This is a genomic window from Pseudarthrobacter naphthalenicus (assembly GCF_029076445.1).
Classification (GTDB): domain Bacteria; phylum Actinomycetota; class Actinomycetes; order Actinomycetales; family Micrococcaceae; genus Arthrobacter; species Arthrobacter naphthalenicus.
The window spans coordinates 55,078-110,620 of the sequence record NZ_JARESG010000012.1; the positions used below are offsets into that span (position 1 = coordinate 55,078).

General features: G+C 64.9%; 56 protein-coding genes (2 of these 56 running past the window's edge). 29 read left to right on the plus strand and 27 right to left on the minus strand.

Going from position 1 to position 55,543, the window contains the following annotated elements; all coding sequences use genetic code 11:
- Positions 1–80, plus strand: partial view of a VOC family protein gene (locus PY310_RS13030; protein ID WP_275214842.1) — the end only. The gene continues 700 nt to the left of window position 1, outside the view; only the last 80 of its 780 coding nucleotides appear in the window; its start codon lies beyond the left edge, outside the window; the stop codon is at positions 78–80.
- An 81-nt stretch (positions 81–161) separates the two neighbouring features.
- On the opposite strand, the gene purM is transcribed toward PY310_RS13030, so the two are convergent.
- The 3 genes from purM to PY310_RS13045 form a co-directional block, all read right to left on the minus strand.
- Positions 162–1,331, minus strand: a complete 1,170-nt coding sequence (gene purM / locus PY310_RS13035; protein WP_275214844.1) for a phosphoribosylformylglycinamidine cyclo-ligase — start codon at positions 1,329–1,331, stop codon at positions 162–164.
- Positions 1,328–3,016: an amidophosphoribosyltransferase gene (purF, locus tag PY310_RS13040; protein ID WP_275214845.1), complete on the minus strand. Its 1,689-nt coding sequence runs from the start codon at positions 3,014–3,016 to the stop codon at positions 1,328–1,330. Before purF ends, purM begins: the two co-directional genes overlap by 4 nt.
- Positions 3,017–3,095: 79 nt before the next feature.
- On the minus strand, positions 3,096–3,410 hold the full coding sequence (locus PY310_RS13045; RefSeq protein WP_275214846.1) for a hypothetical protein: 315 nt from the start codon (positions 3,408–3,410) through the stop codon (positions 3,096–3,098).
- A gap of 193 nt (positions 3,411–3,603) precedes the next feature.
- Between PY310_RS13045 and PY310_RS13050 the strand changes: the two genes are divergently transcribed.
- Entirely contained in the window at positions 3,604–4,842 is a 1,239-nt protein-coding gene (locus PY310_RS13050; protein WP_275214848.1) for a GAF domain-containing sensor histidine kinase, read from the plus strand.
- Positions 4,843–4,875: 33 nt separating this feature from the next.
- On the opposite strand, the gene PY310_RS13055 is transcribed toward PY310_RS13050, so the two are convergent.
- From PY310_RS13055 to PY310_RS13070, 4 genes are read right to left on the minus strand one after another with little or no spacing between them, the layout of a single operon-like run.
- Complete coding sequence (locus PY310_RS13055; protein ID WP_275214850.1) at positions 4,876–5,301, minus strand: ATP-binding protein; 426 nt, start codon at positions 5,299–5,301, stop codon at positions 4,876–4,878.
- The gene (locus PY310_RS13060; protein ID WP_275214851.1) at positions 5,294–5,626 is read right to left on the minus strand and encodes an STAS domain-containing protein; all 333 of its coding nucleotides are present in this window, start codon (positions 5,624–5,626) and stop codon (positions 5,294–5,296) included. Before PY310_RS13060 ends, PY310_RS13055 begins: the two co-directional genes overlap by 8 nt.
- Positions 5,616–7,586: a glycosyltransferase family 2 protein gene (locus PY310_RS13065; RefSeq protein WP_275214852.1), complete on the minus strand. Its 1,971-nt coding sequence runs from the start codon at positions 7,584–7,586 to the stop codon at positions 5,616–5,618. The genes PY310_RS13060 and PY310_RS13065 overlap by 11 nt, the downstream gene beginning before the upstream one ends.
- Positions 7,583–8,695 carry a PP2C family protein-serine/threonine phosphatase gene (locus tag PY310_RS13070; RefSeq protein WP_275214853.1) on the minus strand — a complete coding sequence of 371 codons (1,113 nt, stop codon included), beginning with the start codon at positions 8,693–8,695 and terminating at the stop codon, positions 7,583–7,585. The genes PY310_RS13065 and PY310_RS13070 overlap by 4 nt, the downstream gene beginning before the upstream one ends.
- 237 nt (positions 8,696–8,932) lie before the next feature.
- On the opposite strand from PY310_RS13070, the gene PY310_RS13075 reads away from it, so the two are divergent.
- A complete protein-coding gene (locus tag PY310_RS13075) occupies positions 8,933–9,238 on the plus strand; it encodes a hypothetical protein (protein WP_275214854.1) in 306 nt (101 codons plus the stop codon).
- Between the two features lie 202 nt (positions 9,239–9,440).
- On the opposite strand, the gene PY310_RS13080 is transcribed toward PY310_RS13075, so the two are convergent.
- The gene (locus PY310_RS13080) at positions 9,441–10,013 is read right to left on the minus strand and encodes a GNAT family N-acetyltransferase (RefSeq protein WP_275214855.1); all 573 of its coding nucleotides are present in this window, start codon (positions 10,011–10,013) and stop codon (positions 9,441–9,443) included.
- A gap of 95 nt (positions 10,014–10,108) precedes the next feature.
- Positions 10,109–10,588 (minus strand): thioredoxin-dependent thiol peroxidase, encoded by a 480-nt coding sequence (gene bcp, locus PY310_RS13085; RefSeq protein ID WP_275214856.1) that lies wholly within the window; start codon positions 10,586–10,588, stop codon positions 10,109–10,111.
- Positions 10,589–10,842: 254 nt separating this feature from the next.
- Here bcp and PY310_RS13090 point away from each other — a divergent pair, with 254 nt between their 5' ends.
- Positions 10,843–11,241 carry a cupin domain-containing protein gene (locus tag PY310_RS13090; RefSeq protein WP_275214857.1) on the plus strand — a complete coding sequence of 133 codons (399 nt, stop codon included), beginning with the start codon at positions 10,843–10,845 and terminating at the stop codon, positions 11,239–11,241.
- A gap of 65 nt (positions 11,242–11,306) precedes the next feature.
- On the opposite strand, the gene PY310_RS13095 is transcribed toward PY310_RS13090, so the two are convergent.
- Entirely contained in the window at positions 11,307–11,651 is a 345-nt protein-coding gene (locus PY310_RS13095) for a hypothetical protein (protein ID WP_275214858.1), read from the minus strand.
- Positions 11,652–11,891: 240 nt separating this feature from the next.
- Here PY310_RS13095 and PY310_RS13100 point away from each other — a divergent pair, with 240 nt between their 5' ends.
- Entirely contained in the window at positions 11,892–12,824 is a 933-nt protein-coding gene (locus PY310_RS13100; RefSeq protein WP_275214859.1) for an SMP-30/gluconolactonase/LRE family protein, read from the plus strand.
- Here PY310_RS13100 and PY310_RS13105 read toward each other — a convergent pair.
- Positions 12,821–13,525, minus strand: a complete 705-nt coding sequence (locus tag PY310_RS13105; RefSeq protein WP_275214860.1) for an SRPBCC family protein — start codon at positions 13,523–13,525, stop codon at positions 12,821–12,823. The genes PY310_RS13100 and PY310_RS13105 overlap by 4 nt on opposite strands.
- 4 nt (positions 13,526–13,529) lie before the next feature.
- The gene (locus PY310_RS13110) at positions 13,530–13,673 is read right to left on the minus strand and encodes a hypothetical protein (protein WP_275214861.1); all 144 of its coding nucleotides are present in this window, start codon (positions 13,671–13,673) and stop codon (positions 13,530–13,532) included.
- Between the two features lie 190 nt (positions 13,674–13,863).
- Here PY310_RS13110 and PY310_RS13115 point away from each other — a divergent pair, with 190 nt between their 5' ends.
- Positions 13,864–14,475, plus strand: a complete 612-nt coding sequence (locus PY310_RS13115; protein ID WP_275214862.1) for an NADPH-dependent FMN reductase — start codon at positions 13,864–13,866, stop codon at positions 14,473–14,475.
- Between the two features lie 24 nt (positions 14,476–14,499).
- On the opposite strand, the gene PY310_RS13120 is transcribed toward PY310_RS13115, so the two are convergent.
- Positions 14,500–14,973, minus strand: coding sequence for a sensor histidine kinase (locus tag PY310_RS13120; RefSeq protein WP_275214863.1), 474 nt, complete (start codon positions 14,971–14,973; stop codon positions 14,500–14,502).
- A 195-nt stretch (positions 14,974–15,168) separates the two neighbouring features.
- On the opposite strand from PY310_RS13120, the gene PY310_RS13125 reads away from it, so the two are divergent.
- Both PY310_RS13125 and PY310_RS13130 read left to right on the plus strand, forming a co-directional pair.
- Positions 15,169–15,348, plus strand: coding sequence for a hypothetical protein (locus PY310_RS13125; protein WP_275214864.1), 180 nt, complete (start codon positions 15,169–15,171; stop codon positions 15,346–15,348).
- 201 nt (positions 15,349–15,549) lie between these two features.
- Entirely contained in the window at positions 15,550–16,230 is a 681-nt protein-coding gene (locus PY310_RS13130) for a hypothetical protein (protein ID WP_275214865.1), read from the plus strand.
- Between the two features lie 37 nt (positions 16,231–16,267).
- On the opposite strand, the gene PY310_RS13135 is transcribed toward PY310_RS13130, so the two are convergent.
- The 7 genes from PY310_RS13135 to PY310_RS13165 form a co-directional block, all read right to left on the minus strand.
- Positions 16,268–17,131 (minus strand): 3-hydroxyacyl-CoA dehydrogenase family protein, encoded by an 864-nt coding sequence (locus tag PY310_RS13135; RefSeq protein WP_275214866.1) that lies wholly within the window; start codon positions 17,129–17,131, stop codon positions 16,268–16,270.
- Positions 17,128–17,925 (minus strand): enoyl-CoA hydratase/isomerase family protein, encoded by a 798-nt coding sequence (locus tag PY310_RS13140; protein ID WP_275214867.1) that lies wholly within the window; start codon positions 17,923–17,925, stop codon positions 17,128–17,130. The genes PY310_RS13135 and PY310_RS13140 overlap by 4 nt, the downstream gene beginning before the upstream one ends.
- Positions 17,925–19,136, minus strand: coding sequence for a thiolase family protein (locus PY310_RS13145; protein WP_275214868.1), 1,212 nt, complete (start codon positions 19,134–19,136; stop codon positions 17,925–17,927). Before PY310_RS13145 ends, PY310_RS13140 begins: the two co-directional genes overlap by 1 nt.
- Before the next feature lie 92 nt (positions 19,137–19,228).
- The gene (locus PY310_RS13150) at positions 19,229–19,873 is read right to left on the minus strand and encodes a TetR/AcrR family transcriptional regulator (RefSeq protein ID WP_275214869.1); all 645 of its coding nucleotides are present in this window, start codon (positions 19,871–19,873) and stop codon (positions 19,229–19,231) included.
- Between the two features lie 65 nt (positions 19,874–19,938).
- The gene (paaK, locus tag PY310_RS13155) at positions 19,939–21,303 is read right to left on the minus strand and encodes a phenylacetate--CoA ligase PaaK (RefSeq protein ID WP_275214870.1); all 1,365 of its coding nucleotides are present in this window, start codon (positions 21,301–21,303) and stop codon (positions 19,939–19,941) included.
- Positions 21,304–21,309: 6 nt separating this feature from the next.
- A complete protein-coding gene (locus PY310_RS13160; RefSeq protein WP_275214871.1) occupies positions 21,310–21,792 on the minus strand; it encodes a hotdog fold thioesterase in 483 nt (160 codons plus the stop codon).
- 64 nt (positions 21,793–21,856) lie between these two features.
- A complete protein-coding gene (locus PY310_RS13165) occupies positions 21,857–22,324 on the minus strand; it encodes a PaaI family thioesterase (protein WP_275214872.1) in 468 nt (155 codons plus the stop codon).
- 141 nt (positions 22,325–22,465) lie between these two features.
- Between PY310_RS13165 and paaZ the strand changes: the two genes are divergently transcribed.
- The 8 genes from paaZ (at position 22,466) to PY310_RS13205 (ending at position 31,146) form a co-directional block, all read left to right on the plus strand.
- Entirely contained in the window at positions 22,466–24,577 is a 2,112-nt protein-coding gene (gene paaZ, locus PY310_RS13170; protein ID WP_275214873.1) for a phenylacetic acid degradation bifunctional protein PaaZ, read from the plus strand.
- Between the two features lie 108 nt (positions 24,578–24,685).
- Positions 24,686–25,711: a 1,2-phenylacetyl-CoA epoxidase subunit PaaA gene (gene paaA, locus PY310_RS13175; protein ID WP_275214874.1), complete on the plus strand. Its 1,026-nt coding sequence runs from the start codon at positions 24,686–24,688 to the stop codon at positions 25,709–25,711.
- A complete protein-coding gene (gene paaB, locus PY310_RS13180) occupies positions 25,708–26,100 on the plus strand; it encodes a 1,2-phenylacetyl-CoA epoxidase subunit PaaB (RefSeq protein ID WP_275214875.1) in 393 nt (130 codons plus the stop codon). The genes paaA and paaB overlap by 4 nt, the downstream gene beginning before the upstream one ends.
- Before the next feature lie 74 nt (positions 26,101–26,174).
- Entirely contained in the window at positions 26,175–27,038 is an 864-nt protein-coding gene (gene paaC, locus PY310_RS13185) for a 1,2-phenylacetyl-CoA epoxidase subunit PaaC (RefSeq protein ID WP_419095489.1), read from the plus strand.
- 5 nt (positions 27,039–27,043) lie between these two features.
- A complete protein-coding gene (gene paaD, locus PY310_RS13190) occupies positions 27,044–27,547 on the plus strand; it encodes a 1,2-phenylacetyl-CoA epoxidase subunit PaaD (RefSeq protein WP_275214877.1) in 504 nt (167 codons plus the stop codon).
- 9 nt (positions 27,548–27,556) lie between these two features.
- Positions 27,557–28,798: a 1,2-phenylacetyl-CoA epoxidase subunit PaaE gene (gene paaE, locus PY310_RS13195; RefSeq protein WP_275214878.1), complete on the plus strand. Its 1,242-nt coding sequence runs from the start codon at positions 27,557–27,559 to the stop codon at positions 28,796–28,798.
- Between the two features lie 65 nt (positions 28,799–28,863).
- Positions 28,864–29,655: an enoyl-CoA hydratase/isomerase family protein gene (locus PY310_RS13200; protein ID WP_275214879.1), complete on the plus strand. Its 792-nt coding sequence runs from the start codon at positions 28,864–28,866 to the stop codon at positions 29,653–29,655.
- 159 nt (positions 29,656–29,814) lie between these two features.
- Positions 29,815–31,146, plus strand: coding sequence for an MFS transporter (locus tag PY310_RS13205; protein ID WP_275214880.1), 1,332 nt, complete (start codon positions 29,815–29,817; stop codon positions 31,144–31,146).
- Between the two features lie 283 nt (positions 31,147–31,429).
- Here the strand turns inward: PY310_RS13205 and PY310_RS13210 are convergent, their stop codons facing one another.
- Positions 31,430–32,332: an SRPBCC family protein gene (locus tag PY310_RS13210; protein ID WP_275214881.1), complete on the minus strand. Its 903-nt coding sequence runs from the start codon at positions 32,330–32,332 to the stop codon at positions 31,430–31,432.
- A 284-nt stretch (positions 32,333–32,616) separates the two neighbouring features.
- Here PY310_RS13210 and hxlB point away from each other — a divergent pair, with 284 nt between their 5' ends.
- The 5 genes from hxlB (at position 32,617) to PY310_RS13235 (ending at position 38,258) form a co-directional block, all read left to right on the plus strand.
- The gene (gene hxlB, locus PY310_RS13215; RefSeq protein ID WP_419095485.1) at positions 32,617–33,213 is read left to right on the plus strand and encodes a 6-phospho-3-hexuloisomerase; all 597 of its coding nucleotides are present in this window, start codon (positions 32,617–32,619) and stop codon (positions 33,211–33,213) included.
- A gap of 56 nt (positions 33,214–33,269) precedes the next feature.
- Entirely contained in the window at positions 33,270–33,893 is a 624-nt protein-coding gene (gene hxlA / locus PY310_RS13220) for a 3-hexulose-6-phosphate synthase (protein ID WP_275214882.1), read from the plus strand.
- 152 nt (positions 33,894–34,045) lie between these two features.
- Complete coding sequence (locus PY310_RS13225) at positions 34,046–35,149, plus strand: S-(hydroxymethyl)mycothiol dehydrogenase (protein WP_275214883.1); 1,104 nt, start codon at positions 34,046–34,048, stop codon at positions 35,147–35,149.
- Positions 35,149–35,769: an MBL fold metallo-hydrolase gene (locus PY310_RS13230; protein ID WP_275214884.1), complete on the plus strand. Its 621-nt coding sequence runs from the start codon at positions 35,149–35,151 to the stop codon at positions 35,767–35,769. Before PY310_RS13225 ends, PY310_RS13230 begins: the two co-directional genes overlap by 1 nt.
- Positions 35,770–35,879: 110 nt before the next feature.
- Positions 35,880–38,258, plus strand: a complete 2,379-nt coding sequence (locus PY310_RS13235) for an FdhF/YdeP family oxidoreductase (protein WP_275214885.1) — start codon at positions 35,880–35,882, stop codon at positions 38,256–38,258.
- Positions 38,259–38,340: 82 nt separating this feature from the next.
- Here PY310_RS13235 and PY310_RS13240 read toward each other — a convergent pair whose 3' ends face one another.
- From PY310_RS13240 to PY310_RS13250, 3 genes are all read right to left on the minus strand, one after another.
- Positions 38,341–39,609, minus strand: a complete 1,269-nt coding sequence (locus PY310_RS13240; protein ID WP_275214887.1) for a helix-turn-helix transcriptional regulator — start codon at positions 39,607–39,609, stop codon at positions 38,341–38,343.
- A gap of 164 nt (positions 39,610–39,773) precedes the next feature.
- Positions 39,774–41,222, minus strand: a complete 1,449-nt coding sequence (locus tag PY310_RS13245) for an SLC13 family permease (protein ID WP_275214888.1) — start codon at positions 41,220–41,222, stop codon at positions 39,774–39,776.
- A gap of 12 nt (positions 41,223–41,234) precedes the next feature.
- Entirely contained in the window at positions 41,235–42,353 is a 1,119-nt protein-coding gene (locus PY310_RS13250) for a PrpF domain-containing protein (protein WP_275214889.1), read from the minus strand.
- A 241-nt stretch (positions 42,354–42,594) separates the two neighbouring features.
- Here PY310_RS13250 and PY310_RS13255 point away from each other — a divergent pair, with 241 nt between their 5' ends.
- From PY310_RS13255 to PY310_RS13270, 4 genes are all read left to right on the plus strand, one after another.
- Positions 42,595–43,533 (plus strand): LysR family transcriptional regulator, encoded by a 939-nt coding sequence (locus tag PY310_RS13255; protein WP_275214890.1) that lies wholly within the window; start codon positions 42,595–42,597, stop codon positions 43,531–43,533.
- 100 nt (positions 43,534–43,633) lie between these two features.
- Positions 43,634–44,026, plus strand: coding sequence for a nuclear transport factor 2 family protein (locus tag PY310_RS13260; protein ID WP_275214891.1), 393 nt, complete (start codon positions 43,634–43,636; stop codon positions 44,024–44,026).
- A gap of 123 nt (positions 44,027–44,149) precedes the next feature.
- Positions 44,150–45,898: an ABC transporter ATP-binding protein gene (locus tag PY310_RS13265; RefSeq protein ID WP_275214892.1), complete on the plus strand. Its 1,749-nt coding sequence runs from the start codon at positions 44,150–44,152 to the stop codon at positions 45,896–45,898.
- Positions 45,895–47,919: an ABC transporter ATP-binding protein gene (locus tag PY310_RS13270; protein ID WP_419095487.1), complete on the plus strand. Its 2,025-nt coding sequence runs from the start codon at positions 45,895–45,897 to the stop codon at positions 47,917–47,919. The genes PY310_RS13265 and PY310_RS13270 overlap by 4 nt, the downstream gene beginning before the upstream one ends.
- Positions 47,920–49,157: 1,238 nt before the next feature.
- On the opposite strand, the gene PY310_RS13275 is transcribed toward PY310_RS13270, so the two are convergent.
- The 3 genes from PY310_RS13275 to PY310_RS13285 are packed head-to-tail and all read right to left on the minus strand — an operon-like array spanning position 49,158 to position 51,209.
- Entirely contained in the window at positions 49,158–49,700 is a 543-nt protein-coding gene (locus PY310_RS13275; protein ID WP_419095488.1) for an HPP family protein, read from the minus strand.
- A 46-nt stretch (positions 49,701–49,746) separates the two neighbouring features.
- Positions 49,747–50,448, minus strand: coding sequence for a cache domain-containing protein (locus tag PY310_RS13280; protein ID WP_275214895.1), 702 nt, complete (start codon positions 50,446–50,448; stop codon positions 49,747–49,749).
- Complete coding sequence (locus PY310_RS13285; protein WP_275214896.1) at positions 50,445–51,209, minus strand: FadR/GntR family transcriptional regulator; 765 nt, start codon at positions 51,207–51,209, stop codon at positions 50,445–50,447. The genes PY310_RS13280 and PY310_RS13285 overlap by 4 nt, the downstream gene beginning before the upstream one ends.
- Before the next feature lie 319 nt (positions 51,210–51,528).
- Here PY310_RS13285 and PY310_RS13290 point away from each other — a divergent pair, with 319 nt between their 5' ends.
- The 4 genes in view from PY310_RS13290 to PY310_RS13305 are tightly spaced (at most 11 nt apart) and all read left to right on the plus strand, a layout consistent with a single transcriptional unit that may run on beyond the window.
- On the plus strand, positions 51,529–53,073 hold the full coding sequence (locus PY310_RS13290; RefSeq protein WP_275214897.1) for an APC family permease: 1,545 nt from the start codon (positions 51,529–51,531) through the stop codon (positions 53,071–53,073).
- A gap of 7 nt (positions 53,074–53,080) precedes the next feature.
- Positions 53,081–53,686 carry a dimethylamine monooxygenase subunit DmmA family protein gene (locus PY310_RS13295; RefSeq protein ID WP_275214898.1) on the plus strand — a complete coding sequence of 202 codons (606 nt, stop codon included), beginning with the start codon at positions 53,081–53,083 and terminating at the stop codon, positions 53,684–53,686.
- Positions 53,683–54,654: a PDR/VanB family oxidoreductase gene (locus PY310_RS13300; protein ID WP_275214899.1), complete on the plus strand. Its 972-nt coding sequence runs from the start codon at positions 53,683–53,685 to the stop codon at positions 54,652–54,654. The genes PY310_RS13295 and PY310_RS13300 overlap by 4 nt, the downstream gene beginning before the upstream one ends.
- A gap of 11 nt (positions 54,655–54,665) precedes the next feature.
- Positions 54,666–55,543, plus strand: the 5' portion of a protein-coding gene (locus PY310_RS13305) for a heme-dependent oxidative N-demethylase family protein (protein WP_275214900.1). The gene runs 214 nt beyond the window's last position; the window shows 878 of its 1,092 coding nt (coding positions 1–878); its start codon is at positions 54,666–54,668; its stop codon lies off the right edge, out of view.

Below are 55,543 nucleotides of genomic sequence, written 5' to 3' on the forward strand. Positions count from 1 at the left end.
CCGATGACGACGAGACGCCGGGCGCCACGGCCACCCTCAAAGATCCGCAGGGCGGCGAGTTCAGCCTGCTGGAGGTCTAACCCCGATTAAACACATCGAGTGCTCCGTAACGGCCCTTTTGAAGCCTCAAAACGGCGGTTACGGAGCACTCGGTGAGGGGTTTAGGCGTAGGCGTTGACCAGGCGGACGGCGCCGCCGTCCACTCCCTTGGCGCCCTGCACGTAGTCCGGGCCGGACTTGAGGATTGAATCCGAGTCCTCCGTGATGGTGCCCATGACCCAGGACGGCAGCCCGCGGTCGTTGAGGCGGGCCACGGCGGCGTCGGCAGCCTCGGCGGACACGATGGCCACCATGCCCACGCCGAGGTTCAGGGTGCGCTCGAGGTCGGCCAGCGGGACGTTGCCCAGTTCGGAGACCAGCTTGAAGATGGCCGGGAGTTCCCACGTGGCGCGGTCAACAGTGGCCACGAGCCCCTGCGGCAGGACACGGGCCAGGTTGGCTGCGAGGCCGCCGCCGGTGACGTGGCTGAAGCCGTGCACGGCCGCCCCTCCGGCGGAGCCGCTGACCGGGAAGGTGCGGGCCAGGTCCAGGCAGTCGGCGGCGTACACGCGGGTAGGTTCGAGCAGTTCCTCGCCCAGGGTCCGTCCCAGTTCGGAGACCTGGCGGTCCAGGGCCCAGCCGGCGTGGTTGATGACGCGGCGGACCAGGGAGTAGCCGTTGGAGTGCAGGCCCGAGGAGGCCATGCCGATGACGACGTCGCCGGCGCGGACGCGGTCCGGGCCCAGCAGGTCGGAGGCTTCCACCACGCCGGTGGCTGCCCCGGCGACGTCATATTCGTGCTCGCCCAGCAGGCCCGGGTGCTCGGCGGTTTCGCCGCCCACCAGGGCGGTGCCGGCCACGGAGCAGGCGGCAGCGATGCCACGGACGATGTCCGCGATGCGCTCGGGGACAACCTTGCCGCAGGCGATGTAATCGGTCATGAACAGCGGCTCGGCGCCCACCACCACGATGTCGTCCACCACCATGCCCACCAGGTCAAAGCCAATGGTGTCGTGGATGTCCATGGCCTGGGCAATGGCAACCTTAGTGCCCACGCCGTCGGTGGAAGTGGCCAGCAGCGGACGCTTGTAGGTCAGCAGCTTCGAGACGTCGTACAGTCCGGCAAAACCCCCTACACCGCCCAGGACGGAGGGATTGTGGGTGGCTTTTACGGCACCCTTCATCAGTTCGACGGCGCGGTCGCCGGCTTCAACGTCAACACCGGCGGAGGCATAGGTGATGCCTGCGGCGTTCCCGGACGTGCTGCCGGCGGCGGGGGATGCGGAAGTCATATGGACTCTTTCTTGTCGGCGCCGGGGATGGTGGCTGCGGGGTGAATCTCGGGCACACGGTCTTCGTCGGTGAGCAGATCCTCGAACTCCGCATCGGGACCGGGATCGCAGCCGTCAGAGACTTCAACGTCTGCAGGGTCCTCGCGGTCGTCGATGGCGGGCTCGGAGAGTGCAACGGTGGCGCCGGGCAGGGCCGAGGCCGACGGCGTGAGGCCGCCGAGGTCGGTGCGCTCCAGCAGGTTCTTGCCCAGTTTGTCCGAGCTGGGAAGTTCAATGGGGTACTTGCCGGTGAAGCAGGCGGTGCACAGGCGTTCGCGGGGCTGACGGGTGGCGTTGATCATGCCGTCTTCGGAGATGTAGGCGAGCGAGTCGGCCCCGATGGCCTGGGAGATTTCCTCAATGGTGGCGCCGTTGGCGATCAGTTCGGCGCGGGAGGCGAAGTCGATCCCGTAGAAGCAGGGCCACTTCACCGGCGGCGAGGAAATCTTGATGTGTACGGACGCGGCGCCGGCTTCGCGGAGCATCCGGACAATGGCGCGCTGGGTATTGCCGCGGACGATCGAGTCGTCCACCACCACCACGCGCTTGCCTCGGATCACGGACTCGAGGGCGTTCAGCTTGAGCCGGATCCCCAGTTGGCGGAGCGTCTGGGAGGGCTGGATGAAGGTGCGGCCCACATAGGAGTTCTTGACGAATCCGTGCGCGAACGGGATGCCGGATTCCTCGGCGTAGCCCACGGCGGCGGGAGTGCCGGACTCGGGGACGGGGATGACGATGTCCGCTTCCTGGGTGTTTTCGCGGGCCAGCTGGCGGCCCATTTCCACACGGGACTCATAAACTGAGCGGCCCGAGATGGAAGCATCAGGGCGCGCGAGGTAGACGTACTCAAAAACGCAACCCGCCGGCGTCGGCTCCGCGAACCGTTTGGAACGCACGCCATCCTCGTCGATGGCAATGAATTCACCCGGTTCGATCTCACGGATGAAGCTGGCACCCACGGTGGCCAGGGCGGACTGCTCGGAGGCGACCACCCAGCCTCGCTCCAGCCGGCCCAGGACCAGCGGGCGGATGCCATAGGTGTCGCGTGCTGCGTAGAGGGTTCCTTCGTCCATAAAAACGAAGCAGAAGCCGCCCTTGATCTTGGGCAGCAGCTCGGTGGCGGTCTGCTCGAGCGTCTTGCCCTCCTCGCCTTCCAGGAGTGCGGTGACCAGGGCAGTGTCCGAGGTGTTGCCCTGCTTCATTTCACCGCTGAGCTGGCCGCCGTTGCGTTCCAGGATCATGGCGTTGAGCTCGGCCGTGTTGGTCAGGTTGCCGTTGTGCGCAAGAGCCACCGTGCCGGTGCTGGTGGCGCCGAGGGTGGGCTGGGCGTTTGCCCAGTGGCTGGCTCCGGTGGTGGAGTAGCGGCAGTGTCCCACCGCCAGGTGCCCGGTCAGGGTGTTCAGCGTGGTCTCGTCGAAGACCTGGGAAACGAGGCCCATGTCCTTGTAGACGTTGATCCGCTTGCCGTCACTGGTAGCTATACCAGCCGACTCCTGACCGCGGTGCTGCAATGCATACAGCCCGTAATAGGTGAGTTTTGCTACTTCTTCACCTGGTGCCCAGACCCCGAAAACGCCACAAGCGTCCTGAGGGCCTTTTTCGCCAGGGAGAAGATCATGAGAAAGTTTTCCATCGCCGCGTGCCACTGGTCGATTATCTCATGAGATGAGGTAACACTTGGCCGTGCGGCTTTTGTGACTCCGTGCTGTGACGCCCCGCGGGAACCTACTGGCCAGTACCGTCGTCGGGCTCGGAATCCGGGACGGCCTCCACAACGGCCCGTTCCTGGTGCCTGACGCTCCACCGGTCCAGGACGAGCGCAGCCACCGCACCGAGGATGGCGCCGCCGGCACCGAACGTCACCAGGAAGAAACCGAACACCGCGCCGCGGTCAAAGCTTTCGTCGCCGGCGGGGGCGAACGCCACCACGGCGGCAACCACAACGCCCACCACTGCGCCAAGAATAAGGAAAGGCACATATTTGGGCGCCCGGCGTACGGTAACCTCGCGGCGCTCGGCGGGGATTTCTTCAGAAGACATGCCCTCTAGCCTACTCATTTCCGCCCATCCGCTGCTTCCCCGGATTGCCCCGTCATCAACAACACCCAACACGGGCATCCAGGGACCAAAGGAGAGGGCGCGACGCGGAGCCGGATATCATCGGCGGAGGACCGGGGCATTGCTGGTTACTGGGCTGCCTACGCCGCAATTTCACCGAGGGGGACAACACTGCATGGATACCGTCACGTTTGGCTGGACGGCCGCGGAGTCGGACCGGACCACCGCGATCAGGAGCTACGGGCTTGCCCCCACCGTCGCCGGGGAGCCGCCGGCCCTGCCCGAAGCGGAGGCGGGAGGCGCGCTCACCAACCTGGTCCGCCTCGCTGCCCGGCTGTGTGCCGTGCCGTTCAGTGTGGTCAATATCATTACCGAGGACCAGCAGGTGCAGATCGCGGCCTGGGGCGTGGACCCCGGCGTGTGTTCGAGGGAAGACTCGATGTGCGCCAAGGTTTTCCTGACCGGAAAGACGACCGTGGTGCCGGACGCCTCCCGGGACCTGCGGTTTGCAGACAACCCGTTTGTCACCGGCGAAATCGCCGCCGTACGTTTTTACGCCTCCGTGCCGCTGAAGACGCTTTCCGGCTTTGTGCTGGGCTCGCTCTGCATCTTCTCTGACGGTCCGGCCAGTCCCACCGCGGAGCAGATCGGGATGCTGGAGGTGCTGGCCCACCAGGTGGTGGAGGTCCTGGAGCTTCAGCACCGGACCTTGCAGTTGAGCGAGGCGCTGGCCGAGCTGGAACGCAGCAACGCCATGCTGGGGGAATTCGCCGGCCGCGTCAGCCACGACCTCCGCATCCCGCTCACCACCATGCTGGGCTACATTGAGCTCGCCGAGGACGATCCGGACATCCCGCCGGGCCATCCCGCAGTGGAGTACCTGCAGTTCATTGGAGGTGGCGGGCGGCGCATGCTGAAGACGCTCGAGGATGTGCTGGAGTATTCCCGGGTGGACGGCACCCTGCACCGGGAGCGGCTCTCGCTGCTGGCGGTCACCGCCGAGGCTGCCCACGATCTGGGGGTGGACCTTGGGTCCTCCAGCGGTATCTTCTGCGATGACGCGGAACTATACGCAGACCCCGTCCAGCTGCGATTGCTGCTCCAGAACCTGCTGGCCAACGCACTGAACTACAGGAGCACCGAGCGCGAGCTGAAAGTGACCGTGGGGGCCGCGCCCGGCGAACAGGGAATGGCCCTCACCGTGGCGGACAACGGCGTGGGAATCAGCCCGGCGGACCGCAAACGTGCCATGGAGCCCCTGGTCAGGCTGAACCGGGCCGGGGACGGACCGGGCACCGGCCTGGGCCTTGCCACGTGCCGGCGCATCGCGCAGGCCCACGGCGGGGAACTGGAAATCCGGGACTCACCGGGAGGCGGAGCAAGCATCTCGGTGCTGTTCCGCTGGGACCAGTAGGAAACCGCCGGCATCCCCGAATCTGCAGGGAACCTAAACCTGCTGCGACTTGGACAGGATCCAGGTGTTGGTGCCGTCCTGTCGTTCGAAGGTCACGGTGGTGACCAGCGCCTCGATGAGCGCCAACCCGCGGCCTGACTCGGACTCTTGATCCGGGGTCCCGGGCTCCAGCGGACCGAACGGGGGCTTGGCGTGGAACGCGCTGACCCTGGCCCGCAGGAGCGTGGGCCGGACGCTGATGTCCACTCCCAGTTCCACAGGCTGCTGAACCCTGGCCGGCAGGGCATGCTGGACGATGTTGGAGGCCGATTCGATGACGGCGGTGGTGAACGTCATCTGGTCCATGGCCTCCACGAAGGGTGCGTCGTTCCACAGGGCGTCCAGTTCATCGTGGACGGCCTCGACGGCCTCCGCCTCTGCGAGCCCGCGGAAGCTGCGCTCTGCCAGCACATCAGTCATTGCTGAACGCATCCTCGGCGGTGGCGTAAGCGTTCAGGACACGATCCATGCTGGTCAGCTCCAGCACCATCTTCACCTGCGGCTGGACGGCCGCAATGCGGAGGTCTCCACCTGCCTGGCGCGCGGCCTTGAGGCAGCCGATCAGCGCGCCCAGCCCGGAGGAATCCATGAACGCCGTGTTCTCCAGGTTCACCACGATCCGCGACGATCCGCCGGCGATCACATCGGTTACGAACTCGCGCAGCTTGGGCGCGGAGACCATGTTCAGCCTGCCGTCCGCCTTGACCTCGGCGTATGAATCCTTGACCTCGTAGCTAAACTCCATCGGTTTTCCTCTCTAAAGCATCAACGTCCCCGGCGGGTTCGTAGCCTTTGTACAAAACAGCCCGAACCAGGATGCTCATGACCACCAGGTCAAAAATAACCCAGGCCACGTTCACCAGGGTGCCAAGGGGCTCGGCCAGTCCCGTGGCCAGGCGGATAAGTCCGACGACGGCGGCCACGGCCAGCAGCGCGGCCACGATGATCTGGGGCCGGATCAGGCTCCAGCTGGGACCGCCGGTCTGGCGGGATTTCGGTGTGACCGCGAACCCCAGGGGACGGCCGAACCAGACGTTGCGGGCCGCCGTCGTGCACGCCTTGATCCAGGTGGGGAACAGCGCCAGGCTGTACTGCTGGCCGCGCCAGGTGGGAATCCCGCGGCCGGCCACCGCGAACAGCAGCTGGTTGGCCACCATGAACGGGATGAACCGCAGGAAGAATTCCCAGCTGAGGCTGGTGACGGGCAGGATGCCCAGCAGCAGGTAGATGATGGGGGCGGCGAAGTAGATGACCGCCGCGTACCCGCTCAGGTAGGTCCACATGGTGGCGAAGTACATCAGCCGCTGGCCGATCTTCAGGCCCTTCTGGACCAGAGGGTTCTCGCGGAGCAGCACCTGGATGGTGCCCTGCGCCCAGCGGAGCCGCTGCGTGAGCATGGTGGCGATGTCCTCGGGCGCGAGGCCGTACGCGAGGATCTCGTGGTGGTAGACGCTCTCCCATCCCATGGCGTGCATGCGCATGGCGGTGGCCATGTCCTCGGTGACCGAGATGGTGGCCAGCGGCATCACCGGCTGGGCTTCGTCGTTCCGTTCCACGTTCAGTGCATCCAGGACGGCCTGGACTGATTCCAGTGCGCCCAGCGGAGACCAGTCGCGGGCGGACATGCGCTGCACGGCGTCCTCTGCCACCACCGGGACGCCGGCCTCGCCCACGTGGGCCAGTTCCATCGCGGCGATCTCCTCGAGGTCCGCCTGCAGGGCGGACATGTCCGCCATGACCAGGGTCTGCACGGCGGCGTCAACCCGGCGGCGGACCCGGTAGGTGATTTCACCCAACGGTTCGCCGGCGGCCAGCTGCTCCTGGGCCTCCAGGGTGGCAGCCTCCACCTCATCCAGCACTTCGGAGACCAGGGGAGTACCGACGTCGGCGGATTTCCTTGCCTGCCGGATGGCCGAACGGGAGGCCGTAAGGGCCCGGCGGATGCTCTTCTCGGTTTCCTTGACGTAACCCACCAGGCCCAGCTGCATGAGGGCTTCACGCCGCAGGATGGCATTGGAGCCGCAGAAGAATGCGGCGTTCCAGCCGTCCTTGCCCTGCTGGATGGGCCCGTAGAACAGGGGAGCCTGGCTGCCGAGGGGATCGTCCGCGGGGACGTTGCTGAAGTACTGCGGGGTCTGGACGAGGGCGACCCGGCGGTTGTTGAAGTAGCCCAGGGTCTTTTCCAGGATGTCCGGCTCCGGGATCTGGTCCGCGTCCAGGATGAGCAGGAATTCGCCGTGGGTGACCATCAGGGCGTTGTTCAGGTTGCCGGCCTTGGCGTGGCGCGGCACATTGGCGGTCCAGTCCACGCTGCGGGTCACGTACCCGAGCCCGTGCTCTTCGGCGAGGGCTTTCAGTTCGGGCCGGGCGCCGTCGTCGAGGATCCAGGTGCTGTGGGGGTGCCGGATCTTCTGGGCGGCCAGGGCGGTGGTCATCACCATGTCCAGGTCTTCGTTGTAGGTGGTGATGAAGACGTCCACCGTGGCATCCTGCGGCGGCGCCGGGGCTTCCTTGCGGACCTTGAGTTTCCATACGGTCATGCCGAAGAGCATCACGTCGATCAGGCTGTACGTCTCGGCCACCACCAGGGGCACGGCGATCCACCACGCGTCCCAGTTGAGCGACGCGGCCCAGCGCCAGGCGACGTAGTTCAGGCCGAAGATGACGGTGAGGACAACCACCAGGCGGGTCCAGAAGCGGGTCATGCGGCCCCTCCTTCCAGCAGCCGGCGGACCACGACCACGGTGACGTCGTCCTCGGCTGATTCGGCGGGAGCCAGGGCCAGGATGGCATCGCTGGCGGCCTGTGCGGAGGCTTGGCCCCGGGTTGCCGAGCCCACGGCCTCCGTGAAGGACTCCACCGAGTCGAAAACATCCAGCACGCCGTCACTGACCACCACGAGGGAATCCCCGGGGGCCAGGCCGATTGCGGACTGCGGCCAGGCCGAGCCGGCCCAGGCGCCCACCGGCGGGCCGCCGCTCTGAAGCCGGTGCAGCTCACCGTTTGCCCTGACGTGCAGGGCAAGGCCGTGGCCGGCGTCGATGTAATTGACGACGCCGGACGCGGCGTCCAGCCGGGCGTGGAAGAGGGTGGCGAATGAGTTGGAGGAGTCAAGGTCCGCCGCGATGGTGCCGGCGGCGGAGGCGAAGGCCGCGTCCAGGTCGCGCCGGTGCCCGGTGGACCGCATGACAGCCCTGACCGTGGCCGCAATCAGAGCGGCCCCCATCCCTTTGCCCATGGCGTCCGCGAACGTCAGGTGCAGGCCGTCCGGGGTCCGGTACCAGTCGTAGAAGTCCCCGCCCACGCTGCGGGAGGGGCGGAAGGCTCCGGCGAGGTCGTAGCCGTCCACCCGGACGTCTTCTTTGGGCAGAAGGCTCTGCTGGACCTCGGTGGCGCGTTCAAGCTCGCTGTGTTGGGCCGGGTCGGCCGCCCGCGGCTGGTGACGGCGGAACAGGGCGTTGATCCTGGACTGGAGCTCCCGCGGGCTGAACGGTTTGCTGATGTAGTCATCGGCACCGTTGTCCAGGCCCGTGAGCTTGTCCAGTTCGTCCGTGCGGGCGGTCAGCATCACAATAAAGGCATCGGAGAACTCGCGCAGGAGCTTGCAGACCTCCAGCCCGTCCATATCCGGGAGGTTCAGGTCCAGGGTGACCAGATCCGGCTTGGCGCGGCGGACTTCCTCGACGCCGGGCAGCCCCGCCTGGGCCTGGCTGACCTCGAAGCCCTGCTTGACAAGGACCCGGACCAGAAGGCCGCGGATATCGGGGTCGTCCTCGATCACAACGGCACGGCGGGCTTCGGGGATGGAAGGCATGACTCTACTTCTACCGTATTAAGGCTGTTGGGGCATGTCACAAAGCTGACCACACCGGTTGAGTAGCCGTTGAGAGGCCGCTTTAGGTTACCTCAGGGCACATGCGGGTGACGGGTCTTGTGGAAATATTTGCACCCCCTTGATGGGGCCTTGAGCGTCGCTGGCCACACTCGATATGGGAGCTCCAACAGGGTGCTTCGAGGAATGCGCGGCTGGCCAGAGGACGGTGCAACGGTTATGGAAGAAACTACGGAAGAAACAGGATCCACCAACGGTCTGCTCCCCAGGCTGACGGGCTCGTGGCGGCTGTTGAAGCAGGGCCGCCGTCCCCGGCGCGCTGTTCATTACCTGAGCCATTCCTGGCGCCTTCGGTCCCTGTCCCGGTCTTTGGCCAAGGCCCTGGGTGAATCATGGCAGGCCTCGAGCTGGCCGGGGGACCGGCTGGCGGTGGGTGCCGAACTTTCGGAGAAAGTGGAAAAACTGACGCTCCGCCTGAACCGGGAAACCGAAATCCACGGCCGGCTGGCGGCGCTCCTGAAGTAGCCCGTTCCCTCCTGACCCAATCCGTGCCAGACTAACCACCATCGAGTGGCTGGGGGTTACCAAGTCAGGAGATGCCGTGCATTGGTATACAGGATGGGCTTACCTCTTAGCTGGGCTCATGACCATGGACGCACTCCTGTTGGCCTTGTGGGTGATTGACTCCGACTGGCCCAACAACTGGCGAAAAAAGCCCTGACCTGCCTTAGCGCAGGTCCAGCCGCATCAGCACCCTCGGGAAACCGTTGAGCACTGACTGGGTGTCCGCCGCTTTGACGAACCCCGCGGCTTCAAACAGCTTGCGGGTGCCCACGTAGGCCATGGTCAGGTCCACCTTGCTGCCCTGGTTGTCCACGGGGTAGCCCTCGATGGCCGGCGCCCCGTAGCTGCGGGCCATGTCCACGGCACCCTTGAGCAGATGGTGCGAGATGCCCTTGCCGCGGTGACCGGGACGGACCCGGATGCACCAGACGGACCACACCGCCAGATCATCCACGTGCGGGATCCTGCGGTTGCGGGCAAAGCTGGTGTCGGCGCGCGGATGGACGGCGGCCCACCCGACCGGTTCGCCGTCGTCGTACGCCACAACTCCCGGCGGGGGATCCTGACGCACCAATTCCTGCATGCGGTCTCCACGGTCGGTTCCGCGCAGCGCCACGTTCTCTGCGGACGGAATCCGGTAACTGAGGCACCAGCACACGGTGGCATCGGGACGCTTGGGCCCTATGACTGTCCGGACATCCTCAAAGTGCGTGGCAGGGCGAACCTCGACTGCCATGGTTGCCTCCGATCCGTACGGGCTGACCCGCGCGGGCCTGACCCGCGCCTGCCTGACCCGCGCTGCCTGACCCGCGTCTGCCTGATTCCGTCGGCTTAGACCCCGAGTGTCTCCCGCAGGGCTGCGACGTGCCCGTCTGCCTTGACCTGGTACTGGGCCAGCTCCACGTTGCCCTGGGGGTCAACCACCACGGTGGACCGGACGAGGCCCTCGACGATCTCGCCGTTCACCAGCTTTTCACCCCAGGCGCCGTAGGCGAGGGCCACGCTGTGGTCTTCATCGGAGAGGAGCGGAAAGGTCAGGCCGAAGTCGCCGGTGAAGGCGGCCAGCTTCTCCGGGGCGTCCGGGGAGATGCCCAGCACTTCGTAGCCGGAACCCTGCAGGGAAGCGAGGCTGTCGCGGAAATCGCAGGCCTCGGTGGTGCAGCCCGGGGTTGCCGCCGCCGGGTAGAAGTACATGATGACGTTCTTGCCCCGGTAGTCGGACAGTGAGACTGCCTTGCCGGCGGCATCCCGGAGGGTGAACTCCGGGGCCTGCGTACCTGGCTGAAGCTTGATGGTCAGTTGGTGGCTCATGGCGTTCCTTTGGGAGACTCTGGCGGCTAAAAGGCAAAACCAGTGAAGCGGGCTTTCCGCTCTGGGAACAACTCCGGCGTCATGTGGAGTATTCCGCAGGTCATGCTTTTCCATTGACTTCGGCGGCGGCAGGGATACGGTTAAAGATACTCAGAAATGGTCTCTGCCGTACTTCGTTGCCCGCACTTTGCCGCGCCTGACCGCGTGGTTACCGCCCTCATTACCCCGCGAATCATTTCCTAGGCTGTGTCCTAATGACCGCAAATTTCATCAGAGCCCTGGCCGTCAAGTCCCTGGACATCCCGGACAAAAAGCGCTGCCCGGACAAGGCCGAGTTCGATCTCGTCACCGTGGACGACTACGCTGTGGCGCGGTTGATCCTGGCGCCCGGCTGGCGTTGGTCCGAGTCCGCCAAGCCCACCGAGCTGACGGACTTCTGCCAACACAACCACCTGGGCTACTGCGTCTCCGGTTCGCTGGAGATTCAGACGTCCGACGGCGTGAGGTCCACTATCCGGGCCCATGACACCTACGCGTTGCCTCCGGGGCACGACGAGTGGGTGGTTGGCTCCGAACCGTTCGTCGCCATTGAGTTCCTGGGGGCGGCGTCATTCGGCCGGCCGAGGAGCCGGGGCCTGCACGCTCTGATCTGAGCCCGCGGAGATCGGTGAGCGGACGACGGCGGCCGGGCGGCCGCCGTCGCGCGCTCAGACGGGACCTAGCTGCAGAAGCTGGACAGCGCCGTGTTTGCTGCCTGGCTGTCTGCCTGCATCTGCGCCATCTTGTCCTGGTCCGGGCTCTCCTTGGACGCCTCATCCGCATACTCCAGCAGGGATCCCAAGGCGGGCTTGAGATCGTCCGAGGCCACAGCCTCGATGGGACGGAGCTGGTTGGCGAGGCGCACCAGGCCGGTCTTGGTCTGGCCGCCGCCGTTCGACGGGTTAGAGATCACAACCTGGACGCGCTCGCAGGTTTCTTTGGTGGAGAGTTTGGTGGGCGCTGTGCAGGCCGAAGCGGAAAGCACGAGGCCGGCGGCGATCAGGGCGGTGGCGAATTTCTTCATGGGTCCCTCAGTAGGCGGTTGAGGTTTCGATTGTAAGCAGAGTGCGCGCTCCGGTGCCCCTTCGGAGTGCTCGGATGGGCCCAGTGTGACCGGCAGGGTGGGGGCCTCGGGCTCTGGCGGGAGGCGCTGCAGGTTGCTTAAACTGGCAGGACAACCGTGCGGGCCTGCCGCATGTTGGCCTGTGCGGATCAGCCCAATCTAGGAAGCAAAATGGCCCGCACAACCCAGAATTTAGGAAGAGTGCAACGCCGTACCGCCATGGTGTTCCTGGCGCTTATGGGGTTGCTGGCACCCGTCAGCCCGGCGACAGCCACGTCGCCAAAAGACGCAGTCATTGTCCTTGAGGGTGCTAAATCCGCCGAAGGAATCGCTGCCGGCGACGGCACGACTTTCTACGCGGGCGACCTCCAGCTCGGCGACATTTACCGCGGTGACATCAACAGCGGCAAGGCGAAACTCTTCATTGACGTGTCCAAGTTTGATGCGGCACCACGGGCCGCCGTCGGCATGAAGGCCGATCTCCGGAACGACCTGCTGTTCGTGGCAGGCGGTGCCACCGGCAAGGCCTACGTTTATGACACAGCCTCAGGGGAGCCCGTTAGGGACTACACGCTCGCCCCGGGCTTCATCAACGATGTGACCCTCACCGACGAGGGAGCCTGGTTCACCAATTCTGTGGCGGCAGAGCTCTACTTCATTCCGGTCGGCCGGCACGGCAGGCTGGGCGACGTCCAGAAGCTGGCGCTGCATGGTCCGGCCGCGAAGATAGCCGGAACCTTCAGCCTCAACGGCATCGCAGCCGCGGATGACGGCCGGACGCTGATCGTGGCCCACTCAGGGCTGGGCAGGCTCTTCACCGTGGACCCGGAGACCGGCAACAGCGCAGTCATTGCCGGTGTGGACGTGCCCAACGTGGACGGCATCCTGGTCCGCGGCAGCCAGCTATGGGCCGTGCAGAACTTCTCAAACCAGATCAGCCGTTTCCGCCTCGCCGATGACCTGGCCTCGGCTGAACCCAGGAAGGTGATCACCAGTGCAGAGTTTAAAGTGCCCACCACCGTGGCCTTCTTTGGCGACACACGGGACGGGGACACCTTGGCCGCGGTGAACGCCAAGTTCAACGACACCACGGCCACGCAGTACGAAGTGGTGCTGGTGCCGGCCTGGGGCTAGCGGTCGCCCAAGGTGCCGCCGAGGGGCGGAAAGGTGCCGTCCGCGCGCCTGATGCCCCTCCGGTCGGCCCTGCTGTGGGCCTCGCCCTCCGCCGATCCGTCGGATTCACCCTCGAGGTCCACCAGGCCGCCGGTCTGGTCGAACGGGTGCGCGAACCGGTTGTACTCACGCGGCGCCTCGCCCGCGAGGCTTTCGGCGGTGCCCTGTGTTGCAGCCATGTCCTTTGTTGCAGCAATGCCCTGCGTTGCGGCGGGCGGAGCCTTCCGCCACTCGCCGGAAGCATGGCCCTCGTGTTCGATGAACTTCTTGAATTTCCGGAGGTCGTGTTCTGCCTGGCGGCCCACCACATGAAGCAGTTCGCCAACCCGTTCCAGCATCCCTTCCGGCAGGTATTCCAGGGTGAGGGAAACCTCGGTCCTGTTGCCGCCGGCGTCGGAAAATTCAACGGCGCCAGCGTTCGTGGCACCTCCGGTGGAAGCCCACGCCAGCCGCCGTTCCGGCACGCGCTCAAGGATGGTTGCCTCCCATTCCCGCCGGACACCGGCAATCCGGGCCACCCATTTGAGCCGATTGTCGCCCAGCTGGGTCACACTCTCCACACCGTCCATAAAGTGCGGAAAGTCTTCGAACTGCGTCCATTGGGCGTACGCCGTTGACACCGGCACGTCCACCACGATCTTCTTCTGCACTTTGCTGCTCATGGTGCTACTCCTCGTCGGGATCGAGGCCTTCCGCCGGTTCCTGCGAGTGCACCCGGATATCGGCCTCTCCTGCCTCATCACCCACGGCTTCGTCGCCTTCGGCCGGGGCCTCGCTGTGGATCCGCTGCTCTGCTGGCTTGTCCTTCATGACAGATGCTCCCTGGGTGCTTTGTTGATGGCGTACTCATCATTCAGCCCCTCCCGCTGCGGGGTGTCAATAACCCCAAAAGCTATGGCTGTGCCTGCGGTTTTGTGCTGGACTGGTGGGGCACTGTGCCGCTTCACCAACCAAACTTATTGGCCAGCCGGGCTACCGGCTGTTGGGAAGGAACAATCGCATGGCATCGTTTAGGATCGGTTATTTTGTGGGGAGCCTGGCAACAGGGTCCATCAACCGAACGCTTTCCCGGGCGCTCATCAAACTCGCTCCGGAGGAGCTGGAATTTACCGAGATCCCCATCAAGGACCTGCCGCTCTACAGCTACGACTATGACGCCGATTACCCGCCGGAAGGACAAGCCCTCAAGGATTCCATCGAGGCTTCCGATGGAATCCTCTTTGTGTCCCCGGAATACAACCGTTCCATTCCCGGTGCCCTCAAGAACGCCATTGACTGGGCGTCGCGGCCCTGGGGCACCAACTCGTTCGCCCGCAAACCGACCGGAATCATTGGCGCCTCGCCGGGCAGCATCGGCACGGCGGTGATGCAGTCCTCCATGCGGAGCGTCCTGAGCTTCCTGGACGCTCCCCAGCTCAACGCCCCGGAGGTCTACATCCAGTTCAAGCCCGAGGTCTTCGGGGAAGACGGCGAAGTCCATGATGAATCAACGGCCAAGTTCCTGCGGCACTACATGGAGGAATACAGCGCCTTCGTCCAGCGGGTGTTGGACGCCAGTGCGCCGGGCCACATCGGCGATCCGGAACCGGACCCTGACAAGCTTTCACGCTAGGACCGCCTTCCGACGTCCGCAGGTTCAGTCCAGGGGCAGGGTTACCGTGACAGTGGTGCCTTGCCCCGGCGTCGACGTGACCTGGACGGTGCCGCCGGCCTCGTGAACAGCCACGGACATCAGTCGCAGCCCGTACCCGTGGTGCCGTCCGCTGAGTGCGAGTTGGCTGTCAAAGCCGGTGCCGTCGTCGGACACCATCAACCGCACGCCATGGCCTACTGCAGCCAGTTGGACCGTGAGTTCCGAGGCCGCTGAATATTTATACGCGTTGCTGAGCGCTTCCCGGGCCGACTGGTACAGGAGGGACGCACAGTCCGCCGGGATCTCAATCCCCCAATGGGGAGTATCCCAGCGGACTGCTGTGCCCTGCTGGCGGAGTGGGCCCGTGAGCCGGTCAATACAACCGGCCAGCCCCAAGGTGTAGAAATCGATCGGGTGGTGATCAGTGATCACTCCTTCGACCGTTACTACCTCGTCGAGAGCTGATTCGTTCACCATTGAACCGTCCTGCTTTCCGCACAGATCATCCTTGTTGATAACTCCAGAGTGAACCGCGAAATGCATGGGTTGCGAAGGGTTTGCTCAAGATTTCATCAAATTTTTCGGCGGCTGTTGCGGAGGGGACTTTCCTGCTGGGTGTTCTGTCCGGCGGTCCTGCTTGGTACCGTGATTTCCCCACATCCAGGAGGAATCATGAGCATTAACTCACCCGAATCCCTGCCCGCCGATGAGCCGCAGGACGAGGAAGCCGGCACAAGTGCCGTGAACAAAAAGGACGACGGCGGGGTCCCCACCGGGGCGGACGGTGTTGGCCTGGGCTTCACGCACGACGCCAACACCTTCGAGCCCGAGGAGGACACCGAGGCCGAGTAGGGACGGCTCCCTTTCGTTATCCGCGCAACGTTTCAGCGCCAAAGGAACGGAAGGGCGGTCTTTGCGTGCCCGGCCCCCGGACAATGTTAGGACCAAGAGTCGGGCCCTAGGAGGGGTGTGATGGGCAGTCCGTCCGCGGCAGTTTCTACAGCGTTACTTCTCACCTTGGTGCTCGCGGGCTGCGGTCCGCAGGCTGGACCGATGACGACGCCTGCCAGTCCCAGCTCCACCGCCACCTCCACAACAGCGGCCCCAACAACGGCTGGGACGCCCACTGCGGCCGGGTCCCCGACCGCAACATCCGGCTCAACCCCGGGCGCGCCGGCGTCGGCCGCCTGGACGAGCTTCACCACGGCGGACGGCCAGCTGATCCTCGACCTGCCCGCCGCGTGGAGCGTCAGGGACCCCGCCGGGGAACTGCCCGAAGGCGGGGGCGCCTTCGCGGAGGTAACCAACCAGGCAGGCAAGCCGCTGGCCACCTTGCGGACGAACATGGCCACCGGCTCCACCTGTACGGAACGCTTCCCCTATGAGGTGCTGGAGTCACAGGAGCTGCCGGCACTGACGCAAAACGGCACAGCGCCCCGGTACATTTTCGAGACCCGCGGGAACAGTACGACGCCAGGCCCGGCAGACACCCCGGCAGCGGCTTACGGCATCCAGACCAGTCAGCCGCCCGCCGGTGACTCGGCCTGCGCCATCTTCCAGTTCTTCACCTGGCCGCCCACCGCAGCGATGTTCGGAGCGTTCTTCAGCCCGGAAAACAACGTGACGCCCGGTGCCGAGTCCTTGCCCTACCTGGAGCAGGCGAAGAAATACGCCCAAACGGATGAGTACCGGGACATCAAGCGGATGATCACGTCACTGAGGCCTGCGGGGTAGAGCTGCAGGGTAAAGCCAGCCGGCCGGCCGGGTAGCGTCAGGACCAGTCGAAGAAGCCCTTGCCGGTCTTGCGGCCCAGCTCGCCGCGGGCCACCTTGTCCCTGAGGATCTGCGGCGGGGCGAACCGGTCACCGAGCGTGGACTGCAGGTATTCGGCGATGCCCAGCCGCACGTCCAGGCCCACGATATCCGTGGTCCGCAGCGGGCCGGTGGGGTGTTTGTAGCCCAGCACCATGGCGTTGTCGATGTCCTCCGCGGAGGCCACGCCCTCCTCCACCATGCGCATCGCTTCCAGCGCGATGGCCACGCCAAGCCGTGAAGAGGCAAAGCCGGGCGCGTCATTGACGACGACGGCGGTCTTGCCGAGTGCCTCGACCCACCCCTTTGCCGCAGCGGCTGCGTCCGGGGAGGTCTGCTCGCCGAGCACCACTTCAATGAGTGTGGAGGCGGGCACCGGGTTGAAGAAGTGCAGGCCGAGGAAATTCTGCGGCCGCTTCAGCTCGCGGGCCAGGCCGTTCACGGACAGCGACGAGGTGTTGGAGGCCAGGAAGGCGTCCTCGCCCAGGCGCGCTTCGATGCCGCGCAGGGCGGTGACTTTCAGGTCCCAGTCCTCGGGGACGGCCTCCACAACCAGCTGGCGGTCCGCGAAGTCGTCGTAATCCACGGTGACGGCGAGCCGGGACACCATTTCGTCGAGGTTGACGTCGGTTGCGCCGCGTTCGATGCTCTTGGCGGCGGCGGATTCCACGCGTTCCCGGGCGGCCTCGGCGGACTCTTCGTCACGCTCCACCACCAGGACGTTGGCTCCGTTGATGAGGAAGGCGTGCGCGATGCCGGCTCCCATGCGGCCCCCGCCGAGGACACCGACGGTGGAGGGAAGGTTGGGGTTCGGCTTCGTCATGGCTGCTTTGCCTTTTCGTCGTTTGCTTTCTTGGCTGTTTTTTTGTCCAGGAACTGCTGCATGCGGTCAAACTTGGCCTGGGACTCAAAGAGGATTCCCTGTGCCAGCTGGTCGATCAGCGGATGCGCCTCGGCCGGGGCGTGGAACACGGATTTGGTGATGCGCACCGCCAGCGGGTCCTGGCGGCCAACCCTGTCTGCGAGGCTGTGGGCGGCGTCCATCAGCTCCGAAGCCTCATGGATTTCCGTGATGAGGTGGGCGGCCAGCGCGTCCTCGGCCCGGAGCACCAGGCCGGCCAGCAGGATCTGCTTGGCCAGCGGCTCGCCCACCAGTTCCTTCAGCCGCCAGCTGGCGCCGGCGGCGGCGAGGATGCCCAGCCCGGTTTCGGGGTTCCCGATCCGGACGCGGGGTGTTCCGATCCGGAAGTCCGCTGCGTAGGCGAGTTCGGCGCCACCGCCCAGGCAGTAGCCGTCCAGCGCGGCAATGACCGGCATGGGCAGCTTGGCGATCCGCACGAAAATCGTGGAGTTGATGCCCTGCAGGGCGTCGTCGCGGCGGCGTTCGCGCAGCTGGGCGATGTCCGCCCCGGACGCGAAGACCCCGTCCACGCCGGCGATGATCAGGACTTTGGGGTTCTGCTCCAGCGCGGCGCAGACCAGGTGCAGCTCATCCACCATCTGCTGGTCGATGGCGTTCCGGACGTCCGGCCGGTTGAGGAGGACCACCACACGGTCCTCGCGTTCCTCCACCAGAAGGGTGCTGAACTGTTCCTGGGCGAGGTCCGGGCCGGCCACTAGACGCGCTCCAGCAGCATGGCCGTGCCCTGGCCCACGCCGATGCACATGGTGGCGAGGCCGATTTTGGCGTCCTCACGCTCCATCCGCCCCAGCAGGGTGATGGCGATCCGTGATCCGCTGGAACCGAGCGGATGCCCCAGGCTGATGGCGCCGCCGTCGTTATTCACGATTTCCGGATCCAGGCCGAGCCGCCGCATGCTGGCGAGCGACTGGGTGGCGAAGGCTTCGTTGAGCTCGACGGCGCCGAGGTCCCCGACGCTGAGGCCGCTTCGCTTGAGCACCTTCTGCGTGGCGGGCACGGGCCCGATGCCCATGATTTCGGGCTCACAGCCGGCCGAGGCGCCGTCGATGATGCGGGCACGCGGTGTCAGGCCCAGGCGTTCGATCGCGGCTTCGGAGGCCACGATGATGGCGGAGGCGCCGTCGTTTAGCGTGGAGGAGTTGCCGGCGGTGACCACCGAACCGCCCGGGACCACCGGGCGCAGGCCGGCCAGGACATCCATTGTGGTGCCGGCGCGGGGGCCTTCGTCGGTGTCCACCACGGTTTCGGATTTGCGGGTTTTGACCGTTACGGGGACGATCTCGTCCGTGAACCGTCCTGCGGCGATGGCGGCGAGGGACCGTTCGTGGGACCGGACCGCGAAGGCGTCCGCGTCGTCGCGGGAGATGCCGTCCACCCGGGCCACTTCCTCGGCGGTTTCCGGCATGGAGTACGTCATCTTGCCGTCACGGGACAGCTCACCCTTGGTGAAGAGCGGGTTGGCGAACCGCCAGCCGATGGACGTATCAAAAATAGCGCCCGGCTTGGCGAACGCGGTGGCGGGTTTTTCCTGGACCCACGGGGCCCGGCTCATGGATTCCACACCGCCGGCGATCACAATGTCAGCGGCGCCGGACTTGATCATGTGGCTGGCCATGATGATGGCGCTCAGCCCGGAGGCGCAGAGCCGGTTCACGGTGATGCCGGGGATGTGGAGGGGGAATCCAGCCAGGAGAGTTGCCATCCGGGCCACGTTGCGGTTTTCCTCGCCGGCGCCGTTGGCGTTGCCGAGGATGACTTCCTCGATGCTGTCCGGATCAAGTCCTGCGCGGGTGACGGCTTCGCGGAGCACCAGAGCGGCGAGGTCATCAGGGCGGACCGCCGAGAGCGCCCCGCCGTAACGGCCAACGGGTGTCCGGACGCCGCCGACGAGAAAAGCTTCAACCATAAGAACAGATCCTTTTCAGCAGGGAAGCGGGCCGGCCGGGAATTATTTACCGACCGTTCGTTCTATAAAGATGGCACGGGGCGCCGTGGAGGTCAACCTCGGGAATGGGCCGGCTGCTGGCGGGGCCCGTGCAGCCCGTCGAACGCAATGGTGATGACGTCATCGGCCAGTTTTTCGGGGGAGAGGGGGCCGCCCGGTTTGTACCATTCCACGATCGAGTTGATGGTGCCGAACAGCAGCCGGGTCACGGTGCGCGGGTCGATGTCCTGGCGCAGCGAGCCTTCATCCCGGGCCGCGGAAATGAGCTCCGCCACCGCGTGGTCAAAGGCGCGGCGGCGTTCCAGCGCATCGCGCTCAATCTCGGTGTTGCCGCGAAGGCGCAGCAGCAGCGTTACGAAGGGAAGCCGCTCCACCAGCACGGCCACGGTCTGCCGGAGCACAAATTCCAGCCGGGCATCAGCGGCGCCGGAGGTGGCCTGGGGCTGTTCCAGGATGGCTTCAAGGCCGCCAAGCGCGTGATCCAGGGCCAGCTTGAGGAGGTCGCCCTTGGACGGCACGTGGTGGTAGATGGCCGACTTGGAGATGCCCAGGTTCTCGGCCAGGATGCCCATGGACGTGGCATCGTAGCCGTGCCGGTTGAAGACGTCCACGGCGATGAGCAGCACGGACTGCTGGTCATAACCGGGGCGGCCGCGTTTGGCGCCGGCAGTGCTGGCTGTATCGGTGATGCTGGGCATGGGGCCTAGTTTCTCATGAACGATCGGTCGGGCGGTGCGGCCGGAGCCTGCACCGCCCGGCGGGCCTACTGCTGCGGGCGCATGTCGTAGATGCGGCGCAGCTTGCCGTTGGACCGCTCCAGGGAACCCGGATCCACCACGTTCACTTTGCACGAAGAACCCACGTGGATCTTGATCTGCTCCTGCAGGGTGCGGGCCGCCGTCGTGCTCTGCTCGAGGGAGACGGATTCCCGGCGCTCGATCTTGACGGTCATCTGATCCATCCGCTGGCCCTCCGGGCGGGTGAGCTCCAGCTGGAAATGCGGGCTGAGCTCGGGAATGCGGAGCGCGATTTCCTCGATCTGTGACGGGAAGACGTTGACGCCGCGCAGGATGATCATGTCGTCACTGCGGCCGGTGATGCGGCCCATCCGGCGGTGCCCGGGGCGGGCGGTGCCGGGGAGCAGCCGGGTGAGGTCCTTGGTGCGGTAGCGGATGACCGGCAGGGCCTCCTTGGTGAGCGAGGTGAAGACCAGCTCGCCGTGTTCGCCGTCGCGCAGCACGTTTTCCTTGCCCACCGAGGGGTTGAAGGGGTCGATGATCTCGGGGCGGAAGTGGTCCTCCCAGATGTGGCAGCCGTCCTGGGTTTCCACGGCTTCGCCGGCAACGCCAGGGCCCATCACTTCGGAGAGTCCGTAGATGTCGCACGCCTTGATGTTCATGGTGACTTCGAGTTCGTGCCGCATCTCCTCGGTCCAGGGTTCGGCACCGAGCACCGCGAACTTCAGGGAGGTGGAGGCGGGATCGATCCCCATCTGGGTCATGGCGTCCGCGATGGTCAGGAGATAGGTGGGCGTGGCCAGGATGGCATCCGGCTTGAAGTCCTGAATGAGCTGGATCTGGCGTTCGGTCTGGCCCCCGGAGATGGGGATGACCGTGCAGCCCAGGGCCTCGGCGCCGGCGTGGGCACCCAGCCCGCCGGTGAACAGGCCGTATCCGTAGGCGTTGTGCACCTTCATGCCCGGGCGGACGCCGGAGGCACGCAGTGAACGCGCCACCAGTTTGGCCCAGTCGGCGAGGTCCTGCTTGGTGTAGCCCACCACGGTGGGCCGGCCCGTGGTGCCGGAGCTGGCGTGCACACGGGCTACTTCGGCCTGCGGCACGGCAAACATGCCGAACGGGTATTCCTCGCGCAGGTCATCCTTGGTGGTGAAGGGGAAGTTGCCCAGGTCGCTGAGTTCACGCAGGTCGTTGGGGTGGACGCCGGCCTCGTCGAACTTGCGCTTGTACAGCGGGACGCGGTCGTAGGCGTAGGAAACGGTGTGCTGCAGGCGGCTCAGCTGGAGTGCTTCGATCTCGTCGCGGGACATGGTTTCCTCGCGGTCCAGGACAGCGTCGGTGCCTGCCACAGCGGGCTGAGAGGTGGGCGTTTCGGGGAGGTGGAGGCTCATGGTTTCCTACTTCTTGGGGATGGTGCGGCTGCGGCCGCGGAACTCGGCAATGAGTTCACCCGGCTGGCCGGCGCCAAGCGGGGAATCGGACGAGGATCCGGATTGTCCGGGATCAGCGGCGAATATTTGGATGTCATACAGCCCGCTGCGGCCCGCGCTGGAGCGACGGTCCGCTACGGCGGTGATGACCTGGCCCTGGTAGGCGGGTTTGAGGAAGTTGATGTCAACTCCGGAAGCCACCGTGATGCTGCCCTCGTCCCCGGGCCCGGGGTTGAGCGGGTTGCAGGCCATGGCGAACGCGGTGTCGGCGAAGGCGAAGATCATTCCGCCGTGGGCCATGCCGAAGCCGTTGAGCATTTCCTGGCGAAGAGGCATGCGGATGGTGGCATGGCCTTCGCTGACGGCGAGGACTTCGATGCCCATCCATTCGGAGGCATAGTCGTTTTCCAGGATCGGATGGGTGGCCCCGGAGAGGGCTGCTTCAGTCATGCGTCATTGCCTCCAGCTTTATTTACCGAATGTTCATTAGGTAATCCCACAAGGGTGCCCGGTGTCAAGGGTTGGGCGTTGCCGGCTGGTGCTTGCGCCGCATGAGCATGTTGGTGATTCGGAGGGTGCAGAGCCGCTGACCGGCCTCGTTGGTGATCAGCACCTCATGGGTGGTCAGTGTCCCGCCGAGGTGAATCGGTGTGGCCGTGATGGTGACCAGGCCCCCGCGCGCCGAGCGGTGGTGGGTGGCGGAAACGTCCACGCCCACCGCCGTTTTGCCCAGCGTGCTGGCGTGGATGACGGCGGCCCACGATCCCACAGCCTCGCCCACGGCCAGGGATGCCCCGCCGTGGAGCAATCCGAACGACTGCCGGTTTCCCTCCACCGGCATGGTGGCCACGACGCGCTCCACCGATTCCTCCAGGATCTTCACGCCCATCTTTTCGTCGAGCTCGCCCAGCGTGATTTTCCAGAGTGCGTGTTCGGCGGGTTCCGGGGCGGAATCGGAGCCGTTCTTGGCGGGGGAGTTCATGGGCCGTCCTCGTTGTGGGGCATGGATCTTTTCAGTGTGCAGCACCGATCATTCATGTACTGTAGTCATATTACCGAACGGACGGTCAGTAAATCACCTGGCCCTGCCGTTTTGTCCCCGTGTTGGAAGGACCCGTCGACGATGACCACCACCGCAGCTGCAGAAGCCACCGTAGATACCGTAGAGACCGTTCCCAGTTTTGTGCAGGATTCCTGGTGGACGCCCGACGCCGGATCGGCAGCCTCCGCTGTCCCCGTGCGGGATGCGAGCACCGGCGAGATCCTGGCCAAGGTGAGCGCCGACGGACTGGACCTCGCCGCCGTCGTGGAGTACGGCCGCACCACCGGCCAGGCCGAGCTGGGCAAGCTGACGTTCCACCAGCGCGCGCTCAAGCTCAAGGAGCTCGCCCAGTACCTGAACGCCCGGCGCGAACACTTCTACACGTTCTCGGCGCAGTCCGGCGCAACCAAGATCGATTCGATGATCGACATCGACGGCGGCATCGGGGTGCTGTTTACATTCGGCTCCAAGGGCCGGCGCGAGCTGCCCAACTCCCAGGTAGTGGTGGACGGCCCCATGGAAGTGCTGTCCAAGGACGGCTCCTTCGCCGGCGAGCACATCTACACCCGCATCCCGGGCGTCGCCGTGCAGATCAACGCCTTTAACTTCCCGGTCTGGGGCATGCTGGAAAAGTTCGCCCCCGCCTTCATCGCCGGGGTGCCCACCATCGTCAAGCCCGCCACCCCCACCGGTTACGTCGCCGCCGCCGTGGTCAAGGCCATTATCGAATCCAACATCCTGCCCGCCGGTTCGCTGCAGCTCATTTCAGGCTCGGTCCGGGGCCTGCTGGACGTCCTGGACTACCGCGACCTGGTGGCCTTCACCGGGTCCGCGTCCACCGCGCTGACCCTCAAGTCACACCGCAACGTGGTGGAGGGCGGCGTCCGGTTCACTTCGGAGACCGATTCCCTGAACGCCGCGATCCTGGGCCCGGATGCCGTTGAGGGCACGCCGGAGTTCGACGCTTTCGTCAAGTCCGTGGTCACCGAGATGACCGCCAAGGCAGGCCAGAAGTGCACCTCCATCCGCCGCGCCCTCGTTCCGCAGGAACTGGTTTCCGCGGTGACCGCCGCCGTCGGCAAGCGCATCCAGGAGCGCGTTGTCCTCGGTGACCCCCGCGCCGAGGGCGTCACCATGGGTGCCCTGGCATCCCTGGAGCAGCTCGCGGACGTCCGCGCCGCCGTGCAGTCCATGCTCGACGCCGGCGGAGAGCTGACGTACGGAACCCTCGATTCGCCGTCGGTGACCTCCGCGGACGGATCCACCGGCGTGGTGGAAGGTGGCGCGTTTATGTCACCGGTGCTGCTGGGCTGGGATGACGCCGAGGCTGAGGCGCTGCACTCGCTGGAGGCCTTCGGCCCCGTTGCCTCGGTGGTGGGGTACAAGGACCTGGCCGACGCCGTCCGCCTCGCCGCCCGCGGTGGCGGCTCCCTGGTGGCCACCGTCTGCACGAACGATCCGGCCGTGGCCCAGGAACTGGTCACCGGCATTGCCGCCCACCACGGCCGCGTCCTGATGCTCAACCGCGAGGACGCCCGGAGCTCCACCGGCCACGGCTCCCCGGTTCCGCACCTGGTCCACGGCGGCCCCGGCCGCGCCGGCGGCGGCGAGGAACTGGGCGGCATCCGCTCCGTCATGCACCACATGCAGCGCACCGCGATCCAGGGCTCACCCAACATGCTCACCGCCGTCACGGGGATCTGGCACACCGGGGCGGACCGCAACTTCACCCTCGAAACCGAAGGGCAGCACCCGTTCCGAAAGCCGCTGGCCACGCTGCACATCGGCGACGCCATCCGCTCCGACCTGCGCGAGGTGACCCTCGAGGAAATCACCAAGTTCGCCAACTCCACCGGTGATACCTTCTACGCCCACACCAACCAGGAAGCGGCCGCCGCCAACCCGTTCTTCCCGGGCATTGTGGCCCACGGCTACCTGCTGCTGGCCTGGGGCGCCGGGCTGTTCGTGGAGCCGGCTCCGGGCCCGGTCCTGGCCAACTACGGACTGGAAAACCTGCGCTTCATCACGCCCGTGGCGGCCGGCGACTCCATCAGGGTGACCCTGACGGCCAAGAAGATCACCCCGCGCGAAACGGACGAGTACGGCGAGGTGGCCTGGGACGCGGTGCTGACCAACCAGAACGACGAGATCGTGGCGACTTACGACGTCCTCACGCTCGTGGAAAAGGGCTGAATAAAAAAGCCCGGTTCACTTGCCCCCATCCCACACCGGCCCATATACTGAACGAACGGTCGGTAAATAATTGAGCGCCTTTCAGAGGCCTTTGCTAGAGGAGCAACCATGGCAGTGCAGAATCTGCAGTCAGTGACCGCTGAGCTGTCCCCGGACGAACTCGAAGCCGCTGCCCGGCGCGATGCCGAGGGCCAGGCGAATTTTGACCGGGTGATCGCCGATGATTCCCGGATTGAACCGAAGGACTGGATGCCTGCGGCGTACCGCAAGACACTCCTGCGCCAGATCTCCCAGCACGCGCACTCGGAGATCATCGGGATGCAGCCGGAGGCCAACTGGATTTCCCGGGCCCCCAGCCTGAAGCGCAAGGCCATCCTGATGGCCAAGGTCCAGGACGAGGCAGGCCACGGGCTGTACCTCTACTCCGCCGCCGAGACGCTGGGCCAGTCCCGCGACGAGATGATGGACGCGCTGATCGCCGGCAAGGCGCGCTACTCGTCCATCTTCAACTACCCGGCACGGACCTGGGCAGACATGGGCGCCATCGGCTGGATGGTGGACGGCGCGGCAATCTGCAACCAGGTGCCGCTCTGCCGCGCCTCTTTCGGCCCCTACGGCCGGGCCATGGTCCGCGTCTGCAAGGAAGAATCCTTCCACCAGCGCCAGGGCTTCGAAATCCTGCTGGAACTCTCCAACGGCACGCCCGAGCAGAAGCAGATGGCCCAGGACGCCGTGAACCGCTGGTACGCCCCGGCCCTGATGATGTTCGGCCCGCCGGATGACGATTCGCCCAACTCCAAGCAGTCCATGGCCTGGAACATCAAACGCTTCAGCAACGACGAACTCCGCAACCGCTTCGTCGGCATGATGATGGAGCAGGTCAAAGTCCTGGGACTCACCCTGCCGGATGAGGAAATCCGCTTCAACGAGGAAACCAAGAAGTGGGAGCACGGGCCCCTCGACTGGGACGAGTTCCACGAGGTCCTGGCCGGCCGCGGCCCCTGCAACGCCCAGCGGCTCGAGCGCCGCAGGGAAGCGCACGACGACGGCGCCTGGGTCCGTGAAGCAGCGGCCGCTTATGCGGAGAAACAGCAGGCAAAGCAGTCAATGACGACGAAGGAATACGCAGCATGAGCCCCCACGGCAACCCGGAAGTACCGGCCAGCTCGGCCACCGAAATCAACCGCAGTGCGGAAAAAGTCAGTCCCGTCGTAGAGCCCGCCGATACCCGGGCGGCCCACCGCCAGGGCTGGGGCCTCTGGGAGGTCTTCGTCCGGTCCAGCCGCGGCCTGAGCCACGTCCATGCCGGTTCCCTGCACGCGCCGGACGCCGCCATGGCCCTGCGCAACGCCCGTGACCTGTACACCCGCCGCAACGAGGGCGTGTCCATCTGGGTGGTTCCGGCCGACGCTATTGCCGCCAGTGATCCGGATTCCAAGGGCTCATTCTTCGAATCCCCGCAGGGCAAGGACTACCGGCACGCCACCTACTACACCAAGAGCGAAGGAGTGAAGCACCTGTGACCGCTCCCGGAACCAACACCGAAGCAACCGAGACGCACGGCCACGGTGACATCTCCACCGGCGTGGCCGCGCCAATGGGAGGTGGCGAGAGTAACGCCTCCGCCACCCGCATCACCCCCGGAAACGCCCTCCGCCCGGAGGACATTGCCCTCGAGGTCCGTGCCGGCGTGGCCAAGCCCACCGAGGACGTGGCCGAGTATGCGCTGCGCCTGGGTGACGACGCCCTGATCCTCGCCCAGCGCCTGGGCCACTGGATCTCCCGCGCACCCGAACTGGAAGAGGACATTGCCCTGGGCAACATCGCCCTGGACCAGCTGGGCCACGCCCGCAGCTTCCTCACCTACGCCGGCGGCGCCCTTGGAGAGGACGGGGACCCCAAGTCCGAGGACGATCTGGCCTACTTCCGCCGGGAGCACGAGTTCCGCTCCGCGCACATCTTTGAGCAGCCCAACGGCGACTTCGCGGCCACCATCGCCCGCCAGTTCGTGGTCAGCTACTACCAGTTCGAGCTGTACCGCCGGCTCACCGGGTCCAGCGACGCCACCCTGGCGGCCATCGCCGCCAAGGCCGTGAAGGAAGTGGATTACCACCGGGACCACAGCGCCCAGTGGATCCTCCGCCTCGCCGGCGGCACGGATGAGTCGCGGAAACGGATGATCCACGGCCTGCACGTGGTGTGGCCCTACGTCAACGAACTGTTCGAGGACGACGATCTGGTGACCCGCCTCGCGGAGTCCGGTGCCGGCGTCGCCCCCTCCACAATCCGCGCTGACTTTGACCGCCTGACCGGCGACGTCCTGGCCGAAGCGGACCTGGACGCTCCGGACGTTCCCCCCGCACCCGGCGGCGGCCGGCGCGGCAAGCATTCGGAGCACCTTGGCTACATCCTCGCGGAGATGCAGGTGCTGGCCCGCGAGCATCCCGGAGCAAGCTGGTGACCGTGATGGCTGCCCAGACAGATCAGAGCCAGAAGGCCTGGGACATCGCCGCCACGGTGGTGGATCCCGAAATCCCGGTCCTCACCATCGCGGACCTGGGCATCCTGAGGGATGTGCAGGTCGCGGACGATGCCGTGCGGGTCACCATCACGCCAACCTACTCGGGCTGCCCCGCCATGGATGCCATCCGGGATGACCTGAAAACCGCGTTCGCCATGGAAGGCTACGCCAGCGTGGACGTGGACCTGGTCCTCGCCCCGGCGTGGACCACCGACTGGATGACCGAGGCCGGGAAAACCAAGCTGCAGGAGTACGGGATCGCCCCGCCCACCGGCCGCTCGGACGCGGCCCGGCACGCAGGCCCCATCCGCCTCACCATGGCCGTGAAATGCCCGCAGTGCTCGTCACTGAACACCAAGGAACTCACCCGCTTCGGTTCCACATCCTGCAAGGCGCTGTACGTCTGCCAGGACTGCAAGGAACCGTTCGACTACTTCAAAGTCCTGTAAGGAAACCCCATGCCTGTTGTCCGCCAGACCGCCGCCGAATCGGCGCAGGCCACCGGCCGCCGTCGTCCGTCCTTCCACACGCTCGCCGTCAAGGAGGTGCGCCGGCTCACCGAGGACGCCATTGAAGTCTCCTTCCATGTTCCGGCCGAACTCGCCGGCCAGTTCGACTACCTGCCCGGGCAGTACGTGGCCCTCCGCACCAAGCTGCCGGACGAGACCGGCGAGCTGCACGAGGTCCGCCGCAGCTACTCCATCTGCGCCGAGCCGCGCAGCTTCGAAGACGGCAGCAGCGAAATCCGCGTCGCCGTCAAGAAGGACCTTGGCGGGCTGTTCTCCACCTGGGCCAACGCCGAGCTGAAGGCCGGGGACACCCTGGACGTCATGAGCCCGATGGGCGCGTTTGTGTCCAAGCACGGCCGCGACGGTAAAGCGGTGGAGCAGAACCGGATGAACTCCATGAACCACCCGGAGGATCTGGCCGGCGAAATCGCTTCCACCGGCGAGGCAAACTTCGTGGCCATCGCCGCGGGTTCCGGCATCACCCCGGTGATCGCGATTGCCCGCACCCTGCTGGCCGCCAACCCGGAGAGCCGGTTCGACCTGATCTACGCCAACAAGGCCGCCATGGACGTGATGTTCCTGGAGGAACTCGCGGACCTGAAGGACAAGTACCCGCAGCGCCTGGCCATCCACCACGTGCTGTCCCGCGAACAGCGGATCGCGCCGCTGCTCAGCGGCCGGATCGACGCCGAAAAGCTCCAGCAGCTGCTGGGCACCGCCATCCACGCCGACGACGTGGACGAGTGGTTCCTGTGCGGGCCGTTCGAGCTGGTGCAGCTCTGCCGGGACACCCTGGCCGAGCGCGGGGTCAGCCCGGACAATGTCAGGTTTGAACTCTTCACCTCGGGCAAGCCGGACCGGCCGGAGGGCCACGCCGGCCGTCCCGTGCTGGTGGACGAGTCCAAGGAAACGTACAAGATCATGTTCAAGCTGGACGGTCTTCAGGGCGAGGTGGCCAGCCCCACGCACGCCCGCGAATCCATCCTCAACGCCGCACTGCGGGTCCGTCCGGACGTGCCGTTCGCGTGCGCCGGGGGAGTCTGCGGCACCTGCCGCGCCAAGGTGGTCACCGGCAGCGTGACCATGGACGAGAATTACGCGCTGGAACAGGACGAGCTGGACAAGGGCTACGTGCTGACCTGCCAGAGCCACCCCACCACCAAGGAAGTCATGGTCGACTTCGACGTCTAGTCCTGTTGATCGCCGGGACTCTTCACATCAGCGTGCCTTAATTCCGAACCAACCCTAGGAGCCCCATGATCTCCCTTTCCATCGCCAACAACATCGCCGAAGTGGTCCTGGACGCCCCGCACAAGCTGAACTCCCTGGACGAGCAGGCGCTCGGCGAACTGTCCAAGGCGTACGACGACGCTGCTGCCGCCGCCGCGCGCGGTGAGGTGCGGGCGTTGTTGCTCAGGGGAGAGGGCCGCGCCTTCTGTGCGGGCCGGGACATCCAGAACGTTACGCCGGAAAGCGACGACGCCGAGGCGTACCTGGCGGGGCTGGTGCAGCCGCTGCTGAAGAAGATGAGCGCGTTCCCGGCGCCCACGTTCGCTGCCGCGCAGGGCGCCTGCCTGGGCGTGGGCCTAGGCCTGCTCCTGGCCACCGATGTGGTGTACGTGGCGGAGAACGCCAAGTTCGGCTCGCCGTTCGCCAAGCTGGGAGCCACGCTGGATTCAGGCGGGCACTGGTACTTCACCGAGCGGCTGGGCATGCACCGGACGCTGGATCTGATCTACACCGCTGACCTGATTTCCGGGGCAGAGGCCGTGGCCCAGGGAATGTTCAGCCGGGCCATGCCCGCTGACGAGCTACTGACGGGCACGCGGGAGATCGTGGCCCGGGTGGCCGAAGGCGCCACCGGTGCGTTCACAGCCAGCAAGGAACTGGTGGCACACATCCGCGACCAGCGGCTGGGCCTCTGGGATGCCATGGCGGAGGAGAACACCGAGCAGGCGCGGCTGTGCAAGAGCGAGGACTACGCCGAAGGCTTCCGCGCCTTCCAGGAAAAGCGGACTCCCGTGTTCACCGGAACGGTGGCGGGCTAGCGCCAACTGGCGCCGTTTTGCGGGTTGGCCCACGCCTCAAAAGATTTAGCTGTGTTCCGGGCCACATCCATGTATTATCTAGAGTAACTGAACGTTCGATCAGTAAATCTCTCGACCCTCATCCCCAGGCAGCAGTGCTGCCCCAGCCATGGAGTTCCAATGACCGCAACTTCACACGTCGATTCAGAGTCGGGTCCCAGCAGCAAACACGAGGAACGAAAAGTCCTTGCGGGGACCCTCGTGGGCACCACCATCGAGTGGTACGACTTCTTCATCTTCGCCCAGCTGACGGCAACGCTGCTGTCCCCGCTGTTCCTTGCCCCGCTGAACGACTCCAACCCCGGCCTTGCGCAGATCCTGTCCTTTGCCCTGATCGGCATCAGCTTCCTCTTCCGCCCGCTGGGAGCGATCGTCGCCGGCCACCTGGGTGACCGCCTGGGCCGGAAGGCCATGCTGGTCTTCACCCTGATCATGATGGGCGCCGCTACGGCGCTGATCGGTATGCTGCCCACCTACGCACAGATCGGCTTCTGGGCTCCTGTCCTGCTGATCCTGCTCCGCGTCATCCAGGGCTTCTCGGCCGGCGGTGAATGGGGCGGTGCAGCCCTGATGGCTGTTGAGCACGCCCCGATGAGCAAGCGCGGCCTGTTCGGCGCCTACCCGCAGATCGGTGTTCCGGTCGGCATGATCCTCGCCACCGGCCTGCTGTACTTCCTGAACACGTCCATGTCCAAGGAAGACTTCGCCGCATGGGGCTGGCGGATGCCGTTCCTGCTCTCGATCGTGCTGATCGTGGTGGGATACCTGATCCGCCGGGCGGTTGCCGAGAGCCCCGTCTTCAAGGAGATGCAGGACCGCAAGGAAGAGAGCAAGGCGCCGCTGGGCGAACTGATCCGGAACCACAAGCTGCCGGTGCTGTACTCCACCATGATCTTCATCGGCAACAACGCCGCCGGCTACCTCCTGATCGCGTTCTTCATCTCCTACGCCACCAAGTCGCTGAAGATGCCGGTGGCGCAGATCCTGCTCGCCACCACCCTGGCTTCCTTCGGGTGGTTGATCTTCACGCTGGTGGGAGGCTGGCTCTCCGACAAGATCGGCCGGGTAAAGACCTTCCTGATCGGCTACGCCATCGTCTTCGCCTGGATGATCCCGATGTTCGCCCTGATCGACACCAAGGACATCATGCTCTACGGCGTGGCGCTGTTCGTCCTGACCGTCGGCCTGGGCCTCTCCTACGGCCCGATGTCCGCCATGTACGCCGAAATGTTCCCGGCCAACGTGCGCTACTCGGGCATCTCCATCGGCTACGCATTCGGTGCGATCCTGGGCGGCGCGTTCGCCGCCACCATCGCTGAGACCCTGCTGCAGAGCACCAAATGGACTGGCTCCATCGGTATCTACATCATGATCCTCTGCGTCATCTCGGCCATCGGCGTCCTGCTTGCCAAGGAGACCAGGGGCCGTCCGCTGGGTGTCAGCCACCACTGAATCCGCGCGGCCGGCGGGGGTGGCGCCTTAGGGCTCCACCCCCGCCGGCTCAAGGTTCAGTCAAGATTTCGCCAGGGCGGTCTGTGGCCGCCCGGGTGCCGGTTGGCAGCCGGTAGATTTGTTTCGGTTTCCCCCAACGAAACCATGGAAGCCCCCGCGCTCGAGTTCACCTCGCGCGGGGGCTTCCAGTCAAAGAGCGCCCGACGGCGGCTCCGCCCCGTCACTTGCAGTGCGGGAGCCGGGCCGTTCCGGTTAGCGGCCGCGGCCAGTTTCGCAGGGGTGGTCAGCGCTCAGCGGTTCCGCCAAGCGGAGGAATCGGCCCGGGACCGGGCTCCTCGCGACGCTTGGCCGCGCTGCGGATCTCACCCTCGGCCGTTCCGTCGGATTCACCCTCGAAGTCCACCAGGCCATTGGTCTGGTCGAAGGGATGCCCCGGGGCGCGGTCCGCGCCGCCCACGGTGGCGTCACCCCCGGCGCCAAGATCCGACGTCGTACTGGTCACTGAATTGGCGGGCACATGCTGGATCGGCGCCGGCTCACCGGTGACCGGCGCCCCCGGAGAAGCCGCCTCCCCGGCCTCGGATGAGTCCTTGCCCGCCCTCATGGCCGCGGCGGCGCCGGCAACTGCTGCCACTCCTGCCGCTGCTGCCACCTTGCCGGAAATGCCCGCCTTGCCCGAATCGCCGCGTGAGGCGCCGGCATCCCCGACTCCCGGAGTACCTACGGAAGCGCCCTCGTTGACCGACCCCCGCCAGGCGCCGCTGGCGTAGCGTTCGTCCTCAATAAACTCCTTGAACCGCTGCAGGTCAGCTTCGGCCTGGCGGTCAACAACGTTCAGTTTGTCGCCGACCTTTTCAACGATGCCCTCGGGATCGTATTCGAGGGTGAGCCGCAGCGAGGTCTGGCCGCCGCCCACGTCCTCGAACTCCACCGCCCCGGCATTGGTGGCGCCTTCGGTGGCTGCCCAGGCGACCTTGCGGTCTGGGATCTGCTCCAGCACCTTCGCAGTCCACTGCCTGCGGACCCCGGCGATCTCCGCTACCCATTCCAGCTGGTCGTCGCTGGTCTGCTTCACGCTCTTTACCCCGCCCATGAAGTGCGGGAATTCTTCGAACTGCGTCCACTGGTTGTAAGCCGTGCTCACCGGCACGTTAACCAAAATGCGCTTCTCCACCTTCGTGCTCATAACATCTCCTTCGAGAGTAGAACCGGACCTGATGAAGGACGTAATCAATTCATCAGCATGCTTAGCATATCGTCCGGGGCGGCATCGAGGTCAACCCGGACGGCGCCGCCGGCGGTAGTTGCAGATACTTCCGCCGCTCCTGCACGGGCGGCCGCACCTATCCGAAAGTGTAGGTAGAACCGTCAGAAAACAGGATTACCCCTGCCCGCTCGCTTCGGAAGGATGGATAGCAGCAAAGCGGCATTCGGCTGCTGCGCGGCCGACCGAAGAGATGGGAAAGACGCGTGACTCTGACAGCAAGCGTGGTTCGTGGGTGCACCGGCCCGGAGGACATTGCCCGGAACCTCTCCCTTGTCCGTGAGGAGATCGTGGACACGGCGGCCAAGCTCGACAAACAGCAGATTGCCGGCGTGGCCCGGCACCTCGTCCGTCCCGGCAAGGTGTTTGTGGCAGGAGCAGGCCGCAGCGGCCTGGTCCTGCGCATGGCCGCCATGCGGCTCATGCACCTGGGCCTGACAGTTCACGTCGCCGGGGACACCACCACCCCCGCCATTGCATCCGGCGACCTGCTGCTGGTGGCCTCGGGATCGGGAACCACCTCCGGTGTGGTCACGTCAGCAGAAACGGCGGCTGGAGCGGGAGCGCGCATTGCCGCGTTCACCACCAATGCCGCTTCACCGCTGGCGGAGCTGGCCGATGCGCTGGTGATCATTCCCGCCGCACAGAAGACCGATCATGGCTCCGGGGTTTCCCGCCAGTATTCCGGGTCGCTCTTCGAACAGGTCCTTTTCCTGGCCACCGAAGCCGTCTTCCAGTCCCTGTGGGACAACGCGGATGTGCCCGCCGATGAGCTCTGGCTCCGGCACGCCAACCTCGAATAATTCCTGCACTCAACCTCGACACCAACGGCAGTTCCCAACAGAAAGACAACATCCTCATGAAGCTCCAAGTTGCCATCGACCTCCTGACCACCGAAGCGGCGCTCGAAGTCGCCGGCCAGGTTGCCGAATACGTTGACATCATCGAACTCGGTACCCCGCTGATCAAAGCCGAAGGCCTCTCCGCCGTCACCGCCATCAAGAACGCCCACCCGGACAAACTGGTCTTCGCCGACCTCAAGACCATGGACGCCGGCGAACTGGAGGCGGACATTGCGTTCAAAGCCGGGGCTGACCTGGTCACCGTGCTCGGTGCAGCCGATGACTCCACCATCGCCGGCGCTGTCAAGGCTGCCAAGGCCCATAGCAAAGGCATCGTTGTCGACCTCATCGGCGTGGCTGACAAGGTCACCCGCGCCAAGGAAGTACGCGCCCTGGGCGCGAAGTTCGTGGAGATGCACGCCGGCCTGGACGAGCAGGCGCAGCCGGGCTTCGACCTGAACGCCCTGCTCCTGGCCGGCACGGAAGCCCGGGTCCCGTTCTCCGTGGCAGGCGGCGTGAAGCTTGCCACCATCGCAGACGTCCAGAAGGCCGGCGCCGATGTTGCCGTTGCCGGCAGCGCAATTTACGGGGCAGCTGACCCCGCCCTGGCGGCCAAGCAGCTCCGCGCGGCCATCAACTAAGCCGCCATTAACTGACTGGGCATCCCCGCGGTTGATGATCTCCTTAGCGGGATCGCACAAGCAAAGATGTGGAACCCCGTCACGTCAGTTAGATTGGCATTTGGTGCCGATTCACCGGGTCCGAACGGATCCAGGAAAGGAACACAAGAATAATGGTGCATAAAGTACAGGCCGTCATTGTCAGGGAGAAGAACGCCCCGGTTTCGCTGGAGACCATTCTGGTCCCGGATCCCGGGCCGGGGGAGGCCCTGGTGGACATTCTCACCTGCGGCGTCTGCCACACCGACCTGCACTACAAGCAGGGTGCCATCGGCGATGACTTCCCTTACCTGCTGGGCCATGAGGCCACCGGCGTGGTCAGCGCGGTGGGTCCCGATGTCACGCAGGTGGCCCCGGGCGACCGGGTGATCCTGAACTGGCGCGCCGTCTGCGGGGAATGCCGCGCCTGCGCCAAGGGCCAGCCGCAGTACTGCTTCAACACGCACAACGCGACGCAGAAAATGACCCTCGAGGACGGAACCGAACTCTCTCCCGCGCTGGGCATTGGCGCGTTCGCGGAGAAGACTCTTGTTGCCGCCGGGCAGTGCACAAAAATTGACGACGACGTCGATCCCGCCGCCGTCGGGCTGCTCGGCTGCGGCGTGATGGCAGGCATTGGTGCAGCCATCAACACGGGCGAGGTCAAGCGCGGCGAATCCGTGGCTGTCATCGGCTGCGGCGGCGTGGGCATCGCCGCGATCGCCGGGGCAAAGCTCGCGGGCGCCACCACCATCATCGCGGTGGACATCGACGCCAAGAAGGTGGAGATGGCCAAATCCCTTGGCGCCACCCACGGCGTGGATTCCAGCCAGGAAGACCCCATCGAGGCAATTCGGGCCCTCACAGGCGGCAACGGCGCGGACGTGGTGATTGACGCCGTCGGACGCCCCGAAACCTACAAGCAGGCGTTCTACGCCCGCGACCTCGCCGGCCGCGTGGTCCTGGTGGGTGTCCCGGCGCCGGACATGAAGCTTGAGCTGCCGCTGCTGGATGTCTTTGGCCGGGGAGGATCGCTGAAGTCCTCCTGGTACGGCGACTGCCTGCCCTCCCGGGACTTCCCCATGCTCGTGGCGCATTACAAGCAGGGCAACCTGGACCTGGACGCGTTCGTGTCCGAGCGGATTTCCATCGACCAGGTCGAGGAAGCGTTCGGCAAGATGCACGAGGGCAAGGTGCTGCGCTCGGTAGTTGAACTCCCCGCCGCGGTGACTTCCTGATGGGCGTCACCATTGAAAACCTGGTCACCTCGGGCACGTTTTCGCTCGACGGCGGAACGTGGGATGTGGACAACAACGTCTGGATTGTGGGCAACGACGATGAGTGCGTGATCATCGATTCCCCGCACGATGCGGCTGCGATCATCAACCAGGTCCGCGGCCGTAAGGTCCTGGCCATCCTGCTGACCCACGCGCACAACGACCACATCGGCGCGGCACGTGAGGTTGCCGCCGCCGTCGGCGCCCCGATCATCCTGAACCCGGAGGACCTGGTCCTCTGGAAGCAGGTTTACCCGGATGCGGACCCGGACCGGTACCACGGCGACGGCGATATTTTCGAGGTGGGCGGCACGGCGCTGCTGGCCATCCACACCCCGGGACATTCCCCCGGCTCCACCTGTTTCTACCTTGAGACAGAGGGAACGGTGTTCACCGGCGATACTCTCTTCAACGGTGGACCCGGGGCAACGGGACGGTCCTACAGCGACTATCCCACCATCCTGGCGTCCATCCGGGAGCGGCTCCTCGTCCTGCCGACGGAGACAGTGGTCCGCACCGGCCACGGCGACAACACCACCATTGGTGCTGAACGGGAAACGCTGGCTAAGGTTTCCGAGTAAAGCAGGGTCGCGAAACAGCAGTAGCCCCGTTGAGGCGCGCCAGGACAGCTGGCGCGCCTCAACGGGCGTTTTGGACAAGAACGGCGTGAGCCGCAAAGGAAGTTGGAACAATGAAGTTCGGTAAGCAGCCCGCACCGGTCGCGGACATCAACGAGGACAACCTCGAAGTCCACAAGCCCAAAACGGAAGCGGCCGGAGTCAAGGCCGTGATGGTGGCCTTGGAACGCGCCGTGGCCCAGGCCGGCGTGACACGGACCGCGCAGTCCCTGCTGCGGCTGAACCAGCAGGGCGGATTCGACTGCCCCGGCTGCGCCTGGCCCGAATCGGCCACCAAGCGCAAGGCGGCAGAGTTCTGCGAGAACGGGGCCAAGGCGGTGGCCGAGGAGAACACCCTGCGCACGGTGGGGGCTGAGTTCTGGGCCACGCATTCCATCGCCGAACTCTCAACCAAGACCGAATACTGGCTGGGCAACCAGGGACGGATCAGCGAACCGGTGGTGATCCGGGAGGGGGAGTCACACTATTCGCCGATCTCCTGGGCCGAGGCCTTCGACCTGATCGGCGAACACATCCGGGCTTCCACCCCGGACCGCTGCGTTTTTTACACCTCCGGGCGGACCGCGAACGAGACCGCGTTTATGTACCAGCTCTTCGCCCGCGCCCTGGGCACCAACAACCTGCCGGACTGCTCCAACATGTGCCACGAGTCCTCCGGTTCGGCTCTGAACCCGACAATCGGCATCGGCAAGGGCACCGTGTCCCTGGAGGACATCCACGATTCCGAACTCATCTTCGTGGTGGGGCAGAACCCGGGCACCAACCACCCACGCATGCTGTCCGCGCTGAAGGAATGCAAGGACAAGGGCGGCAAGGTGGTGGCCGTTAACCCCCTCCCGGAAGCCGGCCTGTTCAACTTCAAGGACCCCCAGACCGTCTCCGGCGTGGTGGGCGGCGGCACGCCGCTGGCCGATGAATACCTGCAGATCAAGGTGGGTGGTGACCTCGCACTCTTCCAGGCACTGGGCCACCTGCTCCTGGCGGAGGAGGAACGCAACCCGGGCACCGTCGTGGACCGTTCCTTCATTGACGCACAAACCGATGGGTTCGACGCCTACACCGAAGCCCGCAAAGAACTGGACTGGGATGAGACGGAGAAGGCCACCGGGCTGTCCCGCGGACAGATCGAAACCGTGGCCGGAATGCTCATCAAGTCCAAGGCCACCATCTTCTGCTGGGCCCTGGGCGTGACCCAACAGCCGCACTCGGTGGACACCATCAAGGAAATGGTCAACGTCCTGCTCCTGCAGGGCAACTTCGGCAAGCCCGGCGCCGGTGCCTGCCCCGTCCGCGGACACTCCAACGTCCAAGGTGACCGGACCATGGGTATCTGGGAAAAGCCCAAGGAATGGCTCCTCGACGCACTGGACGCCGAGTTCGGAATCCAGTCGCCGCGGCATCACGGCCACGACGCTGTCGAGTCCATGGAGGCTTTTGAGCGCGACGAGGTGGACGTTTTTGTGTCCATGGGCGGCAACTTCTCGCTGGCCTGCTCGGATACCGAAACCCTGGAAGCGGGCATGCAGCGGATTGGCCTGACTGTGCACATCTCCACCAAACCCAACCGGTCCCACATCGTGCATGGCCGCACCTCGCTGATCCTGCCCACCCTGGGCCGGACGGACAAGGACGATAAGCACCCCAAGGGCGCCCAGTTCCTGTCCGTGGAGGACTCCATGTCCGTGGTCCACTCCACCCAGGGCAGGCTCCAGCCGGTCTCGGACCACCTGCTTGCCGAGCCCGTCATTGTGGCGCGGATGGCCGAGGCGACCTTCGGGCCGGACCACCCGGTGGACTGGAAAGCCATGGCCGAGGACTACGACGTGGTCCGTGACCACATTTCCCGGGTCCTGCCCGGGTTCGAAGACTTCAACACCAGGGTCCGCACCAAGAACGGGTTTGTGCTGCCCAACCCGCCGCGCGATACCCGCTCCTTCAAGACGGACATCGGCCGCGGCCGCTTCACCGTGAGTCCGCTGGAATACCTGACCCCGCCGGACGGCCACCTGGTGCTCCAGACCATCCGCAGCCACGACCAGTACAACACCACCTTCTACGGCCTGGACGACCGGTACCGCGGCATCTCGGGCGGCCGCCGGGTGATCCTGGTGCACCCCGAAGACCTCGCCGAACTCGGCTTCAAGGACCGGGACCTCGTGGACGTGGTCAGCACCTTCCGTGGTCACGACCGGCAGGCGGACAAGTTCCGCCTGGTGGCCTACCCGACGGCGAAGGGCTGCGCCGCCGCGTACTTCCCCGAAGCCAACGCCCTGGTCCACAAAGAGAACGTGGCCCGGGAATCGAACACTCCGGGTTTCAAGGCGATGTTTGTCCGGTTCGTGCCGCACCTGGCGGAGCCGGACGGAACAGAGTCGGAGGCAGCGGGGGCGGAAGCAGCCCAGGATTCTGCTGCGCTGGCCGCTGCCGGCTGATCCAATAACGCAACGGCCCAGTCTCCCAGTGAATCAGGGAGGCGGGGCCGTTGCGCGTTGGCCGGTCAGCGGGCTTGCCTCGTCACCGGAGTCCGTGGCTGTGTGCCAGCGCGATCGCCTCGGTGCGGGAGCCGACGTCGAGCTTCCTGAACAGGTTCCGCACATGGAACTTAACCGTGTTCTCGCTGATGCCCAGGGTGGAGGCGATGGTCCGGTTGCGGTGCCCGGCCACAAGGTGCTCGAGTACCTCGAGCTCCCGGGCGGCAAGGTCCCAGCCGGCCACATCCCCGGCCGGGCTTGTCTTCTTCAGGTCCAACGGGAGGGTGACAAAAACGTCCGCACCCCAGCCCGGCATCACGTCGATCCGCAGGGTTCCGGTGAGGGCCTGCACGCGGCGGTCCAGGCGGGCGATGCTCGGGGAGTCGGCCTTAAGTGCACCCCGGCCGTCGTCGCGGACGTTGATCAGCAGGTTGTCGCCGTCGCAGTCCCACTGCGTCCGCACCCTGCTGACATCCGGCTGCTCCGTCATGGCCAGCACCAGCCCGCGGACGATGGCCCGTGCCGCGTGCGCAACTTCGCCAGGCAGGGCCCTTCCGTTCAGCGGCGGTTCAATAAATTCGATCTCGATGCCGCTGTAGCGTGTGAGCGGCCGCAGGTCCTCCCGCAGGCGTTCGAAGGCCTTGGCGACCGGCTCCTGCACCAGGTCCGTGGTGCGGTCGCTGTGGGTCCGGAGCCCGATCAAAGCTTTGGCGGTGAGGTCGGTGACGGTGATGCGGGCTGCCGCATCGTCCAGCGAGGATGACCGCAGGGCCGCCAGCAGGGTCTCCAGGGTGGTGGAGTGCAGATCTGTCAGTTCCGCCGTCACGCGGAGGCGTTCAGCGGATGCCGCACGGGATTCGAGCAGGTACGACGGCGGCGCGTCCGCCACTTTCTCCCGGATCCGCCGCGCAGTCAGGTGCCACAGATACGTCACGAGCTTCAGGGCATCGGCGCGCTCGGCATCGGTGGCGGGATCAGTGAAGACGAGCAGGGCGTTGCTGGAGGCGTGCTTCAGGGCCAGCACCCGGCGGGGCTGTCCCGCGAGCCTGGCTTCCCCAAACCAGGGCACCTCATCCTTAAGGGTGGCCCGGACTGTATCCAGCTCGGTGATGGAGACCCGGGAAATGATGTCCTCATCGCCCGCCTTCTTCTGCGGCCGGCCCGTGCAGTCTTCTGTGAAGATTACCAGGGCACTGCTGGCCAGGTAGGGGAGTGTGGCTTCGCGCAGACGCTCCGCTATCAGGGCGAGCGGGGCATCGGCCAAGGCTGCCACGCTCTGTAATAGCGGCCACGGCAGGTCTGGGAGAGGCATGCTGAATTCCTTGCGGATGGGTCAGGAATGGATAACGGGATTCCTTGCCATTTTCGCATCCCGCCCGCGGGAACGGTGACCTGGCAGCTCAGATGCTGCTAAGCAAGTGGTCCGCCAGCTGATGCCGGCGGACCACTTTGCGTTGTCGGTGACGGGCGGACCTGCTACATGATGCCGGTAGGCACCAGCAGGGCCCAGGCGAGGGCCGGGGCTACCAGCACAACACCGCCGGCGTAGGCCATCAGCTGCTTGTAGACGCGCTGCCGGTCGTCGGGGCGGGCGTTGGCGACCACCAGTGCGCCGTCGGTGGAGAACGGCGAGACGTCAACCACGGTGGCGGCGATGGCGAGGGCGGCAACGGTGCCGGATGCACTGAGGGAACTGGTGGCCAGCAGCGGGCCGGCCAGGGGAATGAATGCGGTGAGCAGTGCGGTGGAGGACGCGAAGGCCGAGCCGACGCCGATCACGTAGCAGAGGACCAGGGCGATCAGCAGGGGTGCGCCCAGCGCCAGGGCCTGCTCGGCCAGGGTGTCGATGACGCCGACGTGCTGGAGCAGGGAGACGTAGGTGATCATGCCGGCCACCAGCAGAACGGTGGACCAGGAGATTCCGCCGATGAAGGTCTGGTGTTCCTTGATGTTCACGAAGGCCAGCAGAAGGCCGGCGGCGAGGGCCACAAAGCCGATCGGCATGTGGAAGCCCAGCGTGCACACCAGCATGATGGCGATCAGGGCCAGGGTGAGGATTTGCTGGCCGTGGGGACGGCCTGTCCGGGAGGTGTCCACGTCGGCGTGCTGGCCGCCGTGGCTGTCGCGCAGCTTGCCCAGGAGGGCGAACAGCGCCACGGTGAGGGCGGAGAGGATGAGGTTCAGGGCGAAGCTGGCCACGAACAGCGAGCCCTGGTCGATGGCAAAGCCGTTCTTGACCGAGATGTCGTGGACCAGCACACCGGCGACAGAGAGCGGGGAGAAACCGCCGGCGTGGGCGCCGTTGATGATGAAGGCGCCCATCAGGACGGGGTGGATGCGGGACTCGTAGGCGAATCCGATGGCCGCGGGGGCCAGGAGTGCGATGGCTGCCGGGGAGAAGGTGCCCAGCGAGGTCAGGGCGGCAGCGATCAGGAAGAACACCCAGGGGAGCAGCATGGTCTTACCCCTCACCAGCCGCACGCACGTCTGGACGATGATGTTGATGGTGCCGTTCCGCTGGGCCATGCTGAAGAAGTAGGTGACGCCGATGATGGTCAGGACGATGCTGGCGGGGAACTCGTCGAGGATCTGCTTGTCGCTCATGCCCAGCATGAAGTATCCGACGCCGAAGGAGGCCACCAGGCCCATGACCCCGATGTTCAGGGGCCATTTGGTGGCGACGACAAACATCACCACCAGGATGACCAGGGGAATGATCTGCGTTGCGGTCATGCTCGGCTCCGATTCCGGGGTGGCTGCCGGGTTGAAGACGGCACCCCCGAACACGAGGGCAATCAGACCCAGGATCGCGGCCGCGGCTACCGCTACCAGCAGGATACGGCGGCGGCGGTTGGGACGCGTGGCAGGGGTTTCGCGGATGTCGCTCTTTGCTTCGGAAGCAGGCTCGTAAATGGTTTTAGTCATGATCTTGACTCCTCATTGAGTGGCTGATGCGAGTGAGGTTTCGACGGCGCTGCCGAGGGCCTCGGGGACGTGGATGATGGTGGTGGCGATGGTGCGGGCAGTGCGTTCGACGCCGATCAGCAGGGACGCGTCGTCCTCCTCGCTCCAGGTCTCGAGCACCCCTGCGGGGGTGCGGAGCCGAAGCCTGCTCCGCGGGGCGTCGCCGGTGATGCTGCTCAGGACAGTGCCCGGTGTCCGGGCGGCGAGAGTCAGTGCGATGCTTCCGGTGATGGCCAGGGCCGGGTGCGGCTTGCCCATGGAGAGCATCATGACGCTGACATCGGAGTCCGGGTCCGGCTGGGCCGGGGAGGCAACGATGGCGAGTTTGGGGATGGCGCGGGCGGCGGCGGCAACCGTTGACGCGAGCCCCATCCGGACCGCAGCCTGGCGACGGATCTGCTCCAGCGTTTCCAGCTGCAGTTCCACCCCTGACGCCCAGCTCCCGTACCGGGAGGGGTCCAGCCCCAGCTGTTCGGCGCGGACGATCACCACCGGTGCTCCGGCGTCGACCATTGATACTGTCCACCGCGTTCCGCCGGCGGTGATGGTGTCGGTTGCGGAGCCGGTGGGCAGCAGCTTTCCGGTCGTCTTGCCGGCCGGGTCCTGAAAGCCGAGGCCCACCCGGTAGCCGGGAAAGGCTACGCCCGGCATCTGGGCATCCGGAACGATCGGCAGCGCCCCCGCGGGGGTGGCCACGCGCTGGATGATGATCTGGCCGGTGTTGGTGTTGCGGGTGACGATCCGGGTGACGTCTCCGCGGGGGACCACCCAGCCTTTTTCGATGGCGTAAAGCCCCACCACCGCGGAGCAGTTCCCGCAGTTGCTGCCCCAGTCCACCGCTGCCTCTTCGATGCCCACCTGGGCAAAGGTGAATTCGACGTCGACCTCCGCGTCCGCGGGGCGCCGCAGGATCATCGCCTTGCTGGTGGTCGAGGTTGCCCCGCCGACGCCATCAATCTGCCGGTAATCAGGGCTCCCGAACAGCCGCGGCAGCAGCTCATCCAGGCTGGTGCGGGTCTGGTCCAGGTGCTCCGTTTCGAAGACCCAGCACTTGCTGGTGCCTCCGCGCATCCATTCAGCTTCTATCTTCATTGTCTTCCCACATCTCTCGGGTCATGCATTCTGTTCAGGGCGCCTGATAAGAGAATGAGCCGGATCACATATGAAGACAATGTTGGATAAGTAATGGGATATGTAGAGATACTACAATCACTGGCAGATAAGTGCTTAGGATCGGTCCATGACCGCTGTCCTCGTCAAAAAGTGCCCCTGTAAGCGTGCCGATGCGCGCACGACTGCATAGAATGAACTCCTCTGACAGAAGGGTGAAGCGTTGCTTAACGATGACAACCAGGATTTATTCGACATCCGCCGCTTGGCCCTGCTGGTTGAGGTCGTGGAGCAGGGGTCCATCACCGCTGCGGCTGACCTGATGATGTACACGCCGTCGGCCGTTTCCCAGCAGCTGCGGAAACTGGAACAGGAAGTGGGGCAGCCGCTCCTCAACCGCCGCTCCCGGGGTGTGGTGCCCACCGAGGCGGGCCAGGTGCTGGCCGGGCATGCCCGCAGGATCATCGGCCAGATGCGGGCGGCGCAGTCCGATCTTGACCAGATCGCCGGGCTGCGGCGCGGCTCCCTGACCGTAGGTACGTTCCCCACGATTGCCGGTTCCTTCCTGCCGGTGGTCATCCGCGCCTTCAAGAAGCGGTACCCCGCCATCGGACTCTCGGTGCGCAGCGCCCGCTTTGACGAACTCGTGTCCGACCTCGAGTCCGGCGTCACCGGACTGTGCCTGCTCTGGGACTATCCCTGGAACCGGTTCCAGGATGATTCCATCCGGATCACCGAGGTCTTCCAGGAGAGCACCGTCATCCTCGTAGCCCGCGGCCATCCGCTCGCCGGCCGGGACGAGGTGAAGATGGAGGAACTGCGGAAGGAGTCCTGGATAGTCCGCGCGGAGGCCCACCCCGTGGTCGAAGTCCTGCAGCGTTCAGCGCACGACGCAGGGTTCGAGCCCACCATCGGCTTCCTCGCCAATGACTACCAGGAGGCCCAGGCCATGGTCAGCGTGGGCATGGGCGTGGCACTGGTGCCCAAGACCGCCGTCGCCCTCCAGCACCCGGACGTGCGGGTCATCAGCCTCGGGGGAGCCGCGCCCATGCGCCGGGTGCTGCTCGCTCAACGCCAGGACAAGGTGTACGCCCCGGCCGAGGTCGCCTTCCACTCCACCCTCCTGGAAATCGCCCGCGAGCACGCTGGGGACTATCTGTAGGGGTCAGAGCGGCGGACCCGTGCGCCATGGACAACCCCCGGCGCCAGGCTTAAAATTGCTGGGCTGGGGACCCCGACAATGGCGTTGGAAAGGGTTCGCAATGGGCGTTCAGGAAGACGCCGCAGTGGTGCGGCGCGGCTATGAAGCATTCAATTCGGGCGATATTGAAACGCTCAAGGACCTCTTCGCCCCTGATGCGGTCTGGCGCGTCGGCGGAAGCGGTGGCCTCGCCGGGGTCAAACAGGGGAAAGAGGAGATTCTGGCCTATTTCGGCGAGCTGTTTTCACGGTCAGGCGGCACGGTAAAAGCTGAGCTTCAGGATGTCATCGCCGGCGAGAGCCATACGGTGGCCCTGCAGACCGCGCAGGCTGAACGGAATGGCCAGTCCCTGTCTCAGCACGGCGCCTTCGTCTTCACGCTCAGGGACGGCAAAGTCACCGAGGTCAACGAGTTCCAGGAGGACACGGCCAAGACCTCGGAATTTTGGGCCTAAGGGCCAAAATCCGCCCTCCGAGAACTGGCCACTTTTCCCCGGCGGGAACAGGCCCACTTCCCAGCCTCCGGACGTAAACTGACCTCCGCACCACAAATCGCGGGACGGAACGTTTGGGGTCTGATGCTCTGGAAACTGCTTGTTGAATACCTGCGGCCGCACCGGCAGCTGCTGATCGCCGTCGTGGTTTTCCAGCTGGCGCAGTCCATCGCGTCCCTGTACCTGCCCACGCTGAACGCGGACATTATTGATGAAGGTGTGGCCAAGGGCGATACCGGCGTCATCCTCAACCTGGGCACCCTGATGCTGGGCATCACCCTGCTGCAGATCATCTGCGCCACCATTGCCGTGTACTTCGGGGCGAAGGCCGCGATGGGCCTGGGCCGGGACCTGCGCGGCGCGATCTTCGGACGGGTGGGTGAATTCTCGGAACAGGAAGTCACCAAGTTCGGGGCTCCCAGCCTCATCACCCGTTCCACCAACGACGTCCAGCAGGTCCAGCAGCTGGTGCTGATGTCCGCCACCCTGATGGTGTCCGCTCCGATGCTGGCCATTGGCGGGGTGATCATGGCGGTCCGGCAGGACGTTCAGCTGTCCTGGCTGATCGCGGTGGCCGTGCCCGCGCTGCTGGTGGGCATCGGCCTGATCATTACCCGCATGGTGCCGCTGTTCCGGAAGATGCAGAAGCGGATCGACACCGTGAACCGCGTCCTGCGCGAACAGCTGACCGGCATCCGCGTGGTGCGGGCGTTTGTGCGCGAGGACATCGAGACGGCCCGGTTCGGCCGCGCCAACGAGGACGTCACAGACACCGCGCTGCGTGCCGGCCGGCTGATGGCGCTCGCGTTCCCCGTGGTGATGCTGGTGCTGAACATCTCCAGCGTGGCCGTGATCTGGTTCGGCTCCTTCCGGATCGAGGACGGCTCCATGCAGGTGGGCACCCTGATCGCGTTCCTGAGCTACCTGCTGCAGATCCTGATGTCCGTCATGATGGCCACCTTCATGGCGGTGATGATCCCGCGCGCCTCGGTGTCCGCGGACCGGATCGGCGAGGTGCTGAACACCGAATCAAGCGTGCGGCCGCCGAAAAACCCCGTCACCAGTGCCGTGTCACCGGACGGCCGGCGCCGCGGCACGCTGGAAATGCGCGACGTCGGATTCGCCTACCCGGGTGCCGATCAGCCGGTCCTGTCCGGCATCAGTTTCACGGCCAAGGCGGGGCAGACGACGGCGATCATCGGCAGCACCGGCTCCGGCAAAACCACGCTGGTGAACCTCATGCCGCGGCTGTTCGACGCCACCTCCGGTGCGGTGATGATGAACGGGGTGGACGTGCGCGAGCTGCACCCGGACCTCCTCTGGGGCCACATCGGGCTCGTCCCGCAGAAGCCCTACCTGTTCTCCGGGACCGTCCGCAGCAACCTGCAGTACGGCAAGCCGGACGCCAGCGAGGACGAACTCTGGACGGCACTGGAGATCGCCCAGGCCCGGGATTTCGTGGAAGAGATGGAGGGCGGCCTGGATGCGGAGATCTCGCAGGGCGGCACCAACGTCTCCGGCGGGCAGCGGCAGCGGCTGGCCATCGCCCGGGCCCTGGTGAAACGGCCCGAGCTGTACATCTTTGACGACTCCTTCTCCTCCCTGGACACCGGCACGGACGCCCGGCTCCGCCAGGCGCTCAAGCGCAACACCGCCGGCGCCACCCTGGTGATCATCGCCCAGCGCGTCTCCAGCATCGTGGACGCGGACCAGATCCTGGTGCTCGACAACGGCAGGATCGTGGCGCACGGAACGCACCACGAACTGCTGGACACATCCGAAACCTACCGGGAGATCGTCTCCTCCCAGCTGTCAGCGGAGGAAACGGTATGAGCTCAACCCACCGGCCGCCGTCGTCCGCTGCTCCCGGAACTGCAGGTGCCCCGAAAGCCGGCAGCGCCGAGGTCATGCGCATCCCACGGCCGCGCGGCGGCCCCGGGCACGGCGGCCCGTTCGCGGGAATGAACGTCCCGGCCGAGAAGGCAATGAACTTCTGGCCGTCCGCGCGGCGGCTGCTGGGCACGCTGCGGCCGGAATGGCCCTGGCTGATCCTGGTGCTGGTGATGGGTGTTGGGAGCGTGACGCTCTCGGTGATCGGGCCGCGGCTGCTGGGGGAGGGCACCAACCTGATTTTCGCGGGCGTGGTGTCCAAGCAGCTGCCGCCCGGCCTGAGCAAGGAGCAGCTGATTGCGCAGCTGCGGGCGGCGGGCGAGAACCAGAAGGCGGACATGCTCACGCCCATGGCGCTGACCCCGGGGCACGGAATCGATTTCGCGGCGCTGTCCAGCGTGCTGGCGTGGGCGCTGGTGCTGTATGTGCTGGCCTCGGTGTTCATGTGGGTGCAGGCATATGTGCTGAACGGCGTGGTGCAGCGGACCGTGTACGGGCTGCGGGAAAAGATCGAGGCGAAGATCAACCGGCTGCCGCTGCGGTATTTCGATTCCGTCCAGCGCGGTGAACTGCTGAGCCGGGTGACAAACGACGTGGACAACATCTCCCAGAGCCTGCAGCAGTCCATCAGCCAGGCGGTCACGTCGGTGCTGACGGTGGTGGGGGTGCTGGTGATGATGGTGATCCTCTCGCCCACCCTGGCGCTGATTGCGCTGGTGACCATCCCGCTGACGCTGGGCATCACGGCGCTGATCGCCAAGCGCTCGCAAAAGCTGTTCGTGGCGCAGTGGAAGAACACCGGCGAGTTGAACGGGCAGATCGAGGAAACCTACACCGGGCATGCGCTGGTGAAGGTGTTCGGCCGGCAGCGCGAGGTGGAGGAGCGGTTCCGGCAGAAGAACGTGGAGCTGTATGACGCGAGCTTCGGCGCGCAGTTCATCTCGGGGCTGATCATGCCGGCCATGACGTTCATCGGGAACCTGGTGTATGTGGGGATCGCGGTGGTGGGCGGCCTGCAGGTGGCGTCCGGGGCCATGCAGCTCGGCGATGTGCAGGCGTTCATCCAGTACTCGCGGCAGTTCACCCAGCCCCTGGCGCAGCTGGGGTCCATGGCCAACCTGCTGCAGTCCGGGGTGGCGTCCGCCGAGCGGGTGTTCGAGCTGCTGGACACCCCGGAGGAATCCGTTGAACCTGCCCCGTCCACGGGGCCTGCGTTCGGGCGGGGACGGCTGGTGTTTGAGGATGTATCGTTCTCGTATTCGCCGGACAAGCCGCTGATCTCGTCGCTGTCCCTGGTGGCGGAGCCGGGGCAGACGGTGGCGATTGTGGGGCCCACCGGGGCGGGGAAGACCACCCTGGTGAACCTGATGATGCGGTTCTACGAGATTGATGCGGGGCGGATAACGCTCGACGGCGTCGACATCACCTCGGTGCCGCGCCGTGAGCTGCGCTCGCGGATGGGCATGGTGCTGCAGGATACGTGGCTGTTCGGCGGCACCATCCGGGACAACATCGCGTACGGCCGGCCAACCGCCTCGGAAGACGAGATTCTGGAGGCCGCGAAGGCCACGTACGGGGCCTGGTTCGTGCGCTCCCTGCCCGAGGGCTACGACACGGTGCTGGACGACGAGGCGTCCAACGTGTCCGCGGGCGAGAAGCAGCTGCTGACGATTGCCCGGGCATTCCTGGCCCGGCCGTCCGTGCTGATCCTGGACGAGGCGACTTCGTCCGTGGACACCCGGACCGAGGTGCTGGTGCAGAAGGCCATGAGTGCTTTGCGGTCCGACCGTACGTCGTTTGTGATCGCCCACCGGCTGTCCACGATCCGCGACGCCGACCTCATCCTGGTGATGGAGGCTGGGCAGATCGTGGAGCAGGGCACGCACGCTTCGCTGCTGGCTGCCGGCGGGGCCTATGCGCGGCTGTATGAGGCACAGTTCGCTGCTCCGGTGGCGGAGGTTTAGAGGCACTAGCAATGGGCAGGCCTATGTACTATTCGATTTACTGCGCCACGAGACCTTTGCCGGTCCAAGAATTGGGATCGGTTAACTCTAGTTTTGCCAGGCACAACCGACGGAAATGAGTTCGGATGCCGGATTTATGTTCATTTGCTGCGACCTCTCACCCTAGTGAATGACATTGCCTACTCCCGGTTCGAAGGACGCGAGGGCACATGCGAAAATATCTCGCAGGTACCCCTAATCCGGCTCTTCACGAAGAGCCCCTAATCCTAAATTAGGTAGATCTCCCACTCGCCCCTCCACTTCGAAGCGCAATAAGATGGCCCCACGGCTCGATTGGATAGTCCGGATTCGACGCCGGCTAAACCGGATGTCAGGGAAGAAGTCCGAATGCTTCATAAACTGAAATCAAAGGGAGTCGGTATAGCGGCAATTGAGCCTTGGAAATTCCCGCCTACTAATGGATTTCTGTACAGGTGCCTTTGGTGGGTTCAACGTGTTTAGCCAGTCTGTGGTCCAAGCCTGCAAATCGGGTACTCACTGAAATTAATCAGCCGCTCCTAGGCCTATTCGGCGTGATAGGGGCAGCTCACCTCTATTTCTTCAATGACAGGGAGATCACACCATGTCGGCACTTTCTAAGAAAATTGCATCGTTAGTCCTCACTTTGACCGCCGCCGTAGGCGGAACATTGTTGCTGTCGGGCGGTGCAGCTAATGCGGCACCGAATCAGTCCCAGGGAGCTTTTGTTATCAAAGGACTTATCTGCAGTGGCTCAGGTTATCAAGGTCCCTTTGTGGTTACCGACCAAAGTCAGGTCGTTGTTACCCCAAGCGGAAACACAAAGTTGACTTGTCACTTTGATGGCCCCACGGTGTCGCAGACGGTCAATGACAAAGGCTTCCTTTGTGGCACATGCTTGGGTGCTACATATGACTCGCACTTCGTTTATACGAAAAGCGGGCATGGAACTCTCACGTGCTACCTCCACTCCTCCTAGCTGGCTCGGCATCTGGGAGTCGCGCCCCTAATTAGATCTTGGTTCTAGAATTGCATACTTCTGTTGGACTGCTGGCAAGCGCTTGTGGCGAATAGGACTAGCGGGAAGGAATCGGTGAACGGATGCCTGAGAAGGGCGTCGGGCTTCCGCCCCCGCAGCCCCTTTCTTTTGTCCTCAAAGTGCTTGCTACAGCGAACCCTCCCGCTCGACTGATGTGCACAGGCTTGAAGGAACGCCGGAGTCAGATCCAGTAGGTGGGGTAGGTGGATCCGCGAAGCTTGGACCCAAGGATGCCGAAACCGACGAGGACGCAGGCAGCGATGCCGACGCACACCACAAACGACACCTGGCCTGTGGTGGACATGGTGCCGATGACTGCTGTGGCGGCTGCGGGTGAATGCGGCATTCTCAGCAACATCGTCGCTCCGATGGCCATGCCGCCGGCAATCGCCGCAGCCCAGACCGAGTGGCTGACCAAACCCATGCCCACACCGAGCGCGGCGGAAACAACCTGGCCCCCGATGACGCTCCGGGGTTGGGCGAGGGGCAAGTGGGGTACCCCGGCCATGAGTGCCATGGAGGCGGCCATCGGAGGGACCAGCAGGAGGTGGCCTGATAGCTGACCCAGCAGAACGAGGCTGCCCAGAGCAACCATGCTGATAAGGGTCGCCGCAACCAGGGTTGCAGCCGGCGGCCGGCAGGGAGCCTGGGAGGACCAACGCGAACGGGCCGTGGGGAAGGCGGCAGAGGACGCTGTTGGCCGGTCAGAACTGGTAACCGGCATGAGGTTTTCCTGACGTTGCTGAAGGTTTGGGCACGCCGCCGACTGGCTAGCGGCTGCAGAGCAAGGAGAATTCGAGGTGCGGCACATCGATCGGAATCACCATTTTGTCGCTTGGCGTGGTGCGAAGCCTTTCGCCGACGAGGTACGCACCGGAATTCCCGACGACCACGCGGCCGCTTCCGTTGAGCAGCGCGGCGTCTCCTGGGATAGCCCGTAGGACGGGCATGAATATTTCTTCCAGTTTTCTGATGCGGATGTCGCAGCCGGCCACCCCTGCGAACTTTTCGTCAAGTTGTATGGGGGCGGAGTAGGTGAGGATGTATTCATCCAACCCCAGGTAGTCCACATACGGACCCCACCCCGCCGGCTCCCCTGTGTGGTGGGCCGAGGCGAAGAAAGGCATGTTCTGATAGTCGTAGAACCGTTCGCCGCCCGGTGTCAGGTCAAATTCCAGTTTTTCAACGGCATGGTCGCGTTTGATCCACCACTCGAGGCCGCCGTCGCTGCCTGTGACGGCTTCTGCGGAAAAAATGACTCCTGTCCCCACAACGAAACCATGTGATTCCAAGAACTGCTTGGACAAGTCCTCGAGGTTTGACAGGTCGCGCGGCGTGACATTGAGGGGACTTCGGCGGTCTGACCAGAGTGCGGTTGTTTGTCCTGCGAATTTCTGGACATCGACGCCGAGCGCCCTCATCCATGCAGCAATTTCGGCGGCAGCTTGGTCTGCAGGGGTAGTAGTCGTCATTGGCGCTCCTGCTCATGTGTCGTGGGGTACCCAAGGGAAAGCTTGGCGTCCACCAGATGATGGATGTCGTGCCGGATGTGCTCCAGCACTAACCGCTGGGCGTCCTCGGGTGCGTCATTTGCTATTGCGCGGGCCAGTGCAAGATGCTCGGCTGCCGCTTTCTCCGGATCCCGGGCAAGGGATACGGGGGACCACAGAGCCTGGACTGTTTCCGCCTGCAACCGTATTTCTGCGTTCGTCAGCCTCGGCGACTGAGCCAGGACCGCCAGTTCGATATGAAACCTGCTGTCGGCGCGGGCACGTAATTCCGGTTTGTCGGTCATGACGACAGCCCGGCCGAGCTCCACCAGTCTGCTGACTTCATGTGCCTCGGCCCGCTCGCAGGCGAGCCGCACGGTGGCTGCGGCAATGGCAGCATGCTCATCCCCGACGTCTCTGATCTCTGCGATGGATGTTTCCCGGAACCACTTCTTAATAACGTCATCCGAGGTGAAGGGCTGCTTGGCGATGAATGTTCCGCCGTTGCGTCCCCGCCGCGTAGTGACGATTCCTTGGTCCCGCAGGTCCGCCAAGGCCTCCCGGAGGGTGGAGGATGCAACACCAAACATTTCCGAAAGGGCCGTCTCCGAGGGAAGCCGCTCACCAACCTTGAGCAGGCCGAGGGCGATCGCTTTGGAAATCCGGTCAACGATGGCCTCTGAGCGCTCGGTCTCGGGTAACGACCGGTAGACCTGGGCTTGAAATGTGGTGGTAGATGCCAAAAAGAGACTCCGTGCGATGTAGGGACCAGAACTGATTCTAATCCGGTGCCGAAGGTCCACCCCCAGGTGGGACGTGTACTCCACGTTCCGGCCCTGGATGGTGTTCCTTCTTGACCTGCCTTACGTCAAGAGTAAGGGGATCAGGCTCGAAAATCCACCGGAAACAAAGGTTATAAGACCATTTAGCCCTTCCAGTACCGCCAAGTTTGCGGAAACGTGCGGCATTTTCCGAGTGTTGCGCATCTAAACCTTTGAAAGTACAGTTTTACGGACGTGGCCCCGCTCACATCAAAAACCAGGGCCCATCAAAAGGAGTTCTATGCGTGAAGAGATCACGGAGCCCGCGACGGAGTTCGCCGGCGACGAAGACGCTCAGCATCTCGCTAGTCTTGGCTACTCTTACCAGAGCCAGTTCAAGCGGGAGATGACGTTTTGGGGGAACGTTTCGCTGGGGTTTACCTACCTGTCGCCGGTTGTGGCCGTATATTCGCTGTTCGCAGCCTCCCTGAGTGCGGCCGGTCCCCCAATGTTCTGGTCACTCGTTATTGTCGGCGTTGGCCAATTCTTCGTCGCCTCGATTTTCGGTGAAGTTGTGGCCGCGTACCCAGTGGCCGGCGGAGTCTACCCGTGGTCCCGCCGGCTTTGGGGCCGCAAATGGGGTTGGATGAATGGCTGGGTCTACCTCGTTGCCCTCCTGACCAGCATCGGCAGCATTGCCTACGGGGCGGGGCCTTTCTTGAGCGCACTCCTGGGTATGGAGAACACTGTTGACTCTGTCATCGTGTCGGGCGTTGTGGTCATCGCGCTGGCGACAACTCTCAACCTTGGGGGAACCAAGGTGCTGAACACTGTTGCCATGCTGGGTCTGCTGGCCGAACTTGGCGGCGCCCTGGTAGTTGGAGGGTGGCTGCTGGTTACGGCCCGGCACCACGATCTCAGCGTCCTGTTTCAGGCATTCGGCGCAGGGGAAGGCAGTGATTATTTCGTCGCGTTCGCGGCAGCCGGACTGATCGGAATCTTTCAATACTACGGATTCGAAGCCTGCGGTGACGTGGCCGAGGAAGTAGTGAACCCTGGCCGCACCATTCCCAAGGCCATGAGGATGACCATCTACATTGGCGGCTTTGCAGCCATGTTCGTGTGCCTGTCCCTCATCCTCGCTGTTCCCGATTTTGCTGCAGTGATCTCGGGCCAAGACACGGACCCCGTTGGCAACGTCCTCCTCTCGGCCTTCGGCCCTATCGGCTTCAAAGTGGTTCTGGGCGTGGTTATGGTCTCCTTCCTCTCCTGCGTGCTGAGCCTCCAAGCAGCCACCTCCCGGCTCGCCTATTCCATGGCCCGCGACGGCATGCTTCCAGGGAGCAAAGTTCTGAGCATCTTCAGTGAATCGCGGCGTGTGCCCCCGTACGCCCTGCTCCTGGCAGGTGTGGTGCCGGCCCTTATCGTCATAGCATCAAAAGTTTCCAGCGACGCCCTGACGGTGATCATTTCCTTTGCAGCCATGGGCATGTACATGGGTTTCCAGATGGTGGTTCTGGCCTCGCTGCGGGCCCGTCTCCTCGGCTGGAAGCCGAATGGAGCCTTCCAGCTTGGCCGCTGGGGCATCCCGGTCAACATCGCCGCCCTGGTGTGGGGAATCCTTGGCATCATCAACATGGCCTGGCCCAGAACGCCGGAAGACGGCTGGTTCGCCAACTACGTCGTCCTGATCTCCGCCGTAGCAGTGGTGGCATCCGGCCTGATCTACATGGCCTGGAAGAAGCCACACCTCAAGGGTGACGCGCCGGCAGCCGACGCCATTCCGGCCGCCCCTGCCCATGACCGCTCGGACTCCCTCGTCGGGGCATCAAAGGGTGGAAGGTAACAAGCGCATGCTTATCACTGGCATCAAGAGCCGCCCGGTCTACGACGAACTCACACCGATGGCAAGCGGGCTGAGCCACGTCGCTGCTGCGCAAGGCAGCGGCGGAGGGCCGCTGGTGCGCCTGCTAGGAGAGATGGACTCCGACCAGCTGGCCGCCACCACCGTGCTGTATTCAACCGAGTCATTCACAGGCCAGAACTATCTAGCTAACATCCAAAAATTCACCGTACGCGAGCTCATCGTGTTCCAGAGCAACGCCGACACTGTTAAGGGACTCGACGCATTCCTCGCCACAGCAACGATGGGAACCCGGCTGTACATCTCCGGTTCGGAGGGGTTCATCGGCACATCAATGCAGGTCGCAACGTCCTACGGGGTGAACCGGGATGAGGTGCTACGCGAGCACGCGGGCTCCTTCGTCAGACGGGTGTGGTGCGCGCACTGCAGCCACTACTCGGAGAACGTGACCCGGCGGATCTTCCAATGCCCCGGCTGTCAACGCAATCTGATCGTTCGCGATCACTATTCCGGAAGGCTCGCTGCCTTCCAGGGAGTAAAGGCTGATGGCGAAGTCCCCGGGGAACTGCCCGACAACGAGGAGTTGGATACATGAGCGAGGCGCAGCACGGAGCCCTGCGGTTGAAAGTCGACCGCATTGAACCGGTCACACCGGAAATAAAACGGTTCACATTTTCAGCAGCTGACGGATCGTGGCTTCCTCCCTTTTCGGGAGGCAGCCACGTCAGAGTCCTGATTGAGTCCGACGGCGACACCCGCCGCAACGCGTACTCGCTGATGAGTTCGCCCTACGACACAAGCCAGTATCAAATCGCTGTCCGTCGAGTCGAGGACGGCAAGCGCGGCTCAATCAGCATGCACGAGAACGTCCGGGAAGGCGACGTCCTGTCCGTCACGACGCCCGCGAATCTCTTTCCCGTCTCCAAGCATGCCCGGCACCACCTCTTCATCGCCGGTGGCGTCGGGGTTACCCCGATCTATGCACAGCTGGAAGAACTGAGCGTCAAGGGCGGGTCCTTCGAGCTCCACCTGGCCGTTCGGGGTGCAGAGCATGCAGCCCTCGGCCATGAGCTCAAGGGACTTTACGGGGACAAGGTCACGCTGTACGGCGTTGGCGACGGACCCCGGCTGAACTCCTCGGAGATCCTGGCCGAACGGCCGCTCGGAACCCATGCCTACGTCTGCGGACCGGCACGGATGGTGGACGACGTTATCGGGTCCGCCCATGCCCTGGGCTGGACCGAGTCGCACATCCACTACGAAAGGTTCGATGATGTCGGGTCAACCGGCAGTCCCTTCTCGGTCACCCTGGCACGGTCCGGGGCTGTAATCGATGTTTCACCGGAGCAGTCATTGCTGGAAGCGGCCGAAGAGGCTGGCCACAAGCTGCCCTATCTCTGCCGGGGAGGGGCCTGCGGTGAGTGCGAGATCGAGGTCCTCGAGCTCGAGGGCACCATCGATCACCGGGACGACTGGCTGTCGGAATCTGATCGCTGCACCAACAAGCTCATCATGCCCTGCGTTTCGCGGGCCACCTGCTCAAAACTCGTCATAGATGCCTAGGAGAACTCCCCATGACAGTGATATCCCAGTCCGAGTTTAGCGCGAATGAGACGTACACCCCCGAGGGTGAGTACCAGTTCCGGAACTCCCGCGAGGCAGTCCGCCGACTTCCGTTCCCGTTTCCGGACGACGAGTATGCCTACTCGATGAATCTCGAGCCCCACGTTCCCGCCGGCGACGGTGCGCTCCGGGCAGCATTCGATATTGATGAACACTATGTATCCGAATGCGCCCACCGGGCCCAGATGCTGGAAGACATGCCGGGCGTCAACTACATTGCGCTGCCGCACATGCTGGAGGCGCAATGGGACCTGCTAGAGCTCATCTTCGAGTCCTACAACCGAGATTTCCCGGAGCACTTCACCCTCACCAAGAGCGGGAATGAGTGGCGGTGGCAGAACCGTCTCCTCGAAATCGACGATTCGTTCACCTTCGGCGACCCGGCAACCCTGCCGATGGATCCGATGGAGTACGCCACGAGGCAGGCGCAGGGCGAATTTGTCGTTCTCGAGGAGAAGGACAACACGCTGGTCATCGGTGCCGGGATGACCACCCAGCGGGCCGACTACTCCCTGCAGTTCAACATGGGCATGAGCTTTTTCGAGTTCCACGGACCGGTGCCCAAGCTGCATGAGACGGGCATCCTGGACCGGGCGCTCAAGTTCCTGCTCCGGATGAAGCCCGGCCACCCGGTCCGGCGCGTCAACTGGTCCCTTACCGTCCACCCGCGCCTGGAGACGTCCGTGGAAACGCTCCCGGACTGGGCGCCGGACCGGGCGAAGGTCACCGCAGAGAACGCAGGAGAGATGGTGTACCTGCGAATCGAACTGCAGCCCCTGCACCGTCTGCCGCGCTCGAACGCCATAGTCTTCCCGGTCCGTACCTACCT

Bases quoted from the DNA above. Each gene is read 5' to 3' on its own strand.
- purM (WP_275214844.1), bottom strand. From the start codon at position 1,331: ATGACTTCCGCATCCCCCGCCGCCGGCAGCACGTCCGGGAACGCCGCA.
- PY310_RS13045 (WP_275214846.1), bottom strand. From the start codon at position 3,410: ATGTCTTCTGAAGAAATCCCCGCCGAGCGCCGCGAGGTTACCGTACGC.
- PY310_RS13050 (WP_275214848.1), top strand. From the start codon at position 3,604: ATGGATACCGTCACGTTTGGCTGGACGGCCGCGGAGTCGGACCGGACC.
- PY310_RS13055 (WP_275214850.1), bottom strand. From the start codon at position 5,301: ATGACTGATGTGCTGGCAGAGCGCAGCTTCCGCGGGCTCGCAGAGGCG.
- PY310_RS13060 (WP_275214851.1), bottom strand. From the start codon at position 5,626: ATGGAGTTTAGCTACGAGGTCAAGGATTCATACGCCGAGGTCAAGGCG.
- PY310_RS13065 (WP_275214852.1), bottom strand. From the start codon at position 7,586: ATGACCCGCTTCTGGACCCGCCTGGTGGTTGTCCTCACCGTCATCTTC.
- PY310_RS13070 (WP_275214853.1), bottom strand. From the start codon at position 8,695: ATGCCTTCCATCCCCGAAGCCCGCCGTGCCGTTGTGATCGAGGACGAC.
- PY310_RS13075 (WP_275214854.1), top strand. From the start codon at position 8,933: ATGGAAGAAACTACGGAAGAAACAGGATCCACCAACGGTCTGCTCCCC.
- PY310_RS13080 (WP_275214855.1), bottom strand. From the start codon at position 10,013: ATGGCAGTCGAGGTTCGCCCTGCCACGCACTTTGAGGATGTCCGGACA.
- bcp (WP_275214856.1), bottom strand. From the start codon at position 10,588: ATGAGCCACCAACTGACCATCAAGCTTCAGCCAGGTACGCAGGCCCCG.
- PY310_RS13090 (WP_275214857.1), top strand. From the start codon at position 10,843: ATGACCGCAAATTTCATCAGAGCCCTGGCCGTCAAGTCCCTGGACATC.
- PY310_RS13095 (WP_275214858.1), bottom strand. From the start codon at position 11,651: ATGAAGAAATTCGCCACCGCCCTGATCGCCGCCGGCCTCGTGCTTTCC.
- PY310_RS13105 (WP_275214860.1), bottom strand. From the start codon at position 13,525: ATGAGCAGCAAAGTGCAGAAGAAGATCGTGGTGGACGTGCCGGTGTCA.
- PY310_RS13110 (WP_275214861.1), bottom strand. From the start codon at position 13,673: ATGAAGGACAAGCCAGCAGAGCAGCGGATCCACAGCGAGGCCCCGGCC.
- PY310_RS13115 (WP_275214862.1), top strand. From the start codon at position 13,864: ATGGCATCGTTTAGGATCGGTTATTTTGTGGGGAGCCTGGCAACAGGG.
- PY310_RS13120 (WP_275214863.1), bottom strand. From the start codon at position 14,973: ATGGTGAACGAATCAGCTCTCGACGAGGTAGTAACGGTCGAAGGAGTG.
- PY310_RS13125 (WP_275214864.1), top strand. From the start codon at position 15,169: ATGAGCATTAACTCACCCGAATCCCTGCCCGCCGATGAGCCGCAGGAC.
- PY310_RS13130 (WP_275214865.1), top strand. From the start codon at position 15,550: ATGACGACGCCTGCCAGTCCCAGCTCCACCGCCACCTCCACAACAGCG.
- PY310_RS13135 (WP_275214866.1), bottom strand. From the start codon at position 17,131: ATGACGAAGCCGAACCCCAACCTTCCCTCCACCGTCGGTGTCCTCGGC.
- PY310_RS13145 (WP_275214868.1), bottom strand. From the start codon at position 19,136: ATGGTTGAAGCTTTTCTCGTCGGCGGCGTCCGGACACCCGTTGGCCGT.
- PY310_RS13150 (WP_275214869.1), bottom strand. From the start codon at position 19,873: ATGCCCAGCATCACCGATACAGCCAGCACTGCCGGCGCCAAACGCGGC.
- paaK (WP_275214870.1), bottom strand. From the start codon at position 21,303: ATGAGCCTCCACCTCCCCGAAACGCCCACCTCTCAGCCCGCTGTGGCA.
- PY310_RS13160 (WP_275214871.1), bottom strand. From the start codon at position 21,792: ATGACTGAAGCAGCCCTCTCCGGGGCCACCCATCCGATCCTGGAAAAC.
- PY310_RS13165 (WP_275214872.1), bottom strand. From the start codon at position 22,324: ATGAACTCCCCCGCCAAGAACGGCTCCGATTCCGCCCCGGAACCCGCC.
- paaZ (WP_275214873.1), top strand. From the start codon at position 22,466: ATGACCACCACCGCAGCTGCAGAAGCCACCGTAGATACCGTAGAGACC.
- paaA (WP_275214874.1), top strand. From the start codon at position 24,686: ATGGCAGTGCAGAATCTGCAGTCAGTGACCGCTGAGCTGTCCCCGGAC.
- paaB (WP_275214875.1), top strand. From the start codon at position 25,708: ATGAGCCCCCACGGCAACCCGGAAGTACCGGCCAGCTCGGCCACCGAA.
- paaC (WP_419095489.1), top strand. From the start codon at position 26,175: ATGGGAGGTGGCGAGAGTAACGCCTCCGCCACCCGCATCACCCCCGGA.
- paaD (WP_275214877.1), top strand. From the start codon at position 27,044: ATGGCTGCCCAGACAGATCAGAGCCAGAAGGCCTGGGACATCGCCGCC.
- paaE (WP_275214878.1), top strand. From the start codon at position 27,557: ATGCCTGTTGTCCGCCAGACCGCCGCCGAATCGGCGCAGGCCACCGGC.
- PY310_RS13200 (WP_275214879.1), top strand. From the start codon at position 28,864: ATGATCTCCCTTTCCATCGCCAACAACATCGCCGAAGTGGTCCTGGAC.
- PY310_RS13205 (WP_275214880.1), top strand. From the start codon at position 29,815: ATGACCGCAACTTCACACGTCGATTCAGAGTCGGGTCCCAGCAGCAAA.
- PY310_RS13210 (WP_275214881.1), bottom strand. From the start codon at position 32,332: ATGAGCACGAAGGTGGAGAAGCGCATTTTGGTTAACGTGCCGGTGAGC.
- hxlA (WP_275214882.1), top strand. From the start codon at position 33,270: ATGAAGCTCCAAGTTGCCATCGACCTCCTGACCACCGAAGCGGCGCTC.
- PY310_RS13225 (WP_275214883.1), top strand. From the start codon at position 34,046: ATGGTGCATAAAGTACAGGCCGTCATTGTCAGGGAGAAGAACGCCCCG.
- PY310_RS13230 (WP_275214884.1), top strand. From the start codon at position 35,149: ATGGGCGTCACCATTGAAAACCTGGTCACCTCGGGCACGTTTTCGCTC.
- PY310_RS13235 (WP_275214885.1), top strand. From the start codon at position 35,880: ATGAAGTTCGGTAAGCAGCCCGCACCGGTCGCGGACATCAACGAGGAC.
- PY310_RS13240 (WP_275214887.1), bottom strand. From the start codon at position 39,609: ATGCCTCTCCCAGACCTGCCGTGGCCGCTATTACAGAGCGTGGCAGCC.
- PY310_RS13245 (WP_275214888.1), bottom strand. From the start codon at position 41,222: ATGACTAAAACCATTTACGAGCCTGCTTCCGAAGCAAAGAGCGACATC.
- PY310_RS13250 (WP_275214889.1), bottom strand. From the start codon at position 42,353: ATGAAGATAGAAGCTGAATGGATGCGCGGAGGCACCAGCAAGTGCTGG.
- PY310_RS13260 (WP_275214891.1), top strand. From the start codon at position 43,634: ATGGGCGTTCAGGAAGACGCCGCAGTGGTGCGGCGCGGCTATGAAGCA.
- PY310_RS13265 (WP_275214892.1), top strand. From the start codon at position 44,150: ATGCTCTGGAAACTGCTTGTTGAATACCTGCGGCCGCACCGGCAGCTG.
- PY310_RS13270 (WP_419095487.1), top strand. From the start codon at position 45,895: ATGAGCTCAACCCACCGGCCGCCGTCGTCCGCTGCTCCCGGAACTGCA.
- PY310_RS13275 (WP_419095488.1), bottom strand. From the start codon at position 49,700: ATGCCGGTTACCAGTTCTGACCGGCCAACAGCGTCCTCTGCCGCCTTC.
- PY310_RS13280 (WP_275214895.1), bottom strand. From the start codon at position 50,448: ATGACGACTACTACCCCTGCAGACCAAGCTGCCGCCGAAATTGCTGCA.
- PY310_RS13290 (WP_275214897.1), top strand. From the start codon at position 51,529: ATGCGTGAAGAGATCACGGAGCCCGCGACGGAGTTCGCCGGCGACGAA.
- PY310_RS13295 (WP_275214898.1), top strand. From the start codon at position 53,081: ATGCTTATCACTGGCATCAAGAGCCGCCCGGTCTACGACGAACTCACA.
- PY310_RS13300 (WP_275214899.1), top strand. From the start codon at position 53,683: ATGAGCGAGGCGCAGCACGGAGCCCTGCGGTTGAAAGTCGACCGCATT.